The sequence below is a fragment of the Bacillus sp. FJAT-22090 genome, assembly GCF_007676755.1.
Lineage (GTDB): Bacteria > Bacillota > Bacilli > Bacillales_A > Planococcaceae > Psychrobacillus.
This window is the reverse complement of the sequence record NZ_VEBK01000017.1, coordinates 444-57,902: the sequence shown is the minus strand read 5'-3', so window position 1 is coordinate 57,902 and position 57,459 is coordinate 444. Positions and strand designations below refer to the sequence as shown.

The following is a 57,459-nucleotide window of genomic DNA, read 5'->3' as shown; positions in this document are numbered from 1 at the left end:
AGCTGCGTCCGATTTCGTATTGCCTTTTTCTATAAATCGAAGATTTTAATTTTCATGGGAGTACATTAGTAGGTTTTCGTTCAGATTCAGTACTGTTTCCCGCCAATTACATTTCCTCCTTGCCATCATGTTGAATAATTAGATTTAATAAGTAGTCTTCGTCTTCGTCTTCATCCACGCCATGATTAATTAAATCCGTCATCTCAACTACTTCTGTTTTGTATTTATGCTTGTTTCTTTCAAGAGTATTTCCCCAATGTTCTTTATCTCTCATTATTTCTTTCTCACTTTTTCTATTTTCCCTTATGTCTTTTAACTTGCCAGTTTTACTTTCATCTGGATTACTTATTTTGTTCGTATCCATTTTCTCTTGTTCCATAATCTTTAGAATTTGTGCATTCGTGTCAATATTTAACTGTCTTTGGGAAGTTCCGTTGAGAGCTTTATTAATATCCATAACGAACTGTTGCTCCTGGACTTCCTCTAGTCTAAATTGAGAATATCTTTTGTCAGCCTCTACTAATTGACACTTAACAAAGTTATTACCTTGCGTTTTCATATAAATATGTTGAACATCTCTTGGGTCATAATAAATGATTTCTTTCCATCTTTTGATTCTTGCCTTTTCGAACCACCCATTTTCCAAACAAAATCCACTTGTATACTTCATTTTATTAAATACTATTCCTTCTGCTGTGACGCTCGCTTCTTTTGAAGGCATTACATTTAATCTGATTAAATCTTTATCTACCTTTTTTAACAGGCCTGATCTATGTTGAAGTCCCCAACTCCATAAATTTAATGGTGTAGGAAGTAAGTTAACTTCCATCATTTCTCTCTGTAATGCATAGCCTTTTATTACACTATTATTATGTTCTAGTATAGTTAATACAATAATTCGCTCAAATGCTTTTAGTGATAGCTTTGCATCAAGTCTGTAATCTTTCCCCCCTCTTTCTTTAAAATCTTTATGCACAACCCCTGGCATCCAATGTTGTTTAATTCGTTCATTCAGGATTCTAAAGTGACGTTCAACGATTCCTTTTAAATCAGCTCTATACGGTGGAGTATTGATAATTTGTATGCCAAGTGACTCTACGAGATTATCTGCATTCTTACTCTCCATTTCTCCTCTATCTGCCTTAATTTTCTTCGGTAAATGTTCACATGGCCAATCGTCATCCTCAATATCTAGTTCAAGTTTTTTACAATACTCTTTTTTATTGGTTGCTGTATTTTCCAATGCCATCATTGCCGCTACCCATGATGGTCCTTCAAGACCAACATAAACACCGACAACCATTCTAGTAAAGACATCTTTTACAATATAAATAACTGGTCTGCCTATAATTCGAGAGCGATCGATTTCACTAACTAAATATATATCCCCAATCGTAGCATCAATCTCAAAAATATCACCGGGTCCTCCTGCTCTATTTGTCGCATCCCCTAGTAATGGTCGATGATTCAGATAATATTTACTTTCACCGCTCTTATTAATAATTTTTTCTTTAGCATTAAAGGTTGAATTATACCAATTTAAAAATTGACGATAATTTGGAACTTGATCATTTGGCAATGCAATAGGAACAACAGTTCCATTTACAGTCTTATATCCAGTAATATAATATTTTTGTATGATTTCTTCATATGCTTTTTTTAATGTTGTCTTTTTTTCTCTATAGAAATGTTTTATTCCAACTTGGAAAAGTTCTTTATCTGCTTCCGTGACATTAACCCCTTGAATCCCTAGCTCTATAGATAATTTTGAAGGCCGTCCTATCTTCTTATCTTTTAATTGTTTCGGTTTTCCTCTTCCCCCACTGTTGGCATATTTAGGCATCAATGAGTTAATTGTTTTTCCTCCTCGCCAGTATTCCCTTAATATCGAATAAATTCTCTTGCTACTTTTCCCTGTTTTACTTTTCATTTCACTAATCATCGATTTTAATATATCAGGATCATAAATATAAGGTTCTTTCTCAATATAATCTTTTATAATATCCCATCTTAGGTCCCTTGTTTTCTTATGTTTTTCTAAGTAATCTTGTTCTGGTGCATTCAACTCTTTATAGGGATCAAATTTTAAGATGGAAGCATACGGAGTCGTTAGTACTTCTTCCAATTCAGAAATTGATTTAAGAGTTGGAACGTGCGGTAGTTCCTTATCAATATTGAATAAAACAACAACATCTAGATCTGGCGATATCCAAAGAACCCTTTCAATGGAAATAGTCTCTAGCTCCCTATTTTTAAATTCAAGTAATATATTTAGACTAATCATCATGATACCCCTCCCATTCCTACGCTTTTATCGTTCATTTGTTTATCGAAAATTTCTATTCTCTCGGAAGGATTAATTAATTTGTTCATAATATCTGTTTGCCAAGTCTTATTTGCTAGTAAATATTTGATAATAAATAAGCATGAACCATATTCCAGTCCGAATATCTCATCATATTTCAATGCAAGATTTGATAATCCCATTTCTTCTGTCTTTATTGCTTTGTATAATCTAGGTTCCAATCTATTAATTAAGGCTAAATTAATATTAGGTCGATTATCCAAGGTCTTAGCATCATAAAACCAACCAATATTTTTAATAAAAATTTTAGGTATATCCGTTTCAGTTACAATCCCCCAATCCGTAATGCCTATTTCTTCAAAAAATATTTTTTCTATATCGAATTTTTCCAATTCTCTTACAGTCAGTTTATCGATTGGTTTAACACTTCTAACAACAGTTTTCTGTCCAGTTTGCGTTTGTACAATTAAATAAAAATCGGTTGTAATCACTTTTAACGGTCCCGTACTCCCATTTTCTCTAGGGTGTTCGACTCCGATTCTTTCTGCAATTTCTACAGTTCTTTTTAAAGGTAATAGTGGATATTGTTCCCTAATATCCAAAACGTAACTAGACCATTCTAATGTATAGAAATAATGGAGTTCAAAGTCCGAAAGAAAATGATGCTTGCGTAGTGTTTTCCACCCTAAATTTCTTGTTGCATAACCGTTGGAAGCAACATCTTGAATTTCCAACCAAGGTTTATAACCAGCACCTTCTCCTTGTCCTCTTCCTTCTTTTATCCATTTTTCAATTTTAGTTTCCGTTGAATTACTTCTTTTTCTCTTCGCCATTTTTACCACTCCATCTAATGTATAGGTTTTTATTTTTACATTTTTATATTTATTGGTTATTATGTAGATATTGAAACGTAACTGATTTGAGTTACTACATATAGTTACTTAATATAGTTACTATAAAAAAAAACTCTGCCCCAGTAGGGGCAGAGTTTAAAAATCTTTCAATTTGATATTTATAAATTTCATTTTTATTTTCAAGGAAGAACCCTCCAAATGGAAAAAGAGTTAAACTTGGAAACTTATACACAGTTTCCAACTTTTTTTACCTGTTTCCAACTTTTTTTGTCCATTTCCATCTTTTTTTGTACGTTTCCAACTTTATTTGTTCTATACAACTTGTGAAAATACAATAAAGTTGTATCCTAACTGATGCTCTAAGTGTCTTTATTAGGCTAGTCCAAGTTTAGTTTGGACAATAAAGTTGTATCCTAAAAACAACATCTTAATTTATGAAATTGTTTATTTGCAACAATAAAGTTGTATCCTAATTAAACAATCATTACCATTTTAAAAAAATGGGAAGGATTTATTAATAAGTCCTAATTATGCTGCTTTAATACTGACTCAATGTATTCTGATGATTCTGTTTCACCTTTTCTTATACATGTTCTAACGCCGGCTGTTTCCGCAACAATACGATATTAGTATCTGTCAAATCGCGATTTCCTTACTTTAGTTTGTTTCCACTAAAAGAATCGGTAGATGGTTACCTACCCTATTAGTCCCTGAAATGCGTGAAGTAATTGCCCACCTAAAGTGAACAACGTATTACCAGCACCTGCAATTTCATTAACAGTTCTTACTTTTTCCATTGCTGTTTTCACAATTACTTTTTTAGGCTTTACCGACTCTACTTCTTGAACTGCAGCCTCAATTAACTCCACCGTGTCCTCTTTATCTGATTCAGGAAAAGATGTATCATCAATTAAAGCTTGTGCGAACTTTTGTGCAATGTCCTTTAATTCCTCAACTTTAGTATCAATGTAAATTTGATTGGCACTAATTGAAGCTTGTCCTTCAGCATGGTTGAGCTGTCCTTTAAAATCTCCTATATTGAATTGAGTGCTTGTTTTTCTATCCAAACCCATATCTATCGCCATCTCTCCCAAATAAGATACAATGTGGTCAACAAGGGGTTTCACAACTTGATTATGAAAGTTATCGCATGACTCTTGAATTTTTCTACCGTACCCTATGGTAATTCCATGATAACTCACATTATTTTCTGATATATAGTTAAGTAATTGAAAGATGAAAGCAATTTCTTCTGATGTGCGTATAGGTAACCTTATATTGTCATGATATCCTCTCTTCTCCAAAGTACCAACAATATCAAATTTGACAGTGTTATTATCTAAAATATAATTTTTGATAGTTGGGCATTCTTCAATAAAAATTAGAAATCTATTTAAATTATCTATTGCATCATCAATGTCAGAATTCAAATACCTACTTGCAACTTTTCTAAAATTGAGTGATAACTTCTTGTATTCTTTTTCTGGAAGTTGAACTTCTTTACTCATTAATTCACCCCACAAAACGGGCAGTAAACATTTGATACCTTCTGGTCAAGGTATACTTTAATTGTTTTGTCGCAACAATGTAATTCAATTTGCTCCAAATCTTCATTTTCCGTTAATAATTTTGGTGATTCTTCTTTTGGTTTCTTAACGTTAAAAGTCACTCCAGACCCTTTCACTTTTCTACTCGTCTTTTTGAAAGATTTATAGATTTCTTGCTCCAGAAAATTCATTGCAAGTGTTTCAGCGTGTTCAATAACGTCTTTCGGTAAAAAGCTTGAACTTTCACCAACCAACCCACAAGAAGGACAAAATAACTCTAATGTATCTTCAGCATCAATATCTCCTGCTGAAGCTTTAAATCTCTCCTTACAATGTGAGCATTGAAGGGAATAATAACCCTCGCTATCAGTAGGTATATCAATTTTAAATTCCATTATTACACCCCCATACTATTAGAATTAATATAACATTAAACTGTAATCATTTGGAGTACAATAAATATTTATCAAAGAAAAACTCTTTCCTTTTTCTCTGATAAGTTAAAAGAACACCTTCCCGAAGATAACGTTTCATGGCTCTCCCAAAAATACTGTTGATATTTTTTTAAAAATAAATAGGAACATTAGCCACTACCTCTAATAATTATTATACTTCCAATTTATTTAATAAAATTATTTTGTTCAAGAATAAGTTGCCAAGTAATAGACAATAAATGTTGTATATTGGAGGGAGAGATATTTACGCTAAAAAAAATTGATGATAAAGTAATTTATTGCTATAGCTGTCGCAAAAGGTCCTTATATACATGTAGGGATATGAACAATAATAGTGGCGTAGAGAGTCATTGTAGTGAATGTTTATTTATTTGGTTCGAATGGCAAAATAGAGCAGTAGAGCTAGAAAAAGAAAAATGGCTTGAATATAATGGTGGAATAGTAAATAAAACTAATGATAACTATCAAATTTTTAGAGAACAACATTGATCAAACTCAATTCATTCTCTTACGTTGTTTTATGATATAACGAATAGCCAAAAGAGGCGGTGACTAAATCTTAAGATCAACTTAGTCACCACCTCTTTTTAATTAAAAATCATCCTGGCATAATTTGCTCCATATATTCTTTAATCGCTTCTTCACTCATCTCACCAGTAATTATTTTCTCTATTTTGCCCTCTGGATTCACAAGAAAAGTAGTTGGTAATGGATTAATATTGTATGTTTCCATTACACTCTTATTATGATCGATTAAAACAGGAAAAGTTAATCCTAGTCTATCTATAAACTTTTGAACAGCAAAATCAGACTCACCTATATTTACAGCTAATATTTGAAGACCCTCGTCTTTCACCTCATGATATTGTTGATCCATTAGAGGAAACTCTCTTTCGCACGGTTTACACCAAGTTCCCCAAAAGTTTAAAAAGACTCCTTGACCTCTATAATCCGATAATTGATGTTTTTCTCCATTCATATCAGTTAGTACAAAGTCAGGGGCTTCATCTCCCACTTGAAGTACACTGTTTTTCTCTTTCGTTAAGTTAGAATAAATGGTGAAGCTTATTATTCCTACCATTAATACTAAAAGTATTAGACGCATATAAAATCTTTTTTTCTTCTTATTTTCCATAGTTTCCAACTCACCTTTCTGAATAAGTTAAATGGCATTAAAATCCTGTAAAATCACCAAAAAAAGGAGTCAAAAATGCAATAATTTTTGTCATCATATCGAAATACAGTAGTATCCCCATTACAATCATTAAGGACCCGCCTATTTTCATAAACAACCCGCTTCTATTTTGAAGAAACTTCATCTTCCCTATAAACATTGACATAATTAGAAATGGAATAGAGAAACCGAGGACATAGAATAGCATATAGAGCATTCCTCTTTCAGGGTCAGACACTCCTAAAGCAATGACACCTGCTAGTATAGGTCCTGTACATGGTGTCCATCCAGCAGCAAATCCCATACCTATTAAAACGGAACCTATATAACCTTTAGGTCTTTTTTTAAACTGGACTCTTTTCTCTGACAATAACAAATCAAATTTAAATATCCCAAGAACTACTAAACCAAAAAACACGATTATGATTGCACCTATTTGTCGTAGTAAATCCTGATATTGAATAAAAATCGTTCCTATAAAAGAAGTCGAGAAACCTAAAGCCATGAAGATGGCTGAAAAACCTAGTAAAAACAGAAGGGTATGTACTAATGCCTTCTTATTTAACATTCCTTTTTCTTCTTTAAGTTCATTTAGAGATACCCCGGTAACATAGGAAAGAAATGCAGGGTAAAGAGGTAATGAACAAGGGGATATAAACGATAATAATCCTGCCCCGAAAGCCAGTAATAAATTTAATTGTTCAAACAAATCATTTCACCTATCTTTCGTCTCGAGCATTTATTTAACAACTCGGCAACTTCAATTTAATTAACTGTTTAAATGGTTCATAATATACTTCGCATCCTCACCAACGCCTTGCAAAAGGGAAGAACCTCTTCTATACTGCCAAGGTAGACCCAAGAGGTACAATCCTTTGACCACAGTCAAGCCTCTATTATGTTTCACCATCCCATTGTAATTGTATATATCATCAATATCTAACCAGGGATAATTTTGTATGAAACCAGTAGCCCAAATGATATTGTCAACTTGAAGTTTAGTATTGTCCTTAAAAAACGCATGGTTATTTTCTATATTTATTACTCTTTCTTTTAGCGTGACTTCCCCTTCTTCTATTGCTTTTTTTAGTTCGTATCCAAAGATAGGATCCCCGTTTCCCTGAATTTTTTTTCCTATGACTGATCTATTTGTAGCTTTTAAAACCCCAAATTTATCAAACCACCAGAAAATACTTTTATTACCCAAAATTAAAGGTAAAAATCGCAATTTCTGACTTACCGCTAAGAAAGTTTCTTTTTCAGCAGCAAGTTCAACTGCAATCTGAGCACCACTATTCCCACCACCAACTATCAGTACATTACCTGAATTTAATTGAGAAGGATTTTTATATTCAGATGAGTGTAGTTGAACAACATTCTTGCTAATCTTTCTTGCAAAATCGGGAATACGTTTATGTTGAAATGGACCTGTTGCTATGATTATATTTTGAGCTGTTAAAGTACCCTTATTTGTGTCGACCGAAAAAACATCGTTACTTTGGGATACCTTTAAAACTTCCGTATTGTATTCAATAGGTAGCCCGAATTTAATGGCATAACTTTCTAGGTAGCTAGCAATTTCGTCTTTAGATGGAAAGCCCTGTCCATCCCCTTCAAGTTGTAGTCCTGGAAGAGAGCTATACATTCTAGAAGTAAATAATGTAAGAGAATCATATCTATTTCTCCACACATCACCTGTTTTGTTGCACCGATCTAGCATTATAAAATTTTTATTACTTTCTTTTAAATAATATCCCATCGCTAATCCAGCTTGCCCTGCACCTATTACTATTGTGTGATACATTACAAAATCCCCCTATAAGGTTTGTTGTAAAAAAGTCTCGTTCAAGTTATTATTTGGATTTTTTTAAGAACAAGTAAATCATGCTAATAGTTATTAAAGTAAAAGCAGTTAAAGCTAAGAATGGAATTGTTACAAAACCAAACCAGTTAATATATTCCGCACTGCATGGAACTCCGCTTACGCAAGGTCTTATTCCACCGAACCCTGGAACCTTTTGCTCAAGGTAATGGAATAAAGAGATCAAACCGCCAACTATAGACAGAGGTAATACAAATTTCTTCACGGAAATATCACTTTGGAAAGTTCCAATACCTAAAATAACTACAAGTGGGTACATGAAAATTCTTTGGAACCAACAGAGATCACAAGGTATAAAACCTTTTATTTCACTAAAATAAAGACTTCCTAACGTAGCTATAATAGATACGAGCCATGCAAAGTATAGCACCCATACTTTTTTTCCCATTTTGTTAGGGGATTTACTCATTTTTAGAACCCTCAAGTTCACGATCAATAACTTCTTTTATCGCTTCATAATCAAACGGGTCCTCCATTGTAATACCATTGATGTTAATAGTAGGCGTTTGAGATACGTTATGTTTGGTGAACAACTCTTTATCAATATTCACTTGTTCTGACGTTAACTCTTGTTCAATATCCTGTTTCAACTGCTCTTGATTGATCGAAGGCGTTCCTTTTGCAACTTCTAGAACTTTTTCAGTTGTTATCCATGCCGCATCATGATTTTCCGTTGGTTGAGCTTCGAACAAAGATTTATGGAAATCCCAATAAACAGTTGGGTCCTGTTTAAATACTGATTCAGCTGCCATAGACCCTAATACAGACTCTTTTCCATGGAACAAGACATTTATATAAGAGAATTTCACATCTCCTGACAGGACGTAATCTTGGACTAGCTGAGGATAAACCGTTTCACCCCATGCTTTACATGAAGGACATTTAAAATCTCCGAATTCAACCACGGTCACTGGTGCATTTTCTTGTCCAAGTACCGGTTGTCCAGATAAATCGACTTCTTCTCTTTGTATTTCTGACTCATCCGGTGTTTGATTGCTAATCAATATTGTGATCATTGCTATTAATGCAATTGAAACAACCGTTAAAATTACTGTGAATTTCATATTTGACTTATTCATAATTAACACTTCCCATTTGATTTTTTTGTTAATAGACAACACTATTCATGAGACCTAAGTATAGAGATACTATACATAAGACACTCATTATAAATGCCACTACAGAAGGTGCCTTCTTAACGAATACGGCAACTGTAAGGATTAAAAAAACAATAGTTAGTATAAAAAATAATGATCCAATTAAGTTGATATCCAAGCTAGCATCGATTGGTTTAGTAATTACTCCGTTATGCAACGCTCTAAAAATACTAGGTAAACCACCACCAGATACGGTTGATTCAATACTATGGGGTGGTTCTTGCTGACCTAGAACGGCAGTCGCAGTGAAAACTAATAAAAGTAATGCACTTTCCGCTTTAACCCAGGGAAGAGGATTTATTTTAGGATCCAATCCAATTCTTTTTCTCATCCAAATTCCGTTAATAAAAGCAAAAATGATTATAGGAATAATTATTATGTGTTTGATGAGTAATGCTTGTCCATAAGGTAAGAGCCATGAATTTGCATACTCATTAAAATCTTGAACCAAAGTCATTAGGAATAGTCCAGTACCCGCTATGACTAGCAAACACAAGATAGCAATTGGTGTAAACCACTTTAAAAACATTGTCCAGTTACGATGGTTTACAGAGAACCAGCTAACAACAATTAAAATTCCGACCCAAATGGTCACTGCCAGAAAATGAAGAGTATGGGCGATAAACCCACTCCACTCTGTTAAGGATGCAGAATGACTTGCCCAGCCCAGTGACAAAATAAGGCCTAGTGTAAATAAAATAGATACTAGAATGTGCTTTTTATTTGTAAAGACTAAAAATATAGATACATATAGGTAAAAAATAAAAGCTAGGAAAAGAGTAAATGTCCATGCCCGACCAACTTCAAAACCAGCTATAACATTTTGCATAGTTAAACTTAATCCGATATCCTCGTAGAGAAAGAGGACAAGTCGTATAATGGGGAAAAGTGATAAAACTACAATCCCTAGGATAGAAAATTGTAACCACCTCTTACTGACACTTATGGAAGGTTTATTATTTATAGGTATTAATGCGATAATAAATGATCCCATTAAGAGAGAAAAACAAAGATATAAAAGTGTTTCCGAAAAGTAAATCCAAAGCATTAATTTTTCCCTCTCTTCAATAACCAAAAAGTTGTGCCTAACGCTATTACCATTAATAACACAACGCTTACGACCATAATGGCGTTCAAATTGGAAGTTTGATTTTCATAAATAATGCCTTGAGCAGGGCTACTTGTACTAATATTCCTATCAATCACAATTGGGGGGGAGGAAAGTTCCGGAACAGTGTCAGTTGAAGTAGCTACACTAAATGAATACGAATTTTCAATTGGATGTCCATCTTCTCCAATAATTTTCCATGAAACTATGTATGTCCCATCTTCCAGGGGAGAACTCAAGGTTCCAATCATATCTTTCTCTTTAACAATTGATTCTGCTAATGATACTTCCTGGCCATTTTCTTTAGTAATTTTAAATGTACTGGTGTCTTCAATTGTTGTATTAAAAGTTAGCGACAAGGTGGATATATTCTCTGTTACAACTTCTCCATCTTGAGGAACAGAACTCTCAAGACCAGAATGTGCTAAAACTAATGGTGTGAATGTGAATAATAGAAGTAAGAGTAAAACACATATCTTTTTCATTGTAATTCCTCCTGATATTGTCCCCATAAATTATATCAGTAATAACATTTCATTCAAACATTCATTAGACTATAATATTGACGAAATATTGTCTGAATTTATTTCACTAACCCTGGGAAGTCAAAAAGGTTTTTTAGATAAATTAACTATCTTAATTAAACAGGTTCCAAAGTGTAGTTAATGTTTCATTCTCTAACATGATATATATACCTAGACCAACAAAGACAAGAGGGATAATCCATCTTCCATACTTCTCTAATGTCTCAGATACATATTTGAACGCAGCCAATCTATATCCAATAAAGCACCAGATAGCCACCATTACTAAAAAGACAATAACCGTGCTTATCAATTCGCTTGTATTTAGAGTAGAAAAGTAAGGGACATAAATTCCAATATTGTCTCCACCATTAGCAAATGTAATAAAAGCTACACTCAGAAAGATTTTATTAAATCTACCTGAGTTTAAACTAGAGATGATAGACATTTCATCTTCATCTTCTCCTTTGATAAATAACTTAACTCCTAAATAGATTGGTATTAGCCCCAGAATTCCAACCCATTTCTCTGGAATTAATGTAACACCAAAAGTTCCCAACAAGCTAATTGCTACTAACAGAATAAAGCCTACATATTGTCCAATAACTATATCCTTCGGAAAGATTGAATTCTCTACAATACTGTCTTTATTCTTTTTACCTTGCGTCTTTGCTTGGGAGAAAAGTAGCATTAACACAAAAATATCATCAATATTTGTTACGATAAACGCTCCAATCGCAGAAATAATAATTATAGCCATTTGTTACATCTCCTTTGGTTAATTTGAATGTTAATATGTATCTGTATAAACAAACCGAGGATAGAATTATCTCGTTTGATTAAGGAAGAAAATTATTTTGAAATCCTTCAAGTATAAAAAACAGGGCTTTCCTATTCATAAGGAAAGCCCTTCCCTCTATTCTTTCACACGCATCAAACGTAAACTATTTAATGCTACTAGGATTGTTGCCCCCATATCAGAAAGTATGGCAATCCAAAGTGTTAACCAACCCGGAATAACCAAAAGTAAGGCAATAACCTTAATCGCAATAGCAAAGAAAATGTTAGCTTTAATAATATTTAGTGTTTTACGGCTAAGTTTCACCGTAAAAGGAAGCTTTCTTAAATCATCACCCATAAGTGCTACATCAGCTGTTTCCAATGCTGTATCTGTACCAGCACCACCCATTGCAATCCCAACAGTGGATGCAGCTAGTGCCGGAGCATCATTAACACCGTCACCTATCATTGCTACGTTGCCGTATTCGGATCTCAATTGTTTTATATAATCCAACTTATCCTGCGGCATTAACTCTGCTTGAATTTCAGATACTCCAACATGACTTCCGATTGCATTCGCCGTACCTTTGTTATCACCTGTAAGCATAATTGTTTTTTTGATTCCAAGTTGATGTAGCTTTTGAATTACCTCTTTACTAGATTCACGAACTTCATCTGCAACAGCAATGATTCCAAGAACCTCTTTCTTTGTTCCAATTACCATAGCTGTTTTGCCTTGATTTTGGAGTATTGTAACGGTTTCCTCTAAGTTCTTATCAAAATTTGAAATAGTTAATTCCTTAAAAAGTTTTGGGCTTCCAATATAATAGGAAGTTCCGTTGACTTTACCCGTGATCCCTTTGCCTGTAATGGAAGAGAAGTCCTCTACCACGACATTGGAATAGGAGATATTAACCTCTTCTGCTTTTTTCATGATCGCTGATGCAAGGGGATGTTGTGAGCGATATTCTAATGCCGTAACAATCGATAGTAATTCTTTTTCATCTGTTTTATTATTTAATACATTAAAATCTGTAACAACTGGGACACCTTTTGTTAATGTACCCGTTTTATCAAATGCAATAGCTTTTAACGCACCCATTTCTTCTAGATAAATACCACCTTTAATAAGCACCCCTTTTTTGGCTGCATTCCCTATTGCAGAAACAATCGAAATAGGAGTGGAAATTACTAATGCACAAGGACAACCAACAACAAGAACAGATAAACCTTGGTAAATCCAAGTTTCCCAACCACCATCAAAGAGTAATGGAGGTACTACAGCAACTAGGGCTGCTATTACCATAATAATTGGGGTATAATATTTCGCAAATTTATCAACAAAAGCTTGAGCGGGCGCACGTTCACCCTGTGCTTCTTCCACAAGGTGAATAATTTTAGATATCGTTGTGTCTTCTACAAGTTTGGTAATCTTAACCTCAAGTAAACCCTCTTCATTTAATGTCCCTGCAAAAACTTCATCATGGATTGTCTTAGCAACTGGGACTGATTCTCCTGTGATAGCTGCTTGGTTTACGGCTGAATAACCAGAAACAACCATTCCATCCATTGCAATCTTTTGTCCGGGTTTGACAATCATAATGTCACCAATTGCAATGTCTTCCACATGAATCATTATTTCTTGGCCATTTCTTCTTACAAGTGCTTCTTTTGGAGCAATATCCATCAACGAACGGATAGATTGTCTTGCTTTATCCATCGAGTAACGTTCAAGTGCTTCACTAATGGCAAAGAGAATTACAACTACAGATGCTTCAGCCCACTCGCCTATTATTGCTGCACCTATAACCGCCACAGTCATCAAAGTCTTCATATCAAAGTCAAAGCGAGTTAAGTTTTGGAAACCTACCTTGAATAAAGAGAAACCACCAATCACAATGGAAGCAACAAATAATAAGGAAGTGATGAGGTTATCCTCACCATTTACGAATTGAGACAGATATCCAAATACGATGAATAGTACAGCGTACAACAAAGTACTATGCTTTTTGTAGAATGGAACTTTCTTTTCTGTCGGTACTTTACCCTTTTCAGAAGTTGTAGATGCGTAACTAGGTGTATTTATAGATACTTTTAGGTTTTCAAAAGCACCAGCCTTTTCTAATTCTTCAATTGAAGCCTCACCAGTGACAGAGATTTTAGATGCTCCAAAATTTACTTTTGCGTCTTGAACACCAGGTATTTCTTTTACATTACGTTCAAATTTTCCTGCACAGTTTGCACATGAAAAACCTTCTACTCGATAAACAGTATCTCCATCAGTTGGCATAGGTATTTTTGACAATTGCTGTTGACGTTTTGGTTTTTCAGAGGCTACTTTAAGATTTTCAAAAGCACCAGCCTTTTCAAGTTCCTCAACGGTTACTTCTCCGTAAACAGAGATTTTGGATGCACCGAAGTTTACTTTTGCATCTTGAACTCCAGGAAGTTCCTTAACGTTTCTTTCAAACTTTCCTGCACAGTTTGCACATGAAAAACCCTCAACACGATAAACACTTTTTTCTTCCAAAGATTTTGTAGTTTCACCCAACTCCAACAACCTCCTTCTGATGTTCATACGCTAATTTTATTAGTTGTTTTACATGTTCATCATCCAATGAATAAAACACTAGCTTTCCTTCTTTACGATATTTTGCTAAACCAAGATTTTTTAGTAATCTTAAATGATGCGAAGCTGTTGCAGTGGTAGAGCCAACAATGTTTGCCACATCACAAACACATAGTTCTTCCAAGGACAATGCATATGCAATTTTAATTCTAGTATCGTCTGATAATGCCTTAAAAATTCTGGCAACTTCTAAATGATTTTGACCCGAGAGCTGATTTTGGACACTATTCACTTTACCTTCATCTATACAAGTTACTTCACATACGTCTTTATTCAAATTAATTCTCCCCTTATATTCAAACGTTTATTTGATTGTTATATTTATTATATTCACCTTTATTCAAATGGTCAAATGAATATTTGAATTATAATAAAAAAATTCTCCTATCCCTCTAAAAATGGAAGATTTTTGTAAACATCTTTTTTCTACGAAAACATCAAAAAAATTATAAAAGAAAAAAGTTGAAACCTATACAACCAAAAACACCGTTCAAGTTATGAGCGGTGTTGTTTGTTTTCACACACTAATTAAGTTTTCTAATTACCTATTCGGTAAAATGAGAACTCTTTCTACTTTAATATATCTATAGCCTGTAAAAAATTGCAGTAACTATCTTTTCCATAAATATCATAATTATTTTTAAAAAAGTGATTAACCATATAGTCTTGTGCTTGTTCTAAAGAAAAAGATTTGGCTTCTCTAACCAGTTTTAGGTAGGAAATAAAGTATTCTTTAGACAAATTAGCACCATTATTTACAGTCACGTAACTTCACCTCTAACATTTAGATACTTCCGCCCCACAACATGATTGGTCAATTTCTTTTGTTGTTAAATTAACACTACACACACCAGTTTGCGGCAAATCAAGTTCTACCTTTCTAGCCGATTCAAAATCACCAGTCAAATGGGCCACAATAGATCTAGCTTGTTCATAACCAGTAGCCATTAAGAATGTTGGAGCTCGACCATAACTTTTCATTCCTACTATATAGAAGTCTTTTTCCGGTTGTCTTAATATCTCTTCTCCATGAGGTCGAACAGTACCGCAACTGTGAAGGTTTGGATCAATTAATGGAGCAAGTGCTTCGACGCTTTCTGTAGCAGTATCTGTGTTTAGTCTGATTTCTCTTTCAAATGAGAAGTCTGGGCGGCTGCCTGTGTTAGCTATGATTTCATCAACAGGAGAAAGTGTTTCTTCGCTACCTTCTGATTCCCCAGTGATTGCGATTCCAGCGTTTGTTTTATTTATTTGATGAATAAAGAATGGGGTATAGACTTTTACTTGACCGACATCAACTAGTTGATGAATACGGCTTCCCAACTCCCCCCTTGCTTCGAGAGCGTCTTTATCTTCTCCGCCATAAGCATCTTCTACGCTTTTCTTTCGCATAATCCACGTAATTTCCACATCATCATCTAACTGTGATAATTCTAAAATCGTGTTTATGGCTGAATGACCTCCACCAACAACAGCAACTCTTTTGCCTTTGTATATATCCTTATGCTCCCCTTTAATATCTGGGATTCCATAATATATATGTTGTTTCAATTCTTTTTCTTCTTTTGTCCATATGCTGTCTGCATTTATTGGATTTGGTTGTGACCAAGTTCCTGTAGCATCAATAACTGCCCTTGCTTCAATTCTTTTGGACATCCCGTTTTGTTCAACGTATAAAACAAAGGAAGATTTATCTCGGTTAGCAGACTTCATTTTATCTAAGCCTTTTTTACTGATTGAAACAACCTTCGTATTCAGTGATAGATAGGGTTTTATTTCAGGTACATTTGCTAAAGGTTTCAAATAATCGTTAACTAATTCACTTCCCAATGGAAGGTTATCTAAAACAGGTACTTTCCAAGCATGATTTTCTAGAATTATTTTAGCTATCTTATCAATATTGTATTGCCATGGCGAGAATAATCGTACATGTCCCCACTTGAGAATATTACTTCCTACACTATGACCTGACTCGATTAATATAAAACGTTCACCGATATTAGCTAGATGGGCAGCCGCTGCTAAACCTACAGGACCAGCACCTATAATCGCTATCGGTAATTCCTTGTTTGGAGATTTTGCTACATCTAAATTTATTTTCGCACTAGGTACACAGCATCCACCAGTGTTTCCTTGTTTCAATTCAAAGTTATTCATCTTCTTACCTCCATAAAATTTTAGTTGTAGTACCAATATTAATGCTCTCATTAATTGCATTTTGCAAGTAATGTATATTTTTTTAAGCAAGACTTAATCTTGCTTAAAGTAGAGGTGTACAGCAAACACTTGATTTGGACATAGCTTGATTTAGTAATTTAATAGAACGAATAACTGTTTCTCTTTCGAATTCGTTCATATGCGAGAATACTTCCTCTAAATAAGCATTCATCGATTCGTCAATGGTTGTAGCGACAAATTTACCTTGTACTGTAAGGGATAAAATATATACCCTTTTGTCTGCTGAGGAAGGTGTTTTCTTTACTAATTCCATTTTAATGAGAGTCTGGACTTGCCGGCTAAAAGTCGTTATATCCATTGCTATCGTTTCTGCAATCTGTTGCATGGATGGTGATGATTGTTTATCTATTTCATAAAGAATGTGACTTTGTACGGATGATATATCCACGGCTCCAATTGAACAACAATTTTTATTAAGAAGTCCAAACCTACGAGTAAGCAATTGAAATAGTTCACGTTTGTTTTCCATGTTTTCACCTCTTCTATAATATATACACCATTTACTTGCAATGTGCAACAAATAACATTAAAATTTCATTAAATACTATTTACTTTTTGATTGGAGGAATAAGCATGAATATATTAATTAGAAATGCTAAAAAAGAGGATTGGGCTGAAATTAAGTATATTTATGAAGCTGGCATTTCCACGGGTTTAGCTACTTTTGAAACCCAAGCACCCTCCACATATGAACAATGGATTTTAAAAGCCCATTCTGAATGTATTCTAATTGCACATGACGAAAATCTAATATTAGGTTGGTGCAAAATAAGCCCCATATCAGATCGTTCAGCTTATGCAGGTGTTGGCGAAGTTAGTGTCTATGTGCATCCCAAAGCACAAGGGAAAGGCGTCGGCGATTTTCTTTTGAAAAATTTAATCCATAAGTCTGAGGAGCAAGGTTTTTGGACTTTACAAGCTTCAGTTTTTTCGGAAAATAATAGTAGTATTTATTTGCATGAGAAAAATGGTTTTAGAGAAGTAGGATTTAGAGAAAAAATAGGGAAGTTAAATGGTGTATGGAAAGATAATGTTTTGTTAGAGAGAAGGAATTCAGTAGGATTAGATATATAGCCTTGAAAACAAAACGCTATGTTATCTTATATCTGCAATCATAGTGAACTGTTTCACATAAACTAACGCAGCAGTTTAGTTCAATAATGGGTGTTATAATTTACATATTAGAGAAATCGAAATTGGGGGCAGAGAAAATGACTGATTGCTGTGTTACAAATGAAAAAATCGCTGAAAGTATTGGTTCTGAGTTATGTCCATCCTGTAATACAAAAGGGAAAAAAGTAAAAATAATTACTTTAAAATCAAGACTGAAACCGACTGTTTTAGATACGTTGAATCCAGACTTAACTCATTACTTTTGTTTAACCGAGGATTGTGTTGTTGTGTACTTTGATACATATAAAAAGACGTACTCAACATCTGAAGTTAAGGTTTCTGTTTACCAAAAAGATAACTCACCTACTGTTCCCGTCTGCTATTGTTTTGATTGGACAAGAGAAAAAATTACAAAGTATGTTGAAGAGGGAATTGGTTCAAAGCCATTGGAACACATTCGTCAAAATGTTAAAGAAAATCGATGTGGTTGTGAGGTAAATAACCCTCAAGGTAGTTGCTGTATGGGGAATGTGACAAAATTTATAAAAAGTTTTTAAATAATAAACATTTTTTTACGAACGAGTGCTTTAGTTGAATATTCGTCTTCCAAAATAATCTACTTTACTTGCCCCCTTTTGATCAACTTTTTTCAAAAGGGGACTATAATTTTTCTATTAGAATTAGCATTTATAGTTGTGTTTAAATCAATCTTTATTCCAATTAATTCTGGGTCCAAACTTGGTCCACAAACTCCAGTCGAACAACACATAGCCGGATCAAAATTTTCTACTTTTTTCATGCCTTAAAACCTTCCTGCATAATATCAAATAAGCATATACTTATATCTCAGCGAAAAGAGAACCAAGAGAATATTCTCTTGGTAATAGTAATAATCATTCGCCTGTCTCAGCAAAACGCTTGATTCTTTCTCCGACTTCATCACGAACTCGTTGGAAGGTAGCCCACTTCTCTTCAACAGTTCCCTCTGCTTTTGCTGGATCTTCAAAGCCCCAGTGAGCACGTTTTACGTTTGGTGGTGTCATTGGACATTTATCCGCAGCATCACCGCAAAGAGTAACTACAAACTCCGCATTATTTAGCGTCTCCATATCAATGATATCTGAAGTCTGATTAGAAATATCGATTCCAATCTCATACATCGCTTTAACAGCATTCGGGTTTAAGCCATGTGCTTCAATACCTGCACTTAGAACTTCCCACTCATCACCTAAATATTTTTTCCCCCAACCTTCTGCCATTTGGCTTCTGCATGAATTACCTGTACATAAAAAGTATAGTGTTTTTTTTGTCATAGTAAGAAATCTCCTTTGGTTTCGTCTTTATAAAAAGTATTGTTTATTTTGAATTACACTAATTGATTGTTCATATTAGAAAAACGATAACGAAATATATAGGCCTAATAATGTAATAAATAGAATTGGAACTGTTAAAACAATACCTGTTTTAAAATAAGTACCCCATGAAATTTTTACGCCTTTTTGAGATAACACATGAAGCCATACCAATGTTGCAAGTGAACCGATTGGAGTGATTTTTGGTCCTAAGTCTGATCCAATCACGTTTGCATAAATTAGTGCTTCGCGAATTGTTCCAGATGTGTTCGTTTCTGCAATCGCTAATGCATCAATCATCACTGTGGGCATGTTATTCATTAAGGATGAAAGGAAGGCTGCGATGAAGCCCATCGACATCGTCGCTATGAATAGTCCCTGTTCTGCAGCTACTTCAATAACGCCAGCTAACACACTTGTCAGTCCTGCATTCCCAAGTCCGTAAACAACCACATACATACCGATGGAGAAAAATACAATATTCCATGGAGCTCCTTTTATAATTGTTCTCGTATCGACAGCACTACTTCTTCTTGCCATGATAATAAAGAATATTGCTATTAATCCAGCTACTATGGAAACAGGAACTTGGATGAATTCGCTACTAAAGTAACCGATAACTAATATCGCAAGTACATACCATGAAAGATGAAACATTTTTATATCTTTAATAGCTTCTTTTGGTTCTTTAAGTTTTGATAAGTCATATGTCCTTGGAATGCTTTTTCTAAAATAAAATAATAATACGCTGATTGTTGCTATCAGAGAAAATAGGTTAGGAATAATCATTCTCGAAGCATATTCCACGAAACCAATATTAAAGAAATCAGCGGATACAATGTTAACTAGGTTACTAACCACGAATGGTAGCGAAGTTGTATCTGCTATAAATCCACTAGCCATGATAAATGGAAAAATCATTTTTTCATTAAAGTTCAAATTCCGAACCATTGCCAAAACAATTGGTGTTAATATTAACGCAGCTCCATCATTCGCAAAAAATGCAGCAACGACAGCCCCTAACACACTCACATAAATGAACATCTTAATTCCATTACTTTTGGCAGCTCTTGCCATGTGTAGTGCAGACCATTCAAATAAACCAATCTCATCTAAAATCAAGGAAATAAGAATAATTGCGATAAAGGACAATGTGGCGTTCCAAGTAATGTCTACTACTTCTACGACATCACCAAAGTCCACTACCCCTACCAATAACGCTATAATTGCTCCACCACAAGCAGACCAACCGATATTCAACCCTTTTGGTTGCCATATAACAAAGACAAGCGTAACTAAGAAAATCAATGACGCTAAAATAACTGGTGACAAAATACTAACCTCCATTATTCACATGAGATACGTAATCCCTGTTTTTCTAATTCCTGTAGTTTAAAATCTTGATTTGGAAGATGTTGAATTAAGCTCTGTAAAAACGGAAGAACATCACTTTCTTGGTTTAATGAATAGATAATCCATTGACCTCTTCTTGTTTCTCGTACCAATCCAGCATCTTTTAATTTCCTTACGTGCTGACTAATAGCAGGCTGACTTACTTTAAATATTTCAACAAATTCACACACACAGTAATCGTGCGTATTTAACATTTTGAGCATAGTTAGTCTTGTTTTGTCCCCTAACAACTTCAATATTGTTGCGGCTTTTTCTATTTCAACAGTAGATAATTCCACTTAAGAACACCTCCTTATATAATTAATATTATTAGTGTATAATGATTTACTTATATAATATTCCACTTATATGTACTTTGCAACTTTTTTTATAACAAATTGTAACATAGGGAGTGAGAAGTAAACGACGACGCTTTGACAAAGGTGATAAATCATTAATTATCTTCCCCCTATTTCCAAATTCCAAACGGTTCACCTTCTTCTATAAACATATCTAAATTTTTTATACATCTCCTATACTGAAAATCTTGAACAGACTCGACTATTTCATTTGAACGCTTTATTACAAATGGAAAAATATTCACATAAAAAAATCGTATTCAAAAAAGTAATTTTTGAATACGATTTTATAATTAGTCTGATTTTTTATCTTTCCATGTCTCTTCAGTATCAAACTTTAATGTAAAGTTACCAACTATAATAGCAGCAACGAAATACGGACGTTTCAAAAAACTTTAATTTACATTATAGTTAGTAACCCAATGTTATGGTTTTAACTTTAAAAAATTTCGGAAAACGAATATTTAACTAAATCTCCCGTTCATCCAAGTCCAAGAAAATTTACCCACGATTACGCCACCTACTAGAGAAAATTTATTAGAAGATAAGAAAAAAAGTTGCCCTGGCGCCCCATAATTTTTAACTAAAGCACACCCAAAATCTTAAGGAAAAAATTTCTTCATTTCATAATAGCTCCTTTATAAAGAGTAAGCTGCGAATATCTACAAACACCTGATTCACTTTGATGCACTCCCCTCTTAACATACCTTTGTTCCCTTCCTTTATAAGGAGATAAACCTTCATCTCGTCTATCTGATATTTTATTTTATCGGATGTGTTTTAAATGACGTATAACAAGATTTAATCTCCATAACTTCTCCTTATTTCTTCTATATTATATATTAGTACAAAAGGAAGGAGTATCCTCTTCATTATGGAGTGACTATATTAGTAAATACTTAAAACATTATCATAGGTGGTTAATAATCTGTGAATGAATCGATAACACTCATTTCTTTAATGAGTACAACAATCAAATTTATACTATTACTTTTCTTGAACTTGGGGATTGGTGCAATTGGCTTTATACCAAGTTTCTTTGTTACCGCTATCAACATAGACTCCTTGGGTTTATTGCTTGGTGTCATCCTTACATTTACTGGAGAGATTTTTGGTGCAATTATCGGTTTTCATATGTATCGATGGGGGTTTTCTAAAATTAATCCTGGTTGGCTAAGTCATACAATTTTTAAAACCATAAAAAATAGTTCTCCCATGCATGTGTTCATACTAATTATTCTATCTCGAATTCTACCACTTATTCCATCTGGGTTAGTTACCGCAGGTGCTTCTTTAACAACCATTACTGGGTGGCGTTTTATGTCTGCAAGTTCAATCGGGAAAGTACCTGCAGTTGCCATAGAAGTAGCTATAGTCTTTGGAGTTCTTCAAAAAATCTCTATTAATTATTTTTACGGTGTCATAATCTTGTTATTAGTTACATTTACAACTTTTTGGATTATAAAGAAAAGGTAAATGAATGTTAGTTAATGAATTTTATTTAAAGTTAGATATTTATCGATATTTTACTACACAGCTTTGTTTTCTTTTAAAAAAACTGACAGTCTCTATAAACACAATAATCTAGGTTGTACCTTCATATATAACACAAAGATAAAACTAGTCGTATGGTTTCTATTCGTTATGATTATTTCGACAATTGTATATTTAGTCTTTTAATATATCTTTTAACAAATAGACAGCTCGAATTGGAATATTACTCTCTTAAATAATTTTATGGCTACCGCTAAAGCCATGTAGTTTAACTTTTTGCAGTAGCCTTATATTTTTTAATAATCTCCCTAAATTTCCTTATGCACTCATTTGACGACATGCTACAGCACATTTGCGGCAAGACTCAGCACATCTTTGGCAATGGTCATGTTCGTGTTTAGCACACTCTTCTCCACAGCGTTCACAAATTTCTGCACAAAGTTGGCATATTTCTTTCACAAAAGGACTGTTCGAAGTTATCGCTTGTATCGCAAAGGCACAAGCATCTGCACAAGCGCGATCTAATCGTATACAATCGACCATCATCTTAACATCGTCTTCTCTTAAACAAGCATCAAAACATGTGTTACAAGCCTTTAGACATTCCATACAAGCTTTAAGACATTCTTCATATTTCTGATTCATGAAATTCCTCCTAGGTATTAATATTTGCAATCAGTATTAATATTCCCATAAGGTATTAGTTCAAACAGAAAAATGAGAACTCCTTAGAAAATCCTTATTTTTATAACTCTTATGTAAGAGTAATATACATTTACTCTATTTTTACTTGTCCCATCATTCCATTCTCTTCATGTTCAAGAACATGACAGTGGAACATATATACACCTTTGTTATTAAATTTAACGGCTAATTTCACTGTTTCTCCTGCATCAATTGCAACAGTATCTTTCCAGCCTTGTTCGTTTACTGGGGGTTCGTTTCCATCAACTGAAATCATTTTAAACTGTGTACCATGAATGTGGAATGGGTGTGTCATTCCGCCCATTCCATCAGGTTTATTATAAATTTCCCATATTTCGGTAACACCTTGTTTTTGTGTAAAGTCAATTCGATTTATATCAAATTTCTTACCATTAATGGTCACCATAGCACCCATTCCGAAAAGTTCAAGTTTTTTTGTAACAGGTAAATTTCTTTCTTCATCTGTAACAGCAAAATTATTTAAAGCTTTTGGTAAATCACTTGAATTTGTTTTCTGTTCTTCAATTTTAAATGGTAAGAGGTTTGTATCCTCCTCATTAATTAACGCTATATCACTTGAGGATTCATACTTTGAAAAATCAATGATAATCTCTGCACGTTCACCGGGTGTTAACGTTATTTCCTTCATTGTTGTTGGGTCATTTACGAAACCACCATCTGTAGCGATTTGTTGAAATGAATCTCCTGTATTTAATTTAAAAGAATAATTACGTGCATTTGAACCATTTAATAAACGTAATCTAACTTTTTCTTTACCTACCGTTAGTTTAGGATTCAATGTTCCATTTATTAATAAAGTATCTCCTATTGTTCCATCTTCATTAATTACTGCTTGGTAATCGAATTGCTTCTCCTCATTAAATTGTCTATCTTGGAAAACTAATGGAAAATCATTGATCCCATATTCTTTTGGCAAATCTAGATTTTTCGAATTTTCATCCTCCACATAAATTAAACCAGCTAATCCTTTATAGACTTGCTCAGCTGTAGCACCTTCAGGATGTGGATGGAACCAAAGAGTGGAAGCCTCCTGATTAACAGTAAATTTTACATCTTCTGATTCACCTGGTTGTAGAATTTGATGTGGACCACCATCACCTTCACCTGGAATATCTACACCATGCCAGTGAAATGTAGTTGGTTCTGATAAATCATTGTTGGTTCTAAATGTTACTGTTTCATCTTTTACTATTTGAATAATAGGCCCTAAAAATGAACCATTATATCCATATGTTTCGGTTTGAACATCTTCGTAAAATTCGGTTTCTCCTTGCTGAGCTGTAATATCTACTACTCCATCCTTTGATTCAATTAATGGTGGAAGTATTAGTTCATTTTCTCCAGTTGAATCGTTTAATGCCAAAGGGTTTGAATGGCTATCATGACCGTTTTCCATAGATCCCATATCTTCATCGCTCATATCGGAATGATCCATTCCTTCCATATTCGACATTTCTTCTTCAGTCATATTAGCATTATCCATTCTTGTATTTTTGTCAGAAGAATTACTTGCACTACATCCTCCAATCATTAAAATGCTTACCGACAATGCTGAAACAACCCACATTTTGTATTTCATCTTCATTCTCTCCTATTAATTTATTTAATATATTGGCAGTTTATCAATTAAATATGGAAAATTTATGGAGGTATTTGCTTATGCTAAGTGGACGCCGGTGAAATCGATAATACACAGGAAGAAATTAATCGTACAATTTCAGTTCTAGCATAAGCTGTTTCAGACCTATTACAAGATCAATCTAACAATCTAGTATCACATGGAGGACTTTAAGATATCAAAATGAAATGCACCTTGAAGCTTTTATGGCTTAAGGTGCATTTAACTTTAAGATATCTAGTAATTTGAAATATAATAGGAAAACGAAATAAATTATGTCTTGGAACAAAAAAACTGATTTACTTTTCTTCATGAAAATAATATTCACTTAAAACATCAGCAAAAACCTCCGTAGTTCGATGAAGCTCTTCTACCGTATTATCTACGCCTCCAATTTCCACAATAATAGAGTTTGGAGAGATATCTTGATTATATATTCCATTTCCTTGGTTACTACTTTTTTTCATTATGCCTTTGGACATTCCGGGGTATTGACTATCTAAAATTGTTTGTAGCCCTTCCGCAAACGTAAGATTATTTTCAAAATCTTCATGGCCTGTACCTACAACAAATAACAATTTAGCATAATTTACTCCATTCATTGCAGTAGTAGTAGAATCACTACGCAAAGAATCGCGATGTAAATCAATAAAAATCTCTAAATCTTTATTATCTCTTAAGGCAGAACGAACTAAATCACCTGAGACATTATAAGAACTGTTGTAGTCCAATCCTCTTGTTTCTAGTTCCTGAATGATATCAGTTGAATCGACTGTAGTTCCTACTCCTCTTCTTTCCAGTGCCCTTCCAAGTAGTTCACCTACTAATGTAATATTTGCTTTAGAGTGATAAGCTTCTTCAGGTTTATCTGTACTTTCTAAATATGGTAAAAATGATTCCCTGCTATGAGTATGATAGATATACAGAACTTCCTTTCCGAAAGTTGAGTGTGACGTAGAAATCTCTTTTGGCGATTTCATATTTTCAAAAATAGCATCAATATTCTTTATAGTAAGTTCTCTTTCATTAAAAAAACTGTCCATAGAAGGCTGAAATTCATCTCTATCTTCTAGATTCAGATTAGTTTTCCCATGTGTATCTAGATTAGGTGTTTCTGTAAGTATCCCATCTAAATTTTCAGATAAACTATTTATTGATTCAACATGAAAAAAAGGGTAGATTCTATCTGCAAGTGTACTATCTATGTCTTCTGCTGGATCATAAAAAAATGTCATCCAGAAAGAAATAAGTAAAAGGATAAATAGCAAAATTGCAAATACTAATAAAGCACTCAGTAAAGTAACTTTCTGTTTTTTTGTAGTGTTCTTTTCTTTATCTAAATTGCTTGAAGACATTCGGTCGCTCCTTTATTTTCTAGGTTTGAAGTAGTTTTAAACTAATCAAGTATTTTCTTATCTCCACACCATAAAAAAGTATAACAAAAGATTATGGAGAATATATGGACAAGAGAGAATTTCTTACCTATCAAAGCATAAAAAAGCACAATCATCTATGCTGTGGATGATTGTGCTCTTCAAATTCTAAAAATTAATTATTAGTATTTTTTCCTTTTTCCATAGCTACAGTTACATTAGATAACCTTTTAGCACCTGCATATTTAGGTGCCCAGTAAGGATCTGTATTTAAATTAGCTTTTAAAATACCTTTACTTTTTGCTGAAATAAACTCTCCATTGCCTAAATAAATTCCTGTATGAGAAATACCCTTTTTGTAAGTATTCGCAAAAAACACTAGGTCCCCAGGCGCTAATTTATCTTTCGCTACCTTTTCTCCTACTTTATATTGCTCGGCTGAAGTTCTAGGTAAACTTAATTCAAATTTATTAAAAACATATCTTATATATCCAGAACAATCAAATCCTTTTGGAGTTGTTCCACCATATTTATATGGGGTACCATAAAACTTTGAAGCAAATGCTCCGATTTCAATTGATGTTGCAGCATTGACTTTATCTGCTGAAAATACTTGTACAGAAAAAATTAAAGATATCACAATTAATACTTGCATAATTCTACTTCTCATTTTACACCCCAGTAAACGTTATTTTTATAATTGTAACTTTATCACAAATAATGATATATACTCATTACAATTTGATTTCAAAATCATTACAAAATCCTAGTTTAACTATATTATTTAACATAAATTGGGACTATCTACTTATTTTTTAGATAAAAATAACTTTTTTGGATTTAACAAATGGTGAAATTACCTCCTTGAATTGATTTAGGTTTATCCTAGTCAGTAATTTAAAACTGTTATAATCCCTAGTCTAGTTCCGTTACTGCATTTCTATATAAAATAACGCATCATGCTCTATAAAAAGCAAAAAACCTATCCATAAAATAGATAGGTCTTTGCGGATAATCTAAAAATATAACTTATTTTGTTGGTGACAATTCACTTTCAGTTACCCATTTGTGATTAGCTACTTTCTCACCGGTAGTAGAAGTGAAATCAACCATATACACAGTTGTTTCTTCAGCCGAATCAATTTCAGCGGTTGCTCCTTCCATCCCCTCCATATGTTCTGCTGTTAAGATTACTTTTGTACCAGGTTCTAATGGTGCAGATTGTGGTTCTCCTAATTCTTCATGAATGACCCATTTATGATTTTCCACTCGTTCCCCACCAGTTATAGGAGTATATGAAACACTATAAACAGTTGTATCATAAGCACCGACAATCGTTGCTTCGGCACCTTTCATACCTTCCATATGACCTGTTTCAATAATAGCTTGACTTCCTACTTCAAAAGTTGGATTTTCAGTTACTTTTAAGTCTTCTGGAAATTCACCTGAACCAGACATATCCATATTGGAATGGTCTATACCTTTACTTTCTTCCGTAATCATATCCACTTTCTCAGGTGTGTTCTTGTTCGTATTCGTATTCGTATTCGTATTCTTTTCATCGCCAGCACATGCAGAAAGTATAATTGTGATAGCCAATGAAACAAGTACCATAACTAATTTTCTTTTCATTTGTTATCCTCCTATAAGTTCATAAGTTTACAACAAGATAAAGATACTACTCGTTGTTTTAAACAATCTTACACTGAAATTATGAAAAAATTATGCAGACCAGGCTCTGTAGATTGTATTGATCTGAATTTTATCCCTATGTAACTTGTCTTTATAATTTAATTCTTCCCAATTTAATTGAAAAAAACTTTCACTTTAATTTAATCTAAACGTTTTTTTGTTTTACACATTATTAACACCGTAGCACATCATCTCCCGACACTCTTTATATCAATGTAGCAAATATGATAACCCAGCTTTAACAATAAGCGTAACAAACGATTCATCAATTCATACGTACTCTAGTTTTGACGTACAAAAAGAGCATTGATTCTTTTGAAATCAACGCTCTATTAAATAGTATCTATCATATTGGATACAGTATGGTAGTTAGTTATTCACTTAACAGCATTTAAGTCTAGAAAAACTTATATGAAAAACCACCTAATAGTAGCCCAGGATATCAATAGAAAAGTGCTTGATATGGCTAAGAAGTACCAAATAAACTGTTTACTCTCTTGATTTTGTAGTTTTTTATAATCTTTATACGAGATTTCTCCCATAGCGTACATTAACCCATTTTCATTTGGTTCTACACTAATTTGTAATCCTTCATAGTTTACTAAATTTACCCTCGTAACTAGTGATAGTTCTTTTCCTCTACTTTGCATTATAAAATCTTGTATTCCAACATTTTTTTCATTAATAAAATCCAAACTTACTGGTTTATATATAGAGTTTTTAATTATCTTATCACTTATGATAAGAGCTTGTTGTTCGATTATATTAGTTGAAAAGCACATAGTCTTCACCTCATAGTTATTATATTCAAATCATGTTCCCAAGGTACTTAAATACGTAAAAAGAAGGTGAATAGTGTCACAAAGTTCTTAATAGCATAGGTAGAACTTTAACTTTATTCAAAGGACTATTAAATACCTTACAATAAACATGTTATTAGCGCAAAATTGAGGTATTATTAATTAGTTAAAGTTGTGGAGCTTGTTCAATTTAATCTAAATTTATTACATTTTTATTTATCAATCTAATTTCCTATTCCACTACAACCCGACCGACCATTCCAGATTCCTTATGTCCTGGTATTGTGCATATATACTCGTAAACTCCTGTGCCAACAGGAGTGAAAGTAATGTTTTCTGTACTTTTTGGTTCGGCATGAAGATGTACAAAACTTTCATTTGTCTTATTATTTTGATTTAGGTTATTTTCGTTAAATGTTGGGATTTTTATTTCGATATCATGCTCAATATTGTCCATATTTTCTAAAACAAAAGTGACTGGCTGCTTTTTTTCTATATGTATTTCTGTTATTGAGTATTTCATATTTTTTGCTTGTATTGTGATAACTTGTGAATTTTTTTTTATATTGTTCGCTCCGCTTTTAGAATGGTTCTGGTGTTCTAATGTAGATTCCTTAGATATCGAACTCTTTAAGTTTTCTGCTAAGGGAACACCTCCTATAAAATAAATAGTAACAATAATTAACAGGATGACTGGCTTTAATAACCACCTTTTACTTTTTATCTTTTGATTATTCTTGTCAGGTAATAAGACAAATAAAAAGATTGTTGTAATAGATAACAATAGAAATATTCTTATTAAAGCAATTGATTGTTCTTCGTTGATCATTTCTCCTAACATCGCACCCATCATACCACCCATCAAACCAGACATTACTCCTTCTAGAATAGATAAAACCCCAAAATATCCGCCACATATTAAACCAGCTAACATTCCGATAACCATCGATAGAATTGTTGAGTGAAATAAGTTCCCTTGAAATGTAAATCCTAAGAGAATACCTGCAGTCAATCCAATATTCATACCAAAAAACATAGAAGTTACCATCCCTTGCATGGGATTAAAAATACTTTTCGATGTCTTTGCTAATATAAAGACTATTATAGTTAACCCCATAAGCGATGCTAATATAAATAATTGATAATATCCCATCTACCCATCCTTTTTATTAAATTTTAGATCTATCTTTCATATTCTAAATATATTTTATACCCCTTCACGGTATGCAATATTCAAAGAAATAATAATACTTCATTTAATTCAGGTATTATAACCTTTGCATAATTAATGCATATATATTTTATATAATAATTGCAAAACTATATATAACGAGGCAGGTGGAACTAATAGATGACTAAGCATTCACATCATGAACACAATTTCGACAACCAAAAAGAAGGAAGACATAATAACCATGGTGTTGAACAAACCCATGGCAATAAACAAAATCATAATCACCACCCCCATATGGTGGAGGATTTTAAAGTACGTTTTTATATTTCATTGGTTATTACGATTCCAATTTTAATACTCTCCCCAATGATTCAAATGTTCCTTGGAGTTGATTTGCGCTTTGACGGCGATATGTATATACTACTAGCGCTCTCTACATTCGTATTTTTTTATGGTGGTTGGCCATTTCTAGTGGGAGCAAAAGCCGAATTTAAAAAACATAACCCTGGAATGATGACACTAATTTCATTGGCTATCAGCGTGGCGTATGTATATAGTACAGCTTCTGTATTTGGTTTTGCTAAAAACGATTTCTTCTGGGAATTGGCTACTCTTGTTGACATAATGTTAATTGGCCATTGGATTGAAATGAAATCCGTCACGGGTGCATCTAAAGCTTTGGAGGAACTCGCTAAATTAATGCCTTCGGAAGCTCATCTTGTTGACGATGAAGGTAGAGTAACAGAAGTAGAAGTCGCTAGTTTAAACCAAGGTGATCGAGTTTTGGTCAAACCTGGTGAAAAAATCCCTACAGACGGTAAAATAATTGATGGAAAGTCTACGCTTGATGAATCCATGCTAACAGGTGAATCTGTCCCTATTGAAAAAGAAGCTAACCAAGAGGCAATTGGAGGATCTATTAATGGTGAGGGTGCCCTTATTATTTCTGTAATGAAAACTGGAAATGAAACCTATCTTTCCCAAGTTATTAGTTTGGTAAAAGAGGCACAGGAATCTAAGTCCCGTGCTCAAGACCTTGCAAATAGGGCTGCAAAATGGTTATTTTACGGTGCACTTGTAGCAGGTCTAGGAACATACTTCATTTGGATATCTCTTGGTTATCCTGTTTCTTTAGCCATGGAAAGAATGGTGACCGTATTAATCATAGCCTGTCCTCATGCTTTAGGGCTTGCAGCACCTTTAGTGGTTGCAGTATCCACTTCAATTGCTGCTAAAAACGGCCTTCTGATTCGAAATCGTGCAGCCTTTGAAGGTGCACGCAATATCGAGGCAGTCGTATTTGATAAGACAGGAACTTTAACGAAAGGTGAATTTGGTGTAACAAATATTAGTACTTCCCCGGACTATAATGAGAGAGATGTTATTTCATATGCAGCGTCTGTAGAAGTTCAATCCCAACACCCTTTAGCAAAAGGTATCACAAATAAAGCAACGCAAATGGGAATAACACCTTCAAAACTAGAGAACTTTCAATCATTGACCGGTAAAGGACTACGAGGAACAGTGAATGGAAGACAAATCTTAGTGGTTAGTCCTGGTTATATTAAGGATATGAATTTAAATTATGACAAAGAACAATTTGACATGTGGTCATCAGAAGGTAAGACGGTTGTTTTCACTTTGGTGGACAATAAGTATGCAGGTATGATCGCACTTGCTGATATAGTTCGCGAAACAGCAATAGATGCCATTAATCAACTCAAAGAAATGAAAATTAAGTCTATTATGCTAACGGGTGATAATGCTAAGGTTGCGCAATATGTTGGACATCAGTTAAGTATAGAAGAAATCTTCCCAGAAGTTCTTCCTCATCAAAAATCCGAAAAGATTAAACATATACAAACGACAATCGGTCTTCTTACCGCAATGACGGGGGATGGTGTCAATGATGCACCGGCTCTTGCAAAAGCAGATTTGGGAATTGCTGTAGGTGCGGGGACTGATGTTGCAATTGAAACAGCTGATGTCGTCCTTGTAAAAAGCAATCCCCTAGATGTAGTTAATATTATAAAGCTTTCAAGAGTTACTTATCGAAAGATGACACAAAACTTGTGGTGGGCTGCAGGATATAATATTGTAGCAATTCCATTAGCAGCGGGAGCTCTATATAAATATGGAATTGTACTAAGTCCTGCAATTGGGGCTATCTTGATGTCACTAAGTACAGTAATAGTAGCTATAAATGCGCGACTACTAAAGCTGTAGGTGTTTCTCATATTAAATGTAAAAGCTCTAAGAAGAAGTATAGTCTTCTTAGAGCTTTTACAATTTTTATGAATACGAATTAATTTACTACTTCTGTACAAATCTAATATTCCAAATTGCAAATCCTATTAAAGCACCGAGCATATTTAGAATCAAATCATCGATATCAAAACTTCCTCTTCTTGAAACTACTTGTGTTACCTCAATAAATAATAATAAAACAGTCATCGTAATTACATATAAACGTATTTTATTTAATTTTTTTATATAGAGTGGTAAATAAATGCCCATAGGTAAAAACAAAATTAAATTACCACCAAGATTTTTTAAAGGAATGGTAATATTCAAGGTTCCATGTACTATAGAATGAACATATAGATTTATAGTTCTAAATGGTATAAAATTCGAAGACCACTTTATGTATTCCCTAAAAGATAAATCTGACCATCTATAACCTCTTGAGTCTAAGAATAATATAAAAACTAATGCAAATAAATATAATATAAAACTAATACTAACTAAAGTGTTTTTAGCAGTTTTCATTGATTTCCTCCTGGTAATTTCACTCATCAACACAAACTACTTCCTAAAACTACAAAATTTAAATAAAAAATACATGGAGAGACCAGTTTGCCAGCCTCTTCCATGTAGTATTTCCAGTATAGCTATTTAAGTTGTATATCCTTTAACTGCTTTTCACACTAACACGAAAAAATATTTATCAAACTATCTTTAAGCTATATTCCCCAATAAGTTATTGTATCAAAAAGACCTATAATAACTAGAACAACCCCAGCTATGCGTTGTATTATCCTTCCCATCTTTATACTACTTTTCATGATTAATTTCTTAGCATCAAAAAACCATATTAAAACAAATAGAAGGATTAGTGGAATCGACGTTGCAATTCCAAATACAGCTGGTAATAAAAAACCATAGGTAGTTGATACTACAGTTGGCATAAGCCAGACAAAAAAGAGAACAAACATAGTTGGGCAAAATGCTAGGGAAAAACTTGCTCCCAACATAAAGGATCCCGACTTTCCTTCCTTTAATGCCATAGGGATATACATTGTTAAACGGTTAAGAAATCTAAGCTTAAAAAACCCTAAAAGCACAAGTCCAGTAACCACTAGGAGTGGACCAATTACTTTGCGGAATAAAGGGAAATACTCTGTCATCTTAGTTTCAAATGATTGACCAAATATCCAAGCCAGCAACCCAATCAGACTAAATACAACAACTTTCCCTGCTATAAAGGCTACTATTTCTCCCCAGTTATTCTTCATTTGTACAGTACGATTTCCGTAAAAGGTAACTGCGCTCATATTTCCTGTCAGTTGGCACGGTGCCACAGCTCCAATCAAACCAAGAAGGAGCGCAACTATAATTGGGGAATGTTCAGAGGAGTGTAAGAAAACTGTAACTGGTTCACTAATTGTTTGACTAAACTTTGCCATCAAACTATACATCTATGAAACACCTTCCACCCTCTTATTTTGATAACTCACCGTTAGAAGATATTTTATCCCAAGATAGTCCTTCATCTTTAGTTATATAAATATTATTATTAGATGTAACTAATACAATCTCTTTTTGGTTTTCAGGATTAACCGTGACAAAAGTGATTGGATCCTTCTTCAGATCTTTTGGAAGTTGTATGTTAATTTCTACATTACTCTCAAACAAGAAGGATTTAAGGTAGACAGTATCGTTTTCAAGGTTGGTATAAAACCCTCCCGTTTCTGTCAACGCTACATAAGTGACCATTTTGGTATCATTCATTGGCTTAAAATTTTGGCCATAATCATTCGATATAAATATTCCGTCCTTACTACCGATTGTAATTATTTCTTTACGGGTCGGATGGGCAGACAAATTAGAAATATAGTTGGAAGTAAATCCATTCATAGCTGCTTTAGTCCATGAAGCCCCTTCATCAATAGAATAATGTAGACCTTCGTTCATCTCTTCAACTGGCGTTTCATTTAAAACGTAAATCGTATTGGAATCATAACCAGCTGCAAGATAATGAAAATCAATCTTACCGTAAAACGCTAATTGTTCGAAACTCCCACCTTTATCTATACTTTTAATAAGACCAAGAGGATTTTTATATTCAGAATCTTCTTCTGGATGACCACTTGAAAAGAATCCTTCTCTTACAGCTTGAAAGCCCATATAGTCATGTTTTTGACTATTTGCTTCTTGCCAACCATCCTTTTCATATTTATATAATCCCAAATGCGTTGCAATGACTACATCGCTACCTCCGTTGATATACCCCAAACCGTGTATATGATCAATTTGATTATTTTTTACTTCCCCAAACGAGAAAACTTCAGTTTCATTTGAGTTACATGCAGATAGAACTAATATAAATACTAATAAACCTAAAATAATTTTATATTTCTTCATTTTGACTTTTCTCCTTTAACTCCATTTATATCCTATTCCCCATACAGTTTTAAGAAATTCATCAATAGGAAAGCCAGCATTTTTTAACTTCTCTCTTAAATTTCGAATATGTGAGTCCACCGTTCTCGTATCTGTATATGTGTCATATTCCCAAGCAGCATGTAAAAGTTCTTCTCGTGTATAAGTCTTTTTAGGCCGAGAAATTAATGCTTCCACGATATAGAATTCCTTCAGTGTTAATTGCGAGATTAGACTATGATATTGCAAGGAATAAGTTTCTTTATCTAACTTAAAGTCTTCGTAGGAAATCTCTTCTTCCTCTGTTTCGTGTTCAGAGAACCGTCGTAAAACGGCATTTACTCTAGCTACCAACTCTTTTTCATCGAAAGGTTTAGTAATATAATCGTCGGCCCCAGTGTTTAATCCTTTTACTAAATCCATCTTATCGGATCTAGCTGTAAGCATAATAATAGGTACATTTGAAAATTCACGTATCTCTCTACATACTTCCCATCCATCTATATCTGGCATCATAACGTCTAACAGGACAAGATTAACTTTCTCATTTCTTAGTAACTCAATTGCTTCCTGGCCATTTGTTTCTTTAATGCATCTGAATCCAAGCGGTAGGAGAAACAATTCAATTAGATCTAACATCCTTTGTTCATCATCAACCAATAAAATTGTCCGCATATATCCTAAAAACCTCCTATTTGATTAGGCCTAGACAAAATTCTAAATAAAGCTAAATCGTTATGGTAAATGTACTTCCTTTGCCCAAGACGCTTTGGACTTCAATGCTACCACCATGTGCTTCTACTAATTCCTTCACAACAGCAAGTCCAATTCCCGAACCTCCAGATAAACGTGAGCGCGACTTTTCAACACGATATAACTTTTCAAAAATGAATTCAATCTCATCTGAGGGAATACCAATTCCGAAATCTATTACGGAAATGATTGTTTTCTTTTCTTTTTTATGAACTTTCAGTGTGACCTGTGTATATTCTTTAGAATACTTCAAGGCATTATCCAGTAAATTCAATACAATTTGTTCTAATCGTAAGGAATCAGCATAGACTTGAAAGTTGTCTCCGCATACAAAACTAAGCTTAATATTCTTCATCTCAAAAGAAGGTCCAACTAGTTTGATAATATTTTCAAGAAACGTTTGTGTCCAAAAATAATCTTTTGTCACAGTAAAAGTATTTTCATCCATTTTAGCTAAATCTAATAAATTTCTCACAAGTTCTTTCATTCGTTCTGACTCTTCAGTTATTATTGCAAGATACTGTTCTCGTTCTTCTATACTAATTTCTTTTCTCATGGCTACATTTGAATAACCAATTAAGTAAGTTAAAGGGGTTCTTAGTTCATGAGCAATCGAGGCTAAAAACTCATTTCGCTCTGTTTTCATCCTTTCTAAATCATCAGCTAATTTTTGAATAGAACCTGACAAATCACCAAGTTCATCTTTACCGATGTATGGAAGACTCACTTCAAAATCGCCTTTGCTTAATTTCTCAGTAGCTTCCTTCATACGTATTAAAGGTCTTGTGAGAAGTCTAGATAGAGCTGTATAGACAATAAACAGAAGAAAAACACTCGTCCCACCAGCAATCCCAAAATGCATGTTTAGCTTACCCACCAATTGTTCAATAGAACTTGTACTTTGAAACATGACTACATAGCCAGATTGTTTATTATTCCCTTTGTAAGGGTGTGCACTAATGATATATGGAGACTCTTCCCAATCTGAAATCAATACCTCATCGATTCTCAAATCAAGATTCTTAATTAGAGGAAGAAATTCAGTTATAGATGCATTGTTTTTGAACGAGCTACTAATGATTCCACCTTTATTATCCGTAATGACAACTTCTCTCTCTCCTCCTTTTTCCATCAATACGATATGTTTCAAGGTTGTGTCGGAATAGTATTCTTCAAGAACTTCTCTATGATTTGATCCGTTTTTTAACAATAAAGAAAATTCCTCATCAATTCTGGTGTGAATAATATTTTGATGGAGATAAAAAATTAGAAATGTTTCCATTATCAATACAACAATAAAAAAGTAGGCTGTTAGCTTTGTCGATATTCTATTCATTAGAGCATTCGAACCTCCCTTCTGGATAAATTTAGAATGTTAAGTTTCATTAACATTGTTATCCATATAACAATCACAATAAGTTTAGTTAGGTATTGTTTACTATATATATTGCTTTACACCTACTTCTCTCATCTTGCCCTGATTATTTTCTCTATTTCGCTTCTGGGAACAATAAGAATAGTAGTTGGAAAAGGATGGATATTATCTTACTCCATTACACTTTTATTGTCATCAATTAAAACTGGATAACTTAAGCCATTTCGATTAGCTAGTATTTGATGACTTATTAAAATGAAATTATTTAACGAAAGGGTCCTAAAAGTAATATTAGAGTCATTTTAAGTTTAAGAAAATTATTCAACTAGAGTCTACGAAGGATTTGTCTTGGGACAACCGATTAAGGCAATCCTCTGAGATAGTATAGAGAATAAATATGAAGAAACTATGCAGAAACCAACATATAAACAATTTTCCATTATTTCTTTTATAGATAGGTACCTTAGCTAATCGCATTTCAATAGCATTCATTTTTACTTCAGTTGGATAACTGACTTTTGTCCTCATAGAAAAAACACCTCCTTATTGAATTTAGAGGTATTGTATACCCGTTTTTCAACGAAAGGTGTTTTTATTTGTCTCATTTGTTTAGGTCGTTGCGAATTATGAAATGTTTTTTTATATTAATAAGAATCCTTAAACTATAAGTAACTATTCATATCTGCCTCTAACTCTTGATAAAAGTAATCTCTAATTCCTGCCTTACGCCTTATTTTCCAAATAGTCAGCTCTTCATCTTTTAACTGATCTACCGACCATTCAATACGTTTCTTTTGGAAATCTAAAACCGATTCAGTAACAGTATTAATAAAGTCTATTGTTAATGGTAATTTATCTGCTTTCTGTTCCAAAAGAGATTTCTGATTTATTGCCTTTGCAATACTACTTAGTGTTATCCGTACAGGCTTATCTCGACTACTTAATTCCTTCCATGCATTCTTAACATCCTTTAAAGTTTCCACATCTCTTTCAGACCAATCTACTCTTTTATTGATGCTTTTTTTTCTTAAAGAAATGGGTGAATGTTGATTTAACCATTCCTTATCAGCCCTGTATAATTTCATATAAAGGGAAGGTTTCTTCTTTCTTAGCTCAGTTTTTGAAAAGGTCGGATTTTGGAGTACTAATTCTAACCACTGAGACTTAAAATCATGGTGTGAATAATCTACCTTATTCTCTGTTACATTTTGTTGTTGAGTGTTACGAGCGTATTTAATTATAGTTTTTGTATCTACTTTCATTATTTTGGCACAAGCTCTATAACTTAACTTCTCGACTTGTATTAATTGTTTTAGTTTATTATTCCAGATGTCTCCAAGTTCCTTTATTCTCCCCACTTTTTCTTTATCCTCTGGAGTTTTATCTGGACCCCTTCGTGAATACACAAACCCACAGGAACAATAAAAAGTCCCTACAGGTCTCTTTGTGTCGTAACAGCTTGTAATCTTTAGATTTGTAATAACTGGCTTTAGATAGTGCTGTGCTGCCGGATTTAAGCATAGATACGGTTTTTCACCAAAGGGATTATAAGACTTATTAGCATATTGATAAATTGTATCAATAGACTCATCTAAAAAATGTATAAATAATAAATGCCTTACTGGATGAAATGATTTTCTATGTTTCCTTGTAATCGATTTTAGCCAGCAATCATTATTATTTTCGCTTGGTAATGATTGCATTAAATTTAAAAAGTCCAAACCAAACATCCCAATGAAATCTTCCACTAAACGTTTCTGATCTATATTTTTTGGGGATTTCATATACCCTTTTTCTTGTAATAAATAGTGATATATCTCCAAAAGTTTTATTTGGTCAAAATTGTAGTCTGCTATCGTTAATTTATAACTCTCCTGGGATAAAATATATAATAAATGTTGGTTAATTTTAGAAAAATCATATTGGATATTATCTTTACTAATCATATCTTTTAGAACAGTTGGACGCTTTATACATGAATTCTCTTGCCTAAATAACACTGAACTATCTTCCAGAATCATGTTATGTACTAAACAGACAAATACACTTGGTAGTTGCTGATAAGTGCGCCAATAAGTTTCTCCATGCTCTTCCATGTCTTTACACAAACACTTAGGGCAAAAGCGATAATAAACAGGTTCTTTTACAGTACTCGCCATTTGTCCAGTTATATAATGCAATAAGTTTTTCCCTTTGCTAATTAACATCGTTTCCCTAATAATTAGTTTGGTTTTCTTCGTATTAAAGTTTGTGTAATAGTGATATAAAGTATGTTTATTAATCCAATCATCTACATTCATTTCACTAAAATGACAAATGTTTTCATACAACTCTTCTAAATCAGTAGGGAAATCTGGAATAATAAATGCTTTGTTTTTTCCAAATAACTCCTCTGTGGTACTTTTTAAAGTTATATTTCCAGAACGATTATGATATCTTGCTAAAACATTACTTAGTAATTCATCTTTATAAATAGATGGAAAGAAAGCTATCAAATATTATACTCCTTTAATTATGAATTCTGACAAACCACTTTTGATGTAACCTTCATCATTTAAAGCTTCATAGGCTGACTTTTTGTTCTTCCTTCCCTTATCTATTATTAATCTCAAATTATTTTTACTCGAGTTACTTTTTATATTCCGTCCATTTTGTTTCTTTTCTTCAATATATATTAGTGCTTCCGTCATTAATTGAGTGATAGTTAAATCAGGTGACTTTTTTAATATATATTTTGCTGCATTTTCTGCAACCTTTTCCTTGATGTCTAAATTTATTAAAGATATTATAAGCTTTTCTAATTTTGTTAGATCTGTTTTTAATCGATCTTGTGCAATTTTTTCTTTTTTCGCTTGCATTTGGGCTTTAATGTCAATTATAGGCGTTCTATTTAGAATATATTCTTCCAAGTCCATTGGAAGAATATCCTCATACTTGGCTATTGCTGCTGCATCACCTGATTTAAGAGCATTTATCATTGGGTGAACTAGTTTTAAATCTTCCTTAAAAACTTTACGAATGATTTGAGGAGTTACTTTTTCAACACCAGTTTCTATTGCTCTAGTCTGTGCAAGAAAATATAATTTCACTGCAATGTCAATTATTCCCTGGCTTTCTTCATAAAAAGTGTCTATTAGTTCTTTATTTAATTCGGAATACTCTTTCGTCCATTGATAATCCCACATGCTCGTGATTAGTACTTCCCAATCATCATCATTTTTCATTTGTTGCCAGACCATATCTCCTTGACCACTGCTTCTACGTGCCTGTCTAAAATCCTTTTGTAGCAATGCTCGTGCCTTCATTGTTCCTATAAACATTACAGGTATACCAATTTCATTCACTAGTGTTACAAAAAAGTTCATCATCATTTCAGATGCGACACCTTTTGCGGATAACAAGTGTTGAATTTCATCAATAATTAAAGCACCCACGCAATGTAATCGTGAAATTTGTCCCATTCTTGTGACCATAGAACTTACTGAGTTTGATGGCTTACCATACTTCTCGTAATAGTTAGTACCAATTTGTAAATCTATTTTTTGAAAAAAATCCATACATAATGTTTTCAAAGAACCATCAAATGGACAATTCAGCTTTATCCATACAACTTGAATAAAGTTTAAGGGGTGTTGATGTAAAATAACTTGAGGGTATAAAGATAATATTCTTTCAATTGCTGATGTTTTCCCTATCCCTGAAAATCCAATTAAAGTGAAGCTTGATGCTGAATTTCTTATATTAGGTGGTAATCCTATTTCTTCGTTATTAACTAATTTATTATGCAATTCATTAAGAGTTTGAACGTGTTGCTTTTGTAGTGGGTTCCTATATACATACCCATCTCTAATAAATCGTGAAAAACGTACTTCTAATTTCAATGTTTGATTTACGGGTTGAAAAAAACGCGTTAAACGTAATAGAGCATGATAGCGCAGATGAATTGATAAATTTTTCTCATTTGGATGATATTCTGGTAGATAACACAGTTGATTAAAAGACTCGTCAAATGACAAAATAGGGGGGAGTACCTCAATAAGTGGATTTCCCTTGTAGTCAGTTAATTCCCCTTTCTGATACTCTGCTAATAATACCTCTCTTCCATTTTCTAATTTAATTGTTTTACGTTGTTTGATCATTTTTTCTCCCCCTCCTTTTGTTAAATAGATCCTTAATTGAAGGCGTTTGGACTCTCCCTTCACTTAATTCAGTATTGAAATCTATAATCTCTACTTCTTTTATATCTTTTTCTTCCCCCATTTGAAATGCTTCTTTCTTTCTTTGTAACCCTTTTTCAAGCTTTCTATTCTCTTGAATATTTTTTATTTTTTTTGTTTTACTTATTTGACTAGTCTGTGTATGCTTAGCATCTTCCAATGATTCCTTTACAACTGCCTCAATGTTACTAAAGAAATTAATTTCCTCCTGGAGCAGGTATTGATTTTCATTTTTAAAATTCTTATTCTCCGTACCTAATAACTGTTCAATTTCTTCAAATATTTTATTTTGGAATCGTTCTTGGTGCTCTAAAAGATAACAATCTTCAAAAAGCTCCTTATCCTTTGTATGAAGATAAATAGTATTCATGTTTCGAGGATCATATGAAATATCTACTTTCCATCTTCCTTCTTTTCTAGCATGAGTAAACCAAAGTTCTTTTATCGCTATTTCACAGCTGTATAACATTCCTTTAAATTTTATACCTTCTGCAGTTACAGTTGCCTTCGCCTTCGGCATTAAGTAAAATTTAACTGTATCCAGTTCAGCCTTACGTAGCTTGCCAGCCTTATTCTTTACCCCCCATTTCCAAAGCTCATTGGGAGTTGGTCTAACATTATCTATTATCATATCGGGATCTCTTAAATAATTTTTCATATAGTAATTTTTGTTATAATGTAAGACGAAGTTTATAATAATTTTCGTATATTGTTCAAGAGTTAATTTGGCTTCTAAACGGTAGTCTTCCGCACCTCGTTCACCAAAATCAGGTTGTATGTATCCTGGTAAAAACGGCTTTATCTTCTCTTGTGAAGTATCGAAGAGTTTTTCAACAATTCCTTTCCAATCCGGCCTAAATGAAGGATTATTTTCAATAGAAATATTTAATCCTTCAATCAAGCTATTCACATTGTAACCCTCTAGTTCCCCACGATCCCCAACAATGATTTCTGGCAAATGTGCAGCTGGCCACATTTCATTTGAAATAGGAATTCCATACTTCATACAAAACTCTTGTTTATCCATTGTTGCATTTGCAATGGCCATCATCATTCCCGCCCATGAAGGCCCTTCAAGCCCGATATACATTCCTGTAATCATATGTGTAAATACATCAACAACAAAGTAAATTATTGGTCTGCCAATTATCCAATCTGAATTATAGCTGGAAATAAGATATACATTCCCTATCGTTGCATCTATTTGATAACGGGATCCTGGTCCCATCGTTTCATATGTCGATGAACCTAAAACTGGCCTATAATCTCTTTCAAACTTCTTCTCTCCCTCACGGTTAATTAATACTTGCTTAATATCATATTCCTTTTTAAACCAATAACTAAATTGACGTAAGGTAGGGATACTATTTTCATCAAGAATAACAATATGCTTAACCCCATTTTCGTAACGGATATTGTCTGCAAAATATTCTTTAATCATCATTTTATATGTATGAGACAAGGAGTTCTTTTTGCTTGTGAAGTAATGCTTTTTAATTGCTTTATTAAAGATTACTTTTATTTCATCAGTGATATTTATTCCGACACTCTTAGTTGTCCTAGGTCTCCCCTTTTTAATTGCACCACTTTTTTTATCCTTTCCTTTCGCTCCTGAATTCTCATAGTCGGGTAACAAACTATTGATAGTCATACCATTTTGCCAGTACTTCCTTAAGTATCTGTATGCAGTTTTGTTTGTACATAATTTCGTATTCACAAGTTTATTTATATGCTCACTACGTTCTTTCTTCTTATAAATTGACGGCTCATCCTGCACTAAATCTTTTATAATTCCCCAAGATTTATCTCTAATTTTTAAATGCCCCTCAGACAAATCATCAAAAGAATTTGACTTAATGTTTGATTTATTTAATTTAACGTAGGTACCTTCTAATAATCCTTGACTTATATCTTTTATTCTTATAAGTAATGGAAGAGCTTTTGCTTCCTCTATGTCTATTACATATGTAATAAAGTTTCCATCATCTATCCAGAGCAATCGATAAACTTTGTCACTAGCTATATCACTTATTAATTCATTAACTGCTAATGTAATCATCTTTATCCTCCTCACTAATGTTAAAATTTAATTCATTCATGTATAAACTTCTTACGTTTATTTTTTTGTTCATATCCACTAAGATATACTTCCTGGCTAGAAAATGCTTAATATAGTTCAATGATGACCCCGCATCTAAGTGATAATCTTCGTCAAATTTATTACATATTTCTATTACTTTTTCATTCTTATCCTTTTTAGAGAGTAAAATACTTAAGAATAAACTAGCGCTATCAATATCTTCCTGATCATCTAAATAGTAAAACTTATGAATCCATAAAACATTGTCCGTAAGTTCACTATATATTTCTTTCTCGGTTACAATTCCCCAATCTATTTTGTTTTTTTTCCAATACTCTCTTTCTATTTCAAATTTTTCAATTACCCTATTATCCTCAAGATGACCACTCGGCTTTACTGTACGAGCTAGATACTCTTTTTGTTGATTTTTTATGATAGTAATTAAGAAGTCGGTTGTCATTACTATAGGCGCTTTTGTGGTCCTATCTATTGAATGAGCAATCCCTTTTTCTTCAGCAATTTTAAAAGTTACTGTATCCTTCAAAGAAAACTGTTCCCTAATATCTACTACGTCATCTGCCCATTCTAATAAAAGAAAATAGTCTCTCTCTAAATTTGATAAAAATTCATGCTGTCTTTTGGTTTTCCAACCTATTAATCGTGTAACATTTCCATCTGAAGAAACATTCTGTATTTTCAACCAAGGAATATAGTCTCCTAACTCTCCCTGTCCCCTTCCTTCCTTTATGTAACGTTCTTTTTTCTCTTCAGACCAATTATTTTTACGCTTTGACACTTAAAGAAAACCACCTTTTTTTGATTGAACACTTTATATTTCGTTGTGTTCCCTTATAATTTTTTCTATGTAAGTATGTATTTCAGGTAGAATTTTAGCTCTGATACCTGTTAGGGCTATTAATTCGTATTTTTTCACCTCTACATTCTGATAGTGTCTTTCCATACATTGATGTATTAACCGAATCTGATAATCGGAAACAGATTCTAGAATTGAACTAATAAAACTATCTGTCAGTGGATAATTGTCTTTATTACGCAAATCCGTTCTTAATCTTTTATAGAAGGTGTTTCTGGTCATTTTTATTATATTTCCCGCTTGTTGTTCATAGGTAGACCAATTATTGAATATATGCCTAGCTTCTTCAAGTTTCAGTAAATCTTCTTTTTGGTAAATTTCTTCGCTATATTTTGATCTTCCCCTTTTGGAAGCTGGGGTGTTCTTTTCTAACCACTCTTTATCTCTTACTAATAGCCTATTATAAAGATTCCCATACATATCATTCAATTCTGTCCGTGAGTAGTTAGGGTGATTTTTAAAAATTTCAACCCATTTCTCTCTATCCTCTTTTTCTTGTTTCTTTCTTTTGTCGTTTAATTGTTTTTGTTTCTCTCTCTTTTCGTTCTCAAGATATCTATGTCCTTTTTTAATAATATTTTGTACCGTATTTCTGCTTTGTTTTATTTTTTTAGCTAATTCCTTAACCGTTATACCGTCGCTTACTAATTTATCGAACTCTCTTTCCCAAACCATTCCTTTCTTTTTAACCCTTCTAGAGAACTTGTTTATACTAAGAGGATTACTCTCTCCAGTATTTAACGTATAAGTGAATCCACAACTACAAATAAAATCAGCTCTAAACTTCCCAGAACGATCATTAAAAATAACTTCAATCTCGGATATAGTTTTATCTAAGTAATGGTCGGACAACGGATTCATGCACACCCATGGACCACTTCCGAAAGGTAGATACTGCGGGGAAGTATTAATAAAACTCTCGACAGACTCACTTAAAGTCATCATAAGTAATACATGTCTAACTGGGTGAATATGCTTTATCCTTTCTATACTTAAATATGATAACCATTTGTTATTTCGTGGATTGGAGTTAAGAATATCTAAAGTTTCTTCATTAAATTTCGAAATTATTAACTCCCCTAGTCTCGATTTAAGAGTTGATTTCGGAGTTGCAATTCCTGCTATCTTAATAAATTCAAAATATTTCTCATATAGTTGTTTAAAGTTAAATTTCTTTACTTCATTATTAAAGAAATATTCAATATTTGATGCTATTTCAATTAGTTGTTCAATGATTGTATTGTCATTTCCCTCCAACTTATTTACATCTTCAATCGGCAGAATAAATTTATTTATAGGATTTTTAACAATATTTATCTGAGATATATCTAAAAACCTAGCGTGTTTACTACAAACCATCACCCCTGGCACTTGAAAAACTCTATTCCAATAGCTTTCACCATACCTATCTATACTTTGCTGCACACACTTGCTACAATAATATAAATAATCCTTTGAAGGAACATCCCATTTATATTTTTTTTTACTTTTCAAATGAAATTCTAACGCAACAGCAGTGTTGTGAATTTTATTGTTTATGAAAGGGGTATATAATGGCGATGAAGAGTGTTTACTTAAAAAGTAATGCAAAGTATATTCATTCGAAAAATGATTGATTTTAGATACAAGAATATCTATCTTAGATAGATATTCTTCATTTAACATAGGCTTTTGTATATCAAACAATTCTAGTAAAACAGCATTTTTCGATAGAGCCCCCGTATGATTAGCGTATCTTGCAGCTATACTATATATAGTTTCGTCTTTATATGGACATGGAAAATAACCTATCATGTATGAACCTCCTTTATTTATTGAAATCTTTAGTTTTCTAAAAAAAAAAATCGTATGGAAGAGAAATAATCTCTTGCATACGATTTTTACAATCATCTCAAAATTAGAATACATCTTTTTTGTCTCAGATACATCTTTATTGTTTAGGATACATCTTTATTGTCGAGGATACATCTTTATTGTTTTTTCACACAACTTTACTTTCGACAGTTTTCCCTTATTCAACCGTCACAGACTTAGCCAGATTTCTCGGTTTATCAACGTCACAGTCTCTATGCAATGCCGCATAGTAACTAATCAGCTGTAAAGGTATTACTGCTACTAGTGGTGAGAATAACTCGTGTACTCTTGGAAGAACGAAGCGGTCTCCATCTTCTTCAAAGCCTTCCATGGAAATAATGCATGGGTTTGCACCACGTGCTACTACTTCTTTGACGTTACCTCGAATGTTCAGGCTAACTGCTTGTTGGGTTGCTAGCGCAAAGATTGGTGTACCATCCTCGATTAATGCGATTGTGCCATGTTTTAGCTCGCCACCTGCAAATCCTTCTGCTTGAATATAGGAAATTTCTTTTAGTTTTAAAGCACCTTCTAAACTTACATAGAAGTCAACGTTTCGTCCGATGAAGAATGCGTTTCTTGTTGTTGCTAGAAACTCTGTAGCAATTTGTTCCATTTCTTCTTTGGAATCTACAATCGTTTGAACAGCATTGGCTGCAATACCTAGTTCTTTTACTACATCAAAATCGACTGTTTTGTTTTGATATTGTGCATATACAGAAGCCGTCACCATTAATACTGCTACTTGTGCAACATATGCTTTTGTAGATGCAACTGCGATTTCTGGACCAGCATGCAGTAACAACGTGTGATCTGCCTCACGAGAAAGAGTAGAGCCAGGGACGTTTGTCATTGTAATTGTTGGGTACCCTTGTTCTTTTATCTTCACAAGTACTTGTCTGCTGTCTGCTGTTTCACCTGACTGCGTGATAAATAAAAATAATGGTTTTTCAGATAGAAGTGGCATATTGTAGCCAAATTCACTAGAGATATGCACCTCTACTGGAATTCCAGCGATTTTCTCAAAATATTGTTTTCCGATAAGACCAGCGTGGTAGCTAGTTCCAGCAGCAATAATGTATAGACGATCTGCATCATGAAGTGCCTTCAAAATGCTTGCATCAACTGTAAGATCACCTTGATCATTTTGATATGCTTGTATGATTTTACGAATAACAGCTGGCTGTTCGTCCATTTCTTTTAACATATAATGAGGATATGTTCCTTTTTCGATATCACTCATGTCTAGCTCTGCTTTATAAGCTGGACGCTCTACGATAGAACCGTCTAGTTTTTGAATTTCAATAGAATCCTTATGCACGACAACAATTTCTTGATCGTGAAGCTCTACATACTGCTCCGTCACTTGAAGCATTGCCATAGCATCCGACGCCACTACATTGAATCCATCTCCGAGTCCTACAAGGAGTGGTGATTTGTTTTTTGCTACATAAATAGTATTCGCATCTTCTTTATCAAGTAATGCAAGTGCGTATGATCCATGGATAAGATGCAATGTTTTTCTGAGTGCATCTATAGTAGATAATCCGTCTTGGGAAAACTTTTCAATTAGCTGTACGATTACTTCTGTATCTGTGTCCGAAGTCATTTCTACTTTAGATAGATACGCTTTTTTCATCAAATGATAATTTTCAATTACACCGTTATGCACTAGCGTAAAACGTTTTGTTGTACTTTGATGAGGGTGTGCATTTAGTTGGTTTGGAACACCATGAGTTGCCCAACGAGTATGCCCAATTCCAAGCTTTGCAGCTACATCTTCATCAACTACGTCTCGTAAATCTGCAATACGTCCTTTTTCTTTGAAAACGACTACTCCCTCTTCATTGAGCACTGCAATTCCCGCTGAATCATATCCACGGTACTCCAATTTCTCTAAACCTTTTAACAAAATTTCCTTTACGTCCACTTCCCCAATATATCCTACAATTCCACACATATTCTAATTCCTCCGTTTACATTCATGTCAAAATAAACGACCTGTTTTTTCACAGTCGTCCATTAAGCTAAGAATGCCTTCTTTTCCCCTCTGTCATACAATCACTCGTATGGTTTCTGAAAAAGAATAACAACCGGGCAAATACGGTCGGGAGGCATCCGCCGAATTTTCGATAACCTCCACCTCGTCTGCTGAAGATACATTTCGTCCGATTTCTTCAGCTCTGGCGCTATAATTGTTTTCCTTGATTTTACGCGTTTTACTTTCCACTCCTTCTACGCGGTCCCTTATCATAATGAAGTTAAATTTACATTTAAAGTAACTTTTTCATTATATACGTTCATTATATGCACGTCAATTTAATGGAATAAAGATTTATAGATTAACTGAAAAAGCGTGTTTATTACTTTTTTTAATTAAGAAAAACCGGGCAAAAAGACGCCCGGTCCTTTAAAAACACCAGAAGAAAACATCTATTCTTCTGGTGCTTCATATTTTTGTACTATTAGAAATGGTGCTATTATTGTTCCAATAACTTCACAATCTCTCTATTAAAGGCAGGTAAGTCATCTGGTGTGCGACTGGTCACGAGCTGATTCGCACAAACGAATACTTCTTCGTCATGATAAGTTGCTCCAGCATTTTCTAAATCCACTTTAATCGATTTGTAGCCGGTAGCATCCCTTCCATCTAAGGTCTTCGCGGTAATGAGAAGCTGTGGTCCGTGACAGATTGCAAAAACTGGTTTTTTAGCATCCATGAATGATTTTGCAAACTGAACGAATCGATCGTCTGCCCGTAACATATCCGGAGAAAAACCACCAGGAATGAATAATGCGTCAAAATCCTCAGGTTTTACGTCATCAATTCCATAGTCTACTTTGATATGTGCTTCCCCTTGTTTACCAGTTACTTCATTTCCTGCTTCTTTTTCAATTGTAAATACTTCATGCCCTGCGTCATTTAATGCCTGTGCTGGGCTTGTGTATTCCACATCCTCAAACATATTTGTGATTAATGTTGCTACTTTAGCCATATTAACACTCCTTATCTGTTTGTTCTCTACTGTTATTCCACTTACAGCGAGAGATTAAACATAAAAGGGATTATGATTCTTTTTACATACAAAAAAATCCGGCAATATGCCGGATTTTCCATATGTTATTCAGTCAAACCCATTTCAGCTTTTACAACATCCACAATACGGTTTACGTAGTTTTCACATTCTTCTGCTGTTGCTGCTTCTACCATAACACGCACAAGCGGTTCTGTACCAGATGGTCGTACTAAGACACGGCCGTTACCTGCCATTTCTGTTTCTACCTCGCTGATAATTGCTGCAACTTTTGCATTTTGCGTAACAGCATGTTTGTCGGTTACGCGTACATTGACTAGTTTTTGAGGAAATATAGTCATTTCAGATGCAAGTTCTGAAAGTTTTTTTCCTGTTACTTTCATAATATTAACGAGTTGTAACCCAGTTAACAAGCCATCACCTGTTGTATTGAAATCTAAGAAAACAATATGCCCAGACTGCTCTCCACCCAAGTTATAGCCGTTCTGCTTCATTTCTTCTACTACGTATCGATCCCCTACTGCTGTTTTCACACTAGTCATTTCATGCGTTTCTAATGCTTTATAGAAGCCCATATTACTCATAACAGTGGACACAACAGTGCTTTTATTTAAACGACCTTGTGCATTTAAATATTTGGCACATATATACATGATTTGATCGCCATCTACAATTTGTCCTTTTTCATCTACTGCGATTAAACGGTCCCCATCCCCATCAAAAGCAAGACCTACGTCCGCTCCTTTTTCAAGAACGAATTTAGCTAATTCTTCTGGATGTGTAGATCCGACACCTTCATTAATATTCAATCCATTTGGAGATGCACCCATAGTGGATAAATCTGCATCTAAATCTGCAAACACATGTGTTCCAAGAGAAGAAGTTGCCCCATTAGCACAGTCAAGTGCCACATGAATTCCTACAAACTCTTCATCTACTGTTTGTTTCAAATATTGGATGTACTTTTGTCCACCTTCAAAGTAATCAGATACGGACCCTACTCCTGCTCCAGTAGGACGAGGAAGTTTGTCTTCTTCTACATCAAGTAGTTGTTCAATTTCTTCTTCTTGTTCATCCGAAAGCTTAAAACCATCCGAACCGAAGAACTTGATACCATTATCTGCTACAGGATTATGTGAAGCGGAAATCATCACACTTGCGTCTGCACTCATTACTCTCGTTAAATAAGCAACACCTGGTGTACTAATAACCCCTAGTCGCATAACTTCAACGCCAACGGATAATAGTCCCGCTACAAGGGCTCCTTCTAGCATATGACCAGATATACGAGTATCCCGACCTATTAACACTTTTGCTCGTTCTTTTGCTTCTTTTGTTAGAATGTATCCCCCAACACGGCCTAATTTGAAAGCCAGCTCTGGTGTTAACTCTGAATTTGCAACGCCTCTAACACCATCTGTACCAAAATATTTTCCCATTTATTATTCTCTCCTTAAAAACCAGTTGTCCTGTGCATTCAAACACAGCTTAGCGAGATTATATTAGATTTTGAATAAGCCCTGTTTAATTGGGTTACTTCAAAATTTTTGTCATCCGCAGAAGCTTTACCTCTTTAGTTATGGTTATAAACCAACTAAATAAAGATTAAGCCTCTTTTATCGTAAGTTTCGCCTCAGATTCAGAAGTTCTCCATTCTATGTTAGATGGACCTTCAATTCGAATAGGGAGAGTTGCTTCCCCTATCTCGGCATTCTGCGCATCCACATAAACGGAAACAGTATTTAGTTGAACATTTTCTAAATCCTCGGGTGATCCTTTTGCCACAACAGAAACGACACCTTCTGCTGGAGTTTCAAAATTACTGCTTAGCTGCTCTGGTAGTCCTCTAACTGCTATCGCAACTTGCTCGAACGATTTTTCCTCAGTCACGGTTGAAGCAGTATCTTCTTCCTCTTTTGTATCTGGCGGAGTAGCTGGTGTGACATCGGCTGTTATTTTAATCTTTTCTAACGATAGCCTAGACACACCTTCTGGAGCTACCAGCTTTAAGTCAAAGTTCCCAGGGACCTCTATTTTATTCACGTCGACGTCGACTTGGAACTGATCAATTTTTTCTAATACTGTACGGGGTCCGTAAAGCTTTATTTTCTCTACATCCGTTGATAGCTTGTTAATCGTTACTCCTTCTTTAGGCGTACCTTTTTGAACGAGAGCTACCGGTACTTCTTTGCTGTATTCTTCTACCTTCACTTTTACCTGTACAGCCTTTGGTTCTACTACTACATCTAATTTATTTAAGTCAGAGTCCAGAACTCGGACGCTGGCTTCTTGTTCAAAGGATTTATTAATTCCTTGATTTCTTTCTATTGTGGCTTTTACATAGCCTATGCTATTAATAATACTTTTTGCTCCAGTGATTATTACCTTTTTTGGTTCTACATCATAAGATTTTACTACATAGTTATCTGCCAGCAAGCTTTCATTCATATCTAAATCGACATCAAACTCTTGGGAAACCAGTTCTTCAATCACCACATCTACGTATACGGGATCCACACGAACTTTTAACTTATTCGAAAAGTTTTCAGTAGAAATAGCTACTTTGTGCTCGCCAAATGTTACTTCTCGTAAATCCACAAATACTTTAAAATCCTTCATAACTTTAGCAGATTGAACGATTGTTGATGGCCCTTCAATACTTACATTAACAGTTTTAGGCACTCCGGTTACAACTGAGTTTTCATCGTCATAATATACTTCCACTGGTATATCTCGAAGAACATCTACTGAAGTACCAGTAGTATTCATATTATTATTTTCAATCTCTGATTTCACAGAAACGAATAGTAAAATCGCGAGTGCTAATGAGATTATTCGTAAGAACCATGGATTATCCATCATTTTATCCATTCTGTTTCCCCCTCCACAACCATTTAGAAGAAGTTACCTGCTCCTCTGTCGGTCCAAACCAAAGGCGTGTCAAGTGATTTTCGAACTCTTCAATGGATAAATTTCGATGGAGATCCCCGTTAGACGTTAAACTTACTGCACCTGTTTCTTCCGATACCACAATGGTAATTGCATCCGTTACTTCACTTAAACCAATTGCCGCGCGATGCCGTGTACCAAGTTCCTTCGAAATGAAAGGACTTTCAGATAACGGTAAATAACAAGCGGCGGAAGCTATATTATTTTTTTGAACAATAACTGCCCCATCATGTAAAGGTGTATTCGGTATGAAAATGTTAATCATGAGCTCAGAAGTAAGATGCGCATTTAACTGAATGCCGGTCTCAATATATTCCGTTAAACCTGTTTCTCTCTCTATTGAGATCAATGCACCAATCCGACGCTTTGCCATATAGCTTACGGACTTCGTCATTGCACCTATCAAACGGATTTTCTCTTCCTCTTCTTGCATAGAGGAGCTTCTTCCGAAGAGCTTACCTCTACCTATTTGTTCGAGTGCCCTTCTTATTTCAGGTTGGAATATAACGATAATCGCAAAAAATCCAATATTAATCACATTTTCAAGTAACCAACCAAGCGTATCCATTCCTAAAAAGTCCGTCACTACCCGAGCAATGATAATAACGAATATTCCTTTTAATAATTGAACTGCTTTCGTTCCCTTTATCAAGGTTATTAATTTATATATAACAAACCAAACAAATAAAACATCTAAAATGTTTACAATAACGTTTACTGGCATTAAGTTTGTAAATTGCTCCATAAACGACATGTGGCATCCCCCACTTTTCATCACAAATCCATACATTGTAAGTATAACATAGTTGACTAATTCTCTACATTTTGGAGCAAAAAAGTCTATCCAGATTTCAGGATAGACTTTCCATTATTTTGTTTCTTCTTTTTCAAAGAATGACACTACTTCTTTTGCCCCATCTTTTATGTGAAACCAAAGCCAGTCAAATACCTCATTGATTTCTTCGGTCTTACCGGTGATAACCGCTGTGGAAGCCATATATGTTGTACCATTAATGATTGTTAGATTTCCATCCAATTCACCATCAATTCGAACATCCCCGTTGCGTACAACTAAATCGCCTTTTACGACTTGTCCTTCAGGGATAATAACCGTTTCCCCTTCCACGACAACATTTTCTTGCTTCGTAAAGGAGAATTGCTGCTGTTCATTGAAATTAGTGAATAATGCACTGCTCATAAACAAACAGAACAGAGCAGCTGCAGTAAGGATTGGGTGACGTCGCAACCATCTACTCACCCCAGCATGTGATTTTTCTTTCGGGAGTCTTGCCATCACAGCATGACTAAAATTAGTTGGTGCCTCTACATGAGCTGCCCCTTTTACAAAGGCAACTACATCGCTTAACTCATGCATATGCGCCTGACAATCCACGCATGATTGCAAATGAGATTTCAACTCAAGCTCATGTTCACGGCTAATTTCACCATCTAGATATTCATGCATATAGTGAACAATTCGCTCTGGACACGCATTCATCGTGATTCCCTCCTATAAAAAATTGGGCTGTCTGCTTAACTGTTTTCTAAGTAGCTCACGGCCTCTATGGATTCTTGTTTTTACCGTTCCAAGTGGTAATTCTAATATTTCACTGATCTCTTGTAAAGGTAATTCTTCCATATACTTTAATACAATGGCTGATCTATATTTATCGGGAAGTCGACTAATTTCATATTGTATTCGTTCCTGCAATTCAAGCTTCATCAGCTCTTCTTCTGGAAGTTCATCTGCAGCTGCAATTTGAGAATACATATCAAGCCCTTCCGTACCTTTGACTTCTGCATCTAAATAAAAATCTGGCTTTTTCTTCCTTATACGATCTATACATAAATTTGTGGCGATACGGTAAAGCCAAGTAGAAAATTTTCTTTTCTGATCAAACGTATGTATGTTGATAAAGGCTCGCACAAATGCTTCCTGTGCAATGTCCTCTGCCTCATGTCGATTTCCCAACATACGAAAACATACTTGAAATAGTTTATGCTGATACAGGTCGACAATCTCCGCGAATGCGTCTTTATCGCCTTTTAATACTTGTTTTATTCGTTTGTTTACCAACGCATCCATCGTGATTTCCCCTCCGCCCTATGCGGCTGTCTTACCTATACGGATTAAGGTATCAACAGGTTTCATTTTTATATATATTATTTATTTTATCAAACATTTAGAGCACTGTGTTGATAATAAAAAAGAAAAAGCAGACTATTTGTCTACTTTTTCCAAAAATTATACTAAGCTTTCTCCTAATAAAGATCCCATTAGGCCAACAGCAACATCTGCAGTTTTATTTTTCTCATCCAATATCGGATTTACTTCTACAAACTCTGCTGATGTAATCAGATTAGACGAATATAACATCTCCATTGCTAAATGACTTTCACGGTAACTTATACCACCTGGAACCGGTGTCCCAACGCCTGGTGTGTACAAAGGATCTAAACCGTCTAGATCAAGTGATAAATGCACGCCATCTACTTTACGTTCTTCGAAATAAGCGATTGTTTGATTCATCACTTCTGTCATGCCATGCTTATCGATTTCGTGCATGGAAAAGACTTTAATACCCTTTTCTTTGATCAATTCACGTTCCCCAGGATCTACCGAACGTGCTCCGATAATCACGACATTTTCAGGTTTAATTTTTGGAGCATAAGCTCGTATATTGACTAAAGCCTCATGACCTAAACCAAGGCTTGCTGCCAAGGGCATTCCATGAATATTCCCAGATGGGGAAGTTTCTGCTGTATTTAAATCGGCATGTGCATCATACCAAATTACTCCTAGATTCTCATAGCGATCAGCAAGCCCTGCTAGTGTACCAATCGCAATACTGTGGTCTCCGCCTAGTACTAGAGGAAAGCGGCCTTCTGATACTACTTCATGTACTTTATTTGCTAACTTTGTGTTGCCTTCGACTACTTCTTCTAGATTGCGTAAATGTGTATTTTTAGATTCCTCTTTACGTGTTATCACAATATCCCCTACATCATTTACAGAATGACCAAGATCCTTGAGACGTTCAACAACTCCCGCGTAACGAATAGCACTTGGTCCCATATCAACGCCACGTCTATTTTGTCCAAGATCCATTGGTACACCAATTATTGAAATATTAAGCTTACTCACCGTTGTATACCCCCTTCATTTCTAACATCTATTGTAATTGCAAAAGGGGGGTTGGCTCAACTCAGCAATTTTATGAATATTTATTCATTAACCGTACAAGGTGACTTTTCACTTCAGTCCATTCACTTTCTATAATAGAGTAAACCACTGCATTTCTGACTGTTCCATTTGAGCGAATTCGTTCATTTCGAAGAACTCCCTCTTTAATACCACCTATCCTTTCTATAGCCGATTGGGAAGCGGTATTAAGCTCGTCTGTTTTAAATTGTACTCGAATCATCCCTAAATATTCAAAGCAGTGTTTTAAAAGCAAGTATTTACATGTTGTATTCACATGTGTTCGCTGAAACTTTTTACCGTAAAAAGTCGAACCTATTTCACAAGCATGGTTTATATCATCTATACCATAAATACGGGTAGTTCCCATTATTTCTTGTGTATCGGTATTCTCTACAACAAAAGCAAGTGCCGTTTTTTCTTCATTCATTTGATGAATACCTATTTGCAACCACAGTTCTAGTTGATCCCTATTCTCAACTTTATTCAACATAAATTCAAAAATTTTCGGTTCATACAGTTCCCATAAAAGGGGTATATCACTTTCTACTAACGGTCGTAATGTTACGTCTCCATATACGATTGTTTCAGCCACTCTCAACACCTCACTTTTTTATTTCATCATAATGGATAGGTAGGAGTATTGAAAAGCGTTTTATGTTCAGTTCTAAAAAAATATTTAATTTGAAAAAACATCCGATAAACATTTAATATGAGGGCTATATTCAGACTATTTCTAAGATCTCCATGAAATTATTCACGACAAAATCTGCTTGTTTTAATTCCTCTTCTTGTGCAAAGTCAAAATTCACACCAACTGCAATAAGTCCATTATCTTTCGCAGCAAATATGTCTGAAGAGCGGTCACCGACAACATAACCTTCTTCAATTTGATTTTCTCTTTTCACCATCTGCACTAAATCTGATTTATGCCCTGACTTCATTAATTGGATACTGTATGTATTTTGAATAAATCTGTCTAAATGATATGTTTCTACAATTGCTCTTAAATACTCTTTCTGCCCGTTGCTCGCTACAAATAATCGATATCTTTTACTTAACTTATTTAACGTTTTTTCTACGTCCGCATAAAGTGCCCCTTTTTGTGTTCTGATTAAATTAATAAGCTTTGTATGGAATATTTCATTGCTTTTCTCTCTAGTTTCAATAGAGTGGTACGGACAAAGCGTTTCCCATACAACTGGCAGTGGCACCCCCATGATCTCTCTATATTGTTCAATCGGTGTTTTTGTATCCCATAGTTTTTCTTTTCGTAATACTTCAAACGTTTCTTCCAAAGCTGGTTCTAAAATTAGATTTGTTTGAAATAATGTTCCATCCATATCAAAAATAATTGATTTACACATTGAAAAGTTCTCATCTCCTTTTCTTATAGAAACGTATAACCTTGTTTTAAAGTTGCCCTGCCTATTGAAGTTTTCCTCTGAGTATCAAGTCTTTTATATACAAAAAAACCTTTCCTGTGACGGAAAGGTTTTTTGAATTATATTAGTATGGAGCCTAGCGGGATCGAACCGCTGACCTCCTGCGTGCAAGGCAGGCGCTCTCCCAGCTGAGCTAAGGCCCCGAAAATTAATGTTAAAAGAGTTTTGTGGCTGGGGTACCTGGATTCGAACCAGGGCATGACGGAATCAAAATCCGTTGCCTTACCGCTTGGCTATACCCCAATAAACTGGTGGAGGGGGACGGATTCGAACCGCCGAACCCTAAGGAGCGGATTTACAGTCCGCCGCGTTTAGCCACTTCGCTACCCCTCCAAAGCTAGATACAAAATAATAAATGGTGGAGGATGACGGGCTCGAACCGCCGACCCTCTGCTTGTAAGGCAGATGCTCTCCCAGCTGAGCTAATCCTCCTGGGTTATAATTCACGATTATTTTCGTATTTCTACGTTAAAACCGAACAAAAATAATAATAACATATGTATTCATTTAAGACAAGCATTTCTTGATATTTTCTACATTTATATTCAAAATGTAAGCTTCCAAGCGGGTTCGAACCGCTGACCTCTTCCTTACCATGGAAGCACTCTACCTGCTGAGCTATGGAAGCACAGACAAAAAAATGGCTCCGAAGGTAGGACTCGAACCTACGACCGATCGGTTAACAGCCGATTGCTCTACCACTGAGCTACTTCGGAACGTCACATAAAATTAAAGTACAAATATTATTATAACAATTCTTTTATTTATTTCAAGTCTCTTTTCACATATTCTTTAGGAAATTTAACTACAAACTTACGGGTTGCAAATATACATATAAAAAGTGGGCGAGTAGTATTGAATCCCTTATAAATTTGCTGAATGTTTTACATGCCATAATGATATAGGTAGTACTCTTCCAATACCTCGTGATTATTATAGTAAGGCTTTTAAAAAAAGAGATTAGTTGAAAGTAAATGGATGAATGCAACCAATTTCTCGGTGAGAGCAACCAACTATGCTTAGATTACCTACCAGCAAAAAATGGTCCAATAAAAGAGGTGATTATTTGGAAACAAGTGGCTTAACGCAACCCATTATTCTTCGAGGGCAACCAATTTCTCGTCAAGAGCAACTAACTAAGCTTAGGTTACCTACTAGTATAAAAATTGTCTAATAAAAGAAGAGATTATTTGGAAACGAATGGCTTAACGCAACCCATTATTCTTCGAGGGCAACCAATTTCTCGTCAAGAGCAACTAACTAAGCT

General features: G+C 34.2%; 51 protein-coding genes, 6 tRNA genes and 1 pseudogene. 4 read left to right on the top strand and 54 right to left on the bottom strand.

Going from position 1 to position 57,459, the window contains the following annotated elements; all coding sequences use genetic code 11:
- Positions 1-106: 106 nt before the first annotated feature.
- From FS486_RS17465 to FS486_RS17380, 17 genes are all read right to left on the bottom strand, one after another.
- A complete protein-coding gene (locus tag FS486_RS17465; RefSeq protein WP_144513311.1) occupies positions 107-2,287 on the bottom strand; it encodes a DDE-type integrase/transposase/recombinase in 2,181 nt (726 codons plus the stop codon).
- A complete protein-coding gene (locus tag FS486_RS17460; RefSeq protein ID WP_093496727.1) occupies positions 2,284-3,138 on the bottom strand; it encodes a TnsA endonuclease C-terminal domain-containing protein in 855 nt (284 codons plus the stop codon). Before FS486_RS17460 ends, FS486_RS17465 begins: the two co-directional genes overlap by 4 nt.
- A 716-nt stretch (positions 3,139-3,854) precedes the next feature.
- Positions 3,855-4,667 carry a hypothetical protein gene (locus FS486_RS17455; RefSeq protein ID WP_144513310.1) on the bottom strand — a complete coding sequence of 271 codons (813 nt, stop codon included), beginning with the start codon at positions 4,665-4,667 and terminating at the stop codon, positions 3,855-3,857.
- On the bottom strand, positions 4,667-5,101 hold the full coding sequence (locus FS486_RS17450) for a hypothetical protein (protein ID WP_144513308.1): 435 nt from the start codon (positions 5,099-5,101) through the stop codon (positions 4,667-4,669). The genes FS486_RS17455 and FS486_RS17450 overlap by 1 nt, the downstream gene beginning before the upstream one ends.
- Before the next feature lie 658 nt (positions 5,102-5,759).
- Entirely contained in the window at positions 5,760-6,296 is a 537-nt protein-coding gene (gene resA, locus FS486_RS17440) for a thiol-disulfide oxidoreductase ResA (protein WP_144513306.1), read from the bottom strand.
- A 37-nt stretch (positions 6,297-6,333) separates the two neighbouring features.
- Complete coding sequence (locus FS486_RS17435; RefSeq protein WP_144513304.1) at positions 6,334-7,044, bottom strand: cytochrome c biogenesis CcdA family protein; 711 nt, start codon at positions 7,042-7,044, stop codon at positions 6,334-6,336.
- A 60-nt stretch (positions 7,045-7,104) separates the two neighbouring features.
- On the bottom strand, positions 7,105-8,139 hold the full coding sequence (locus FS486_RS17430) for a flavin-containing monooxygenase (protein WP_144513302.1): 1,035 nt from the start codon (positions 8,137-8,139) through the stop codon (positions 7,105-7,107).
- A gap of 49 nt (positions 8,140-8,188) precedes the next feature.
- Complete coding sequence (locus FS486_RS17425; protein ID WP_144513315.1) at positions 8,189-8,605, bottom strand: disulfide oxidoreductase; 417 nt, start codon at positions 8,603-8,605, stop codon at positions 8,189-8,191.
- A gap of 13 nt (positions 8,606-8,618) precedes the next feature.
- Positions 8,619-9,296 (bottom strand): DsbA family protein, encoded by a 678-nt coding sequence (locus FS486_RS17420; protein WP_144513300.1) that lies wholly within the window; start codon positions 9,294-9,296, stop codon positions 8,619-8,621.
- 28 nt (positions 9,297-9,324) lie between these two features.
- Positions 9,325-10,203 carry a copper resistance D family protein gene (locus tag FS486_RS17415; RefSeq protein WP_260858142.1) on the bottom strand — a complete coding sequence of 293 codons (879 nt, stop codon included), beginning with the start codon at positions 10,201-10,203 and terminating at the stop codon, positions 9,325-9,327.
- Positions 10,204-10,421: 218 nt separating this feature from the next.
- Complete coding sequence (locus FS486_RS17410) at positions 10,422-10,967, bottom strand: copper resistance CopC family protein (RefSeq protein ID WP_186321500.1); 546 nt, start codon at positions 10,965-10,967, stop codon at positions 10,422-10,424.
- Between the two features lie 151 nt (positions 10,968-11,118).
- On the bottom strand, positions 11,119-11,766 hold the full coding sequence (locus tag FS486_RS17405) for a CadD family cadmium resistance transporter (RefSeq protein WP_144513296.1): 648 nt from the start codon (positions 11,764-11,766) through the stop codon (positions 11,119-11,121).
- Positions 11,767-11,922: 156 nt separating this feature from the next.
- On the bottom strand, positions 11,923-14,364 hold the full coding sequence (locus FS486_RS17400) for a heavy metal translocating P-type ATPase (protein ID WP_395940885.1): 2,442 nt from the start codon (positions 14,362-14,364) through the stop codon (positions 11,923-11,925).
- Positions 14,330-14,692: an ArsR/SmtB family transcription factor gene (locus FS486_RS17395; RefSeq protein ID WP_144513293.1), complete on the bottom strand. Its 363-nt coding sequence runs from the start codon at positions 14,690-14,692 to the stop codon at positions 14,330-14,332. The genes FS486_RS17400 and FS486_RS17395 overlap by 35 nt, the downstream gene beginning before the upstream one ends.
- 293 nt (positions 14,693-14,985) lie before the next feature.
- Positions 14,986-15,180 (bottom strand): hypothetical protein, encoded by a 195-nt coding sequence (locus tag FS486_RS17390; protein WP_144513291.1) that lies wholly within the window; start codon positions 15,178-15,180, stop codon positions 14,986-14,988.
- A gap of 12 nt (positions 15,181-15,192) precedes the next feature.
- The gene (locus FS486_RS17385) at positions 15,193-16,572 is read right to left on the bottom strand and encodes an NAD(P)-binding domain-containing protein (protein WP_144513289.1); all 1,380 of its coding nucleotides are present in this window, start codon (positions 16,570-16,572) and stop codon (positions 15,193-15,195) included.
- A gap of 103 nt (positions 16,573-16,675) precedes the next feature.
- The gene (locus tag FS486_RS17380) at positions 16,676-17,122 is read right to left on the bottom strand and encodes a MarR family winged helix-turn-helix transcriptional regulator (RefSeq protein ID WP_144513287.1); all 447 of its coding nucleotides are present in this window, start codon (positions 17,120-17,122) and stop codon (positions 16,676-16,678) included.
- 104 nt (positions 17,123-17,226) lie between these two features.
- On the opposite strand from FS486_RS17380, the gene FS486_RS17375 reads away from it, so the two are divergent.
- Both FS486_RS17375 and FS486_RS17370 read left to right on the top strand, forming a co-directional pair.
- On the top strand, positions 17,227-17,727 hold the full coding sequence (locus tag FS486_RS17375) for a GNAT family N-acetyltransferase (protein WP_144513285.1): 501 nt from the start codon (positions 17,227-17,229) through the stop codon (positions 17,725-17,727).
- 137 nt (positions 17,728-17,864) lie between these two features.
- Positions 17,865-18,323, top strand: a complete 459-nt coding sequence (locus tag FS486_RS17370; RefSeq protein WP_144513284.1) for a putative iron-sulfur cluster-binding metallochaperone — start codon at positions 17,865-17,867, stop codon at positions 18,321-18,323.
- Positions 18,324-18,451: 128 nt separating this feature from the next.
- Here the strand turns inward: FS486_RS17370 and FS486_RS20330 are convergent.
- The 4 genes and pseudogenes from FS486_RS20330 to FS486_RS17350 all read right to left on the bottom strand — a co-directional run.
- Positions 18,452-18,565 (bottom strand): annotated as a pseudogene (locus tag FS486_RS20330) (arsenic metallochaperone ArsD family protein); the annotation flags it as partial.
- Between the two features lie 94 nt (positions 18,566-18,659).
- Positions 18,660-19,079 (bottom strand): arsenate reductase (thioredoxin), encoded by a 420-nt coding sequence (gene arsC / locus FS486_RS17360; protein WP_144513280.1) that lies wholly within the window; start codon positions 19,077-19,079, stop codon positions 18,660-18,662.
- A gap of 75 nt (positions 19,080-19,154) precedes the next feature.
- Complete coding sequence (locus FS486_RS17355; protein ID WP_186321499.1) at positions 19,155-20,465, bottom strand: arsenic transporter; 1,311 nt, start codon at positions 20,463-20,465, stop codon at positions 19,155-19,157.
- A complete protein-coding gene (locus FS486_RS17350; RefSeq protein WP_144513277.1) occupies positions 20,465-20,809 on the bottom strand; it encodes an ArsR/SmtB family transcription factor in 345 nt (114 codons plus the stop codon). The genes FS486_RS17355 and FS486_RS17350 overlap by 1 nt, the downstream gene beginning before the upstream one ends.
- A 990-nt stretch (positions 20,810-21,799) precedes the next feature.
- Here FS486_RS17350 and FS486_RS17345 point away from each other — a divergent pair.
- Positions 21,800-22,345 (top strand): TVP38/TMEM64 family protein, encoded by a 546-nt coding sequence (locus tag FS486_RS17345; RefSeq protein ID WP_144513275.1) that lies wholly within the window; start codon positions 21,800-21,802, stop codon positions 22,343-22,345.
- Between the two features lie 336 nt (positions 22,346-22,681).
- On the opposite strand, the gene FS486_RS17340 is transcribed toward FS486_RS17345, so the two are convergent.
- The 7 genes from FS486_RS17340 to FS486_RS17310 form a co-directional block, all read right to left on the bottom strand.
- Positions 22,682-23,008, bottom strand: coding sequence for a four-helix bundle copper-binding protein (locus tag FS486_RS17340; protein ID WP_144513273.1), 327 nt, complete (start codon positions 23,006-23,008; stop codon positions 22,682-22,684).
- Positions 23,009-23,138: 130 nt separating this feature from the next.
- A complete protein-coding gene (locus FS486_RS17335; RefSeq protein WP_144513271.1) occupies positions 23,139-24,668 on the bottom strand; it encodes a multicopper oxidase family protein in 1,530 nt (509 codons plus the stop codon).
- A gap of 338 nt (positions 24,669-25,006) precedes the next feature.
- Positions 25,007-26,062, bottom strand: a complete 1,056-nt coding sequence (gene spoIIP, locus FS486_RS20325) for a stage II sporulation protein P (RefSeq protein ID WP_144513269.1) — start codon at positions 26,060-26,062, stop codon at positions 25,007-25,009.
- Between the two features lie 193 nt (positions 26,063-26,255).
- A complete protein-coding gene (locus FS486_RS17325) occupies positions 26,256-26,735 on the bottom strand; it encodes a C40 family peptidase (protein ID WP_260858141.1) in 480 nt (159 codons plus the stop codon).
- A gap of 374 nt (positions 26,736-27,109) precedes the next feature.
- Positions 27,110-27,712, bottom strand: coding sequence for a YdhK family protein (locus FS486_RS17320; protein WP_144513265.1), 603 nt, complete (start codon positions 27,710-27,712; stop codon positions 27,110-27,112).
- A gap of 467 nt (positions 27,713-28,179) precedes the next feature.
- Positions 28,180-28,554: a hypothetical protein gene (locus FS486_RS17315; RefSeq protein WP_144513263.1), complete on the bottom strand. Its 375-nt coding sequence runs from the start codon at positions 28,552-28,554 to the stop codon at positions 28,180-28,182.
- Between the two features lie 250 nt (positions 28,555-28,804).
- Positions 28,805-29,725, bottom strand: a complete 921-nt coding sequence (locus FS486_RS17310) for a plastocyanin/azurin family copper-binding protein (RefSeq protein ID WP_144513261.1) — start codon at positions 29,723-29,725, stop codon at positions 28,805-28,807.
- A gap of 198 nt (positions 29,726-29,923) precedes the next feature.
- Between FS486_RS17310 and FS486_RS17305 the strand changes: the two genes are divergently transcribed.
- Complete coding sequence (locus FS486_RS17305; RefSeq protein ID WP_144513259.1) at positions 29,924-31,972, top strand: copper-translocating P-type ATPase; 2,049 nt, start codon at positions 29,924-29,926, stop codon at positions 31,970-31,972.
- Positions 31,973-32,059: 87 nt separating this feature from the next.
- Here the strand turns inward: FS486_RS17305 and FS486_RS17300 are convergent, their stop codons facing one another.
- The 26 genes from FS486_RS17300 to FS486_RS17175 form a co-directional block, all read right to left on the bottom strand.
- Complete coding sequence (locus FS486_RS17300; protein WP_144513257.1) at positions 32,060-32,515, bottom strand: VanZ family protein; 456 nt, start codon at positions 32,513-32,515, stop codon at positions 32,060-32,062.
- 194 nt (positions 32,516-32,709) lie between these two features.
- Positions 32,710-33,444, bottom strand: a complete 735-nt coding sequence (locus tag FS486_RS17295) for an urease accessory protein UreH domain-containing protein (protein ID WP_144513255.1) — start codon at positions 33,442-33,444, stop codon at positions 32,710-32,712.
- A gap of 22 nt (positions 33,445-33,466) precedes the next feature.
- A complete protein-coding gene (locus tag FS486_RS17290; protein ID WP_144513253.1) occupies positions 33,467-34,390 on the bottom strand; it encodes a F510_1955 family glycosylhydrolase in 924 nt (307 codons plus the stop codon).
- A gap of 15 nt (positions 34,391-34,405) precedes the next feature.
- Positions 34,406-35,083: a response regulator transcription factor gene (locus FS486_RS17285; protein WP_144513251.1), complete on the bottom strand. Its 678-nt coding sequence runs from the start codon at positions 35,081-35,083 to the stop codon at positions 34,406-34,408.
- A gap of 52 nt (positions 35,084-35,135) precedes the next feature.
- Entirely contained in the window at positions 35,136-36,497 is a 1,362-nt protein-coding gene (locus tag FS486_RS17280; protein WP_144513249.1) for a HAMP domain-containing sensor histidine kinase, read from the bottom strand.
- 701 nt (positions 36,498-37,198) lie between these two features.
- A complete protein-coding gene (locus tag FS486_RS17275) occupies positions 37,199-39,031 on the bottom strand; it encodes a TnsD family Tn7-like transposition protein (protein ID WP_144513247.1) in 1,833 nt (610 codons plus the stop codon).
- Positions 39,032-39,034: 3 nt separating this feature from the next.
- Positions 39,035-40,675, bottom strand: a complete 1,641-nt coding sequence (locus FS486_RS17270; protein ID WP_144513245.1) for an ATP-binding protein — start codon at positions 40,673-40,675, stop codon at positions 39,035-39,037.
- Positions 40,659-42,812: a Mu transposase C-terminal domain-containing protein gene (locus FS486_RS17265; RefSeq protein WP_144513243.1), complete on the bottom strand. Its 2,154-nt coding sequence runs from the start codon at positions 42,810-42,812 to the stop codon at positions 40,659-40,661. The genes FS486_RS17270 and FS486_RS17265 overlap by 17 nt, the downstream gene beginning before the upstream one ends.
- Positions 42,793-43,629, bottom strand: coding sequence for a TnsA endonuclease N-terminal domain-containing protein (locus tag FS486_RS17260; RefSeq protein ID WP_144513241.1), 837 nt, complete (start codon positions 43,627-43,629; stop codon positions 42,793-42,795). The genes FS486_RS17265 and FS486_RS17260 overlap by 20 nt, the downstream gene beginning before the upstream one ends.
- Positions 43,630-43,662: 33 nt before the next feature.
- Positions 43,663-45,501, bottom strand: coding sequence for a TnsD family Tn7-like transposition protein (locus FS486_RS17255; protein ID WP_186321498.1), 1,839 nt, complete (start codon positions 45,499-45,501; stop codon positions 43,663-43,665).
- A gap of 217 nt (positions 45,502-45,718) precedes the next feature.
- The gene (gene glmS, locus FS486_RS17250; protein WP_144513238.1) at positions 45,719-47,521 is read right to left on the bottom strand and encodes a glutamine--fructose-6-phosphate transaminase (isomerizing); all 1,803 of its coding nucleotides are present in this window, start codon (positions 47,519-47,521) and stop codon (positions 45,719-45,721) included.
- Between the two features lie 520 nt (positions 47,522-48,041).
- On the bottom strand, positions 48,042-48,557 hold the full coding sequence (locus tag FS486_RS17245) for a type 1 glutamine amidotransferase domain-containing protein (RefSeq protein ID WP_144513236.1): 516 nt from the start codon (positions 48,555-48,557) through the stop codon (positions 48,042-48,044).
- Between the two features lie 125 nt (positions 48,558-48,682).
- Positions 48,683-50,035, bottom strand: a complete 1,353-nt coding sequence (gene glmM / locus FS486_RS17240) for a phosphoglucosamine mutase (RefSeq protein ID WP_144513234.1) — start codon at positions 50,033-50,035, stop codon at positions 48,683-48,685.
- Between the two features lie 166 nt (positions 50,036-50,201).
- On the bottom strand, positions 50,202-51,467 hold the full coding sequence (locus tag FS486_RS17235; RefSeq protein WP_144513232.1) for a CdaR family protein: 1,266 nt from the start codon (positions 51,465-51,467) through the stop codon (positions 50,202-50,204).
- On the bottom strand, positions 51,460-52,299 hold the full coding sequence (gene cdaA, locus FS486_RS17230) for a diadenylate cyclase CdaA (RefSeq protein ID WP_144513230.1): 840 nt from the start codon (positions 52,297-52,299) through the stop codon (positions 51,460-51,462). Before cdaA ends, FS486_RS17235 begins: the two co-directional genes overlap by 8 nt.
- A gap of 114 nt (positions 52,300-52,413) precedes the next feature.
- Positions 52,414-53,043 (bottom strand): zf-HC2 domain-containing protein, encoded by a 630-nt coding sequence (locus tag FS486_RS17225; protein WP_144513228.1) that lies wholly within the window; start codon positions 53,041-53,043, stop codon positions 52,414-52,416.
- Between the two features lie 12 nt (positions 53,044-53,055).
- On the bottom strand, positions 53,056-53,631 hold the full coding sequence (sigW, locus tag FS486_RS17220; RefSeq protein WP_144513227.1) for an RNA polymerase sigma factor SigW: 576 nt from the start codon (positions 53,629-53,631) through the stop codon (positions 53,056-53,058).
- Positions 53,632-53,790: 159 nt separating this feature from the next.
- The gene (gene rocF / locus FS486_RS17215; protein ID WP_144513225.1) at positions 53,791-54,690 is read right to left on the bottom strand and encodes an arginase; all 900 of its coding nucleotides are present in this window, start codon (positions 54,688-54,690) and stop codon (positions 53,791-53,793) included.
- A 70-nt stretch (positions 54,691-54,760) separates the two neighbouring features.
- Positions 54,761-55,342 carry a GNAT family N-acetyltransferase gene (locus tag FS486_RS17210; RefSeq protein WP_144513223.1) on the bottom strand — a complete coding sequence of 194 codons (582 nt, stop codon included), beginning with the start codon at positions 55,340-55,342 and terminating at the stop codon, positions 54,761-54,763.
- Between the two features lie 130 nt (positions 55,343-55,472).
- The gene (locus FS486_RS17205; protein WP_144513221.1) at positions 55,473-56,114 is read right to left on the bottom strand and encodes an HAD hydrolase-like protein; all 642 of its coding nucleotides are present in this window, start codon (positions 56,112-56,114) and stop codon (positions 55,473-55,475) included.
- 148 nt (positions 56,115-56,262) lie between these two features.
- Positions 56,263-56,335, bottom strand: a tRNA-Ala gene (locus FS486_RS17200).
- Positions 56,336-56,360: 25 nt separating this feature from the next.
- Positions 56,361-56,435: transfer RNA gene (locus FS486_RS17195), tRNA-Gln, on the bottom strand.
- Positions 56,436-56,441: 6 nt separating this feature from the next.
- Positions 56,442-56,525: transfer RNA gene (locus tag FS486_RS17190), tRNA-Tyr, on the bottom strand.
- A 23-nt stretch (positions 56,526-56,548) separates the two neighbouring features.
- Positions 56,549-56,624: transfer RNA gene (locus FS486_RS17185), tRNA-Val, on the bottom strand.
- A 123-nt stretch (positions 56,625-56,747) separates the two neighbouring features.
- Positions 56,748-56,820: transfer RNA gene (locus tag FS486_RS17180), tRNA-Thr, on the bottom strand.
- Between the two features lie 13 nt (positions 56,821-56,833).
- Positions 56,834-56,908: transfer RNA gene (locus FS486_RS17175), tRNA-Asn, on the bottom strand.
- Positions 56,909-57,459: the final 551 nt, after the last annotated feature.

What these genes read in the sequence shown, in the direction of transcription:
- glmS (WP_144513238.1), bottom strand. Translation starts at nt 47,521, where the DNA reads ATGTGTGGAATTGTAGGATATATTGGGGAAGTGGACGTAAAGGAAATT.
- sigW (WP_144513227.1), bottom strand. Translation starts at nt 53,631, where the DNA reads ATGGATGCGTTGGTAAACAAACGAATAAAACAAGTATTAAAAGGCGAT.
- FS486_RS17300 (WP_144513257.1), bottom strand. Translation starts at nt 32,515, where the DNA reads ATGAAAACTGCTAAAAACACTTTAGTTAGTATTAGTTTTATATTATAT.
- FS486_RS17415 (WP_260858142.1), bottom strand. Translation starts at nt 10,203, where the DNA reads ATGCAAAATGTTATAGCTGGTTTTGAAGTTGGTCGGGCATGGACATTT.
- FS486_RS17225 (WP_144513228.1), bottom strand. Translation starts at nt 53,043, where the DNA reads ATGAATGCGTGTCCAGAGCGAATTGTTCACTATATGCATGAATATCTA.
- cdaA (WP_144513230.1), bottom strand. Translation starts at nt 52,299, where the DNA reads ATGTCGTTTATGGAGCAATTTACAAACTTAATGCCAGTAAACGTTATT.
- FS486_RS17340 (WP_144513273.1), bottom strand. Translation starts at nt 23,008, where the DNA reads ATGAATCAGAAATATGAAGAATGTCTTAAAGCTTGTATGGAATGTCTA.
- FS486_RS17455 (WP_144513310.1), bottom strand. Translation starts at nt 4,667, where the DNA reads ATGAGTAAAGAAGTTCAACTTCCAGAAAAAGAATACAAGAAGTTATCA.
- FS486_RS17385 (WP_144513289.1), bottom strand. Translation starts at nt 16,572, where the DNA reads ATGAATAACTTTGAATTGAAACAAGGAAACACTGGTGGATGCTGTGTA.
- FS486_RS17405 (WP_144513296.1), bottom strand. Translation starts at nt 11,766, where the DNA reads ATGGCTATAATTATTATTTCTGCGATTGGAGCGTTTATCGTAACAAAT.
- FS486_RS17425 (WP_144513315.1), bottom strand. Translation starts at nt 8,605, where the DNA reads ATGGGAAAAAAAGTATGGGTGCTATACTTTGCATGGCTCGTATCTATT.
- glmM (WP_144513234.1), bottom strand. Translation starts at nt 50,035, where the DNA reads ATGGGAAAATATTTTGGTACAGATGGTGTTAGAGGCGTTGCAAATTCA.
- FS486_RS17265 (WP_144513243.1), bottom strand. Translation starts at nt 42,812, where the DNA reads ATGATTACATTAGCAGTTAATGAATTAATAAGTGATATAGCTAGTGAC.
- FS486_RS17430 (WP_144513302.1), bottom strand. Translation starts at nt 8,139, where the DNA reads ATGTATCACACAATAGTAATAGGTGCAGGGCAAGCTGGATTAGCGATG.
- resA (WP_144513306.1), bottom strand. Translation starts at nt 6,296, where the DNA reads ATGGAAAATAAGAAGAAAAAAAGATTTTATATGCGTCTAATACTTTTA.
- FS486_RS17325 (WP_260858141.1), bottom strand. Translation starts at nt 26,735, where the DNA reads ATGCAAGTATTAATTGTGATATCTTTAATTTTTTCTGTACAAGTATTT.
- FS486_RS17305 (WP_144513259.1), top strand. Translation starts at nt 29,924, where the DNA reads ATGACTAAGCATTCACATCATGAACACAATTTCGACAACCAAAAAGAA.
- FS486_RS17310 (WP_144513261.1), bottom strand. Translation starts at nt 29,725, where the DNA reads ATGGGATATTATCAATTATTTATATTAGCATCGCTTATGGGGTTAACT.
- FS486_RS17320 (WP_144513265.1), bottom strand. Translation starts at nt 27,712, where the DNA reads ATGAAAAGAAAATTAGTTATGGTACTTGTTTCATTGGCTATCACAATT.
- FS486_RS17335 (WP_144513271.1), bottom strand. Translation starts at nt 24,668, where the DNA reads ATGAAATACAAAATGTGGGTTGTTTCAGCATTGTCGGTAAGCATTTTA.
- FS486_RS17270 (WP_144513245.1), bottom strand. Translation starts at nt 40,675, where the DNA reads ATGATCAAACAACGTAAAACAATTAAATTAGAAAATGGAAGAGAGGTA.
- spoIIP (WP_144513269.1), bottom strand. Translation starts at nt 26,062, where the DNA reads ATGTCTTCAAGCAATTTAGATAAAGAAAAGAACACTACAAAAAAACAG.
- FS486_RS17235 (WP_144513232.1), bottom strand. Translation starts at nt 51,467, where the DNA reads ATGGATAAAATGATGGATAATCCATGGTTCTTACGAATAATCTCATTA.
- FS486_RS17295 (WP_144513255.1), bottom strand. Translation starts at nt 33,444, where the DNA reads ATGTATAGTTTGATGGCAAAGTTTAGTCAAACAATTAGTGAACCAGTT.
- FS486_RS17465 (WP_144513311.1), bottom strand. Translation starts at nt 2,287, where the DNA reads ATGATGATTAGTCTAAATATATTACTTGAATTTAAAAATAGGGAGCTA.
- FS486_RS17315 (WP_144513263.1), bottom strand. Translation starts at nt 28,554, where the DNA reads ATGTGCTTTTCAACTAATATAATCGAACAACAAGCTCTTATCATAAGT.
- FS486_RS17460 (WP_093496727.1), bottom strand. Translation starts at nt 3,138, where the DNA reads ATGGCGAAGAGAAAAAGAAGTAATTCAACGGAAACTAAAATTGAAAAA.
- FS486_RS17205 (WP_144513221.1), bottom strand. Translation starts at nt 56,114, where the DNA reads ATGTGTAAATCAATTATTTTTGATATGGATGGAACATTATTTCAAACA.
- FS486_RS17255 (WP_186321498.1), bottom strand. Translation starts at nt 45,501, where the DNA reads ATGATAGGTTATTTTCCATGTCCATATAAAGACGAAACTATATATAGT.
- FS486_RS17280 (WP_144513249.1), bottom strand. Translation starts at nt 36,497, where the DNA reads ATGAATAGAATATCGACAAAGCTAACAGCCTACTTTTTTATTGTTGTA.
- FS486_RS17375 (WP_144513285.1), top strand. Translation starts at nt 17,227, where the DNA reads ATGAATATATTAATTAGAAATGCTAAAAAAGAGGATTGGGCTGAAATT.
- FS486_RS17420 (WP_144513300.1), bottom strand. Translation starts at nt 9,296, where the DNA reads ATGAATAAGTCAAATATGAAATTCACAGTAATTTTAACGGTTGTTTCA.
- FS486_RS17355 (WP_186321499.1), bottom strand. Translation starts at nt 20,465, where the DNA reads ATGGAGGTTAGTATTTTGTCACCAGTTATTTTAGCGTCATTGATTTTC.
- FS486_RS17285 (WP_144513251.1), bottom strand. Translation starts at nt 35,083, where the DNA reads ATGCGGACAATTTTATTGGTTGATGATGAACAAAGGATGTTAGATCTA.
- FS486_RS17380 (WP_144513287.1), bottom strand. Translation starts at nt 17,122, where the DNA reads ATGGAAAACAAACGTGAACTATTTCAATTGCTTACTCGTAGGTTTGGA.
- arsC (WP_144513280.1), bottom strand. Translation starts at nt 19,079, where the DNA reads ATGACAAAAAAAACACTATACTTTTTATGTACAGGTAATTCATGCAGA.
- FS486_RS17290 (WP_144513253.1), bottom strand. Translation starts at nt 34,390, where the DNA reads ATGAAGAAATATAAAATTATTTTAGGTTTATTAGTATTTATATTAGTT.
- FS486_RS17450 (WP_144513308.1), bottom strand. Translation starts at nt 5,101, where the DNA reads ATGGAATTTAAAATTGATATACCTACTGATAGCGAGGGTTATTATTCC.
- FS486_RS17245 (WP_144513236.1), bottom strand. Translation starts at nt 48,557, where the DNA reads ATGGCTAAAGTAGCAACATTAATCACAAATATGTTTGAGGATGTGGAA.
- FS486_RS17410 (WP_186321500.1), bottom strand. Translation starts at nt 10,967, where the DNA reads ATGAAAAAGATATGTGTTTTACTCTTACTTCTATTATTCACATTCACA.
- FS486_RS17400 (WP_395940885.1), bottom strand. Translation starts at nt 14,364, where the DNA reads ATGAACATCAGAAGGAGGTTGTTGGAGTTGGGTGAAACTACAAAATCT.
- FS486_RS17370 (WP_144513284.1), top strand. Translation starts at nt 17,865, where the DNA reads ATGACTGATTGCTGTGTTACAAATGAAAAAATCGCTGAAAGTATTGGT.